This is a genomic window from Mesorhizobium quangtriensis (assembly GCF_040081925.1).
Lineage (GTDB): Bacteria > Pseudomonadota > Alphaproteobacteria > Rhizobiales > Rhizobiaceae > Mesorhizobium_K > Mesorhizobium_K quangtriensis.
On the sequence record NZ_JBEBMF010000004.1, the window covers coordinates 56,681 to 112,045 of the forward strand.

General features: G+C 62.1%; 58 protein-coding genes (2 of these 58 only partly in view). 33 read left to right on the forward strand and 25 right to left on the reverse strand.

Annotated features, from left to right (window positions below; genetic code table 11):
* From fliF to ABMA32_RS19940, 14 genes are all read left to right on the forward strand, one after another.
* On the forward strand, positions 1-1,132 hold the 3' portion of the coding sequence (fliF, locus tag ABMA32_RS19875) for a flagellar basal-body MS-ring/collar protein FliF (RefSeq protein ID WP_349015543.1). 500 nt of this gene lie to the left of the window's left edge; 1,132 of the gene's 1,632 nt are visible here — the last part of the coding sequence; the start codon falls outside the window, past its left edge; the stop codon is at positions 1,130-1,132.
* Complete coding sequence (locus tag ABMA32_RS19880; RefSeq protein ID WP_349015544.1) at positions 1,129-1,740, forward strand: hypothetical protein; 612 nt, start codon at positions 1,129-1,131, stop codon at positions 1,738-1,740. Before fliF ends, ABMA32_RS19880 begins: the two co-directional genes overlap by 4 nt.
* On the forward strand, positions 1,737-2,984 hold the full coding sequence (locus ABMA32_RS19885) for a MotB family protein (protein ID WP_349015545.1): 1,248 nt from the start codon (positions 1,737-1,739) through the stop codon (positions 2,982-2,984). Before ABMA32_RS19880 ends, ABMA32_RS19885 begins: the two co-directional genes overlap by 4 nt.
* Before the next feature lie 92 nt (positions 2,985-3,076).
* Positions 3,077-4,351: a chemotaxis protein MotC gene (locus tag ABMA32_RS19890; protein WP_349015546.1), complete on the forward strand. Its 1,275-nt coding sequence runs from the start codon at positions 3,077-3,079 to the stop codon at positions 4,349-4,351.
* Positions 4,348-5,709 carry a flagellar hook-length control protein FliK gene (fliK, locus tag ABMA32_RS19895; protein WP_349015547.1) on the forward strand — a complete coding sequence of 454 codons (1,362 nt, stop codon included), beginning with the start codon at positions 4,348-4,350 and terminating at the stop codon, positions 5,707-5,709. Before ABMA32_RS19890 ends, fliK begins: the two co-directional genes overlap by 4 nt.
* A gap of 166 nt (positions 5,710-5,875) precedes the next feature.
* The gene (locus ABMA32_RS19900) at positions 5,876-6,544 is read left to right on the forward strand and encodes a response regulator transcription factor (RefSeq protein ID WP_349015548.1); all 669 of its coding nucleotides are present in this window, start codon (positions 5,876-5,878) and stop codon (positions 6,542-6,544) included.
* Positions 6,545-6,653: 109 nt separating this feature from the next.
* Entirely contained in the window at positions 6,654-7,910 is a 1,257-nt protein-coding gene (locus ABMA32_RS19905; RefSeq protein WP_349015549.1) for a flagellar hook protein FlgE, read from the forward strand.
* Between the two features lie 37 nt (positions 7,911-7,947).
* Entirely contained in the window at positions 7,948-9,405 is a 1,458-nt protein-coding gene (flgK, locus tag ABMA32_RS19910) for a flagellar hook-associated protein FlgK (RefSeq protein WP_349015550.1), read from the forward strand.
* 4 nt (positions 9,406-9,409) lie between these two features.
* Positions 9,410-10,456, forward strand: a complete 1,047-nt coding sequence (locus ABMA32_RS19915; RefSeq protein ID WP_349015551.1) for a flagellar hook-associated family protein — start codon at positions 9,410-9,412, stop codon at positions 10,454-10,456.
* Positions 10,457-10,473: 17 nt separating this feature from the next.
* Positions 10,474-10,821, forward strand: a complete 348-nt coding sequence (gene flaF, locus ABMA32_RS19920) for a flagellar biosynthesis regulator FlaF (RefSeq protein ID WP_349015552.1) — start codon at positions 10,474-10,476, stop codon at positions 10,819-10,821.
* Entirely contained in the window at positions 10,818-11,261 is a 444-nt protein-coding gene (gene flbT, locus ABMA32_RS19925) for a flagellar biosynthesis repressor FlbT (RefSeq protein WP_349015553.1), read from the forward strand. Before flaF ends, flbT begins: the two co-directional genes overlap by 4 nt.
* A 2-nt stretch (positions 11,262-11,263) precedes the next feature.
* Complete coding sequence (gene flgD, locus ABMA32_RS19930; RefSeq protein ID WP_349015962.1) at positions 11,264-11,668, forward strand: flagellar hook assembly protein FlgD; 405 nt, start codon at positions 11,264-11,266, stop codon at positions 11,666-11,668.
* A gap of 30 nt (positions 11,669-11,698) precedes the next feature.
* Complete coding sequence (fliQ, locus tag ABMA32_RS19935; RefSeq protein WP_349015554.1) at positions 11,699-11,965, forward strand: flagellar biosynthesis protein FliQ; 267 nt, start codon at positions 11,699-11,701, stop codon at positions 11,963-11,965.
* A 52-nt stretch (positions 11,966-12,017) separates the two neighbouring features.
* The gene (locus ABMA32_RS19940; RefSeq protein WP_349015555.1) at positions 12,018-12,413 is read left to right on the forward strand and encodes an ester cyclase; all 396 of its coding nucleotides are present in this window, start codon (positions 12,018-12,020) and stop codon (positions 12,411-12,413) included.
* On the opposite strand, the gene ABMA32_RS19945 is transcribed toward ABMA32_RS19940, so the two are convergent.
* The gene (locus ABMA32_RS19945) at positions 12,410-13,099 is read right to left on the reverse strand and encodes a winged helix-turn-helix transcriptional regulator (RefSeq protein WP_349015556.1); all 690 of its coding nucleotides are present in this window, start codon (positions 13,097-13,099) and stop codon (positions 12,410-12,412) included. The genes ABMA32_RS19940 and ABMA32_RS19945 overlap by 4 nt on opposite strands.
* A gap of 198 nt (positions 13,100-13,297) precedes the next feature.
* Between ABMA32_RS19945 and ABMA32_RS19950 the strand changes: the two genes are divergently transcribed.
* The 8 genes from ABMA32_RS19950 (at position 13,298) to ABMA32_RS19985 (ending at position 20,331) form a co-directional block, all read left to right on the forward strand.
* The gene (locus ABMA32_RS19950) at positions 13,298-14,452 is read left to right on the forward strand and encodes an acyl-CoA dehydrogenase family protein (RefSeq protein ID WP_349015557.1); all 1,155 of its coding nucleotides are present in this window, start codon (positions 13,298-13,300) and stop codon (positions 14,450-14,452) included.
* A gap of 784 nt (positions 14,453-15,236) precedes the next feature.
* Positions 15,237-17,324, forward strand: a complete 2,088-nt coding sequence (flhA, locus tag ABMA32_RS19955; protein ID WP_349015558.1) for a flagellar biosynthesis protein FlhA — start codon at positions 15,237-15,239, stop codon at positions 17,322-17,324.
* Positions 17,321-18,073: a flagellar biosynthetic protein FliR gene (fliR, locus tag ABMA32_RS19960; RefSeq protein WP_349015559.1), complete on the forward strand. Its 753-nt coding sequence runs from the start codon at positions 17,321-17,323 to the stop codon at positions 18,071-18,073. The genes flhA and fliR overlap by 4 nt, the downstream gene beginning before the upstream one ends.
* 2 nt (positions 18,074-18,075) lie before the next feature.
* The gene (locus ABMA32_RS19965; protein WP_349015560.1) at positions 18,076-18,471 is read left to right on the forward strand and encodes a hypothetical protein; all 396 of its coding nucleotides are present in this window, start codon (positions 18,076-18,078) and stop codon (positions 18,469-18,471) included.
* Between the two features lie 54 nt (positions 18,472-18,525).
* Complete coding sequence (locus ABMA32_RS19970) at positions 18,526-18,978, forward strand: rod-binding protein (protein WP_349015561.1); 453 nt, start codon at positions 18,526-18,528, stop codon at positions 18,976-18,978.
* 5 nt (positions 18,979-18,983) lie between these two features.
* Positions 18,984-19,394, forward strand: coding sequence for a hypothetical protein (locus tag ABMA32_RS19975; protein WP_349015562.1), 411 nt, complete (start codon positions 18,984-18,986; stop codon positions 19,392-19,394).
* Positions 19,391-19,930, forward strand: coding sequence for a hypothetical protein (locus ABMA32_RS19980; RefSeq protein ID WP_349015563.1), 540 nt, complete (start codon positions 19,391-19,393; stop codon positions 19,928-19,930). The genes ABMA32_RS19975 and ABMA32_RS19980 overlap by 4 nt, the downstream gene beginning before the upstream one ends.
* Before the next feature lie 116 nt (positions 19,931-20,046).
* Positions 20,047-20,331: an SCP2 sterol-binding domain-containing protein gene (locus ABMA32_RS19985; protein ID WP_349015564.1), complete on the forward strand. Its 285-nt coding sequence runs from the start codon at positions 20,047-20,049 to the stop codon at positions 20,329-20,331.
* A 15-nt stretch (positions 20,332-20,346) separates the two neighbouring features.
* On the opposite strand, the gene ABMA32_RS19990 is transcribed toward ABMA32_RS19985, so the two are convergent.
* The 7 genes from ABMA32_RS19990 to blh all read right to left on the reverse strand — a co-directional run bounded on the left by ABMA32_RS19990 (position 20,347) and on the right by blh (position 25,919).
* A complete protein-coding gene (locus tag ABMA32_RS19990; protein ID WP_349015565.1) occupies positions 20,347-20,925 on the reverse strand; it encodes a GNAT family N-acetyltransferase in 579 nt (192 codons plus the stop codon).
* Between the two features lie 90 nt (positions 20,926-21,015).
* Positions 21,016-22,149, reverse strand: a complete 1,134-nt coding sequence (odc2, locus tag ABMA32_RS19995) for an ornithine/lysine decarboxylase (RefSeq protein WP_349015566.1) — start codon at positions 22,147-22,149, stop codon at positions 21,016-21,018.
* Between the two features lie 501 nt (positions 22,150-22,650).
* The gene (locus ABMA32_RS20000; RefSeq protein WP_349015567.1) at positions 22,651-23,427 is read right to left on the reverse strand and encodes a sulfite exporter TauE/SafE family protein; all 777 of its coding nucleotides are present in this window, start codon (positions 23,425-23,427) and stop codon (positions 22,651-22,653) included.
* Entirely contained in the window at positions 23,424-23,900 is a 477-nt protein-coding gene (locus ABMA32_RS20005; RefSeq protein ID WP_349015568.1) for a DUF6691 family protein, read from the reverse strand. Before ABMA32_RS20005 ends, ABMA32_RS20000 begins: the two co-directional genes overlap by 4 nt.
* A complete protein-coding gene (locus ABMA32_RS20010; RefSeq protein WP_425475574.1) occupies positions 23,897-24,307 on the reverse strand; it encodes a YeeE/YedE family protein in 411 nt (136 codons plus the stop codon). The genes ABMA32_RS20005 and ABMA32_RS20010 overlap by 4 nt, the downstream gene beginning before the upstream one ends.
* Positions 24,301-24,630 carry a sulfite-sensing transcriptional repressor BigR gene (bigR, locus tag ABMA32_RS20015; RefSeq protein ID WP_349015570.1) on the reverse strand — a complete coding sequence of 110 codons (330 nt, stop codon included), beginning with the start codon at positions 24,628-24,630 and terminating at the stop codon, positions 24,301-24,303. Before bigR ends, ABMA32_RS20010 begins: the two co-directional genes overlap by 7 nt.
* Positions 24,624-25,919, reverse strand: a complete 1,296-nt coding sequence (gene blh / locus ABMA32_RS20020; protein ID WP_349015571.1) for a bifunctional sulfur transferase/dioxygenase Blh — start codon at positions 25,917-25,919, stop codon at positions 24,624-24,626. Before blh ends, bigR begins: the two co-directional genes overlap by 7 nt.
* A 122-nt stretch (positions 25,920-26,041) precedes the next feature.
* On the opposite strand from blh, the gene ABMA32_RS20025 reads away from it, so the two are divergent.
* The 4 genes from ABMA32_RS20025 (at position 26,042) to ABMA32_RS20040 (ending at position 30,005) form a co-directional block, all read left to right on the forward strand.
* On the forward strand, positions 26,042-27,250 hold the full coding sequence (locus tag ABMA32_RS20025; protein ID WP_349015572.1) for an amidase: 1,209 nt from the start codon (positions 26,042-26,044) through the stop codon (positions 27,248-27,250).
* A 2-nt stretch (positions 27,251-27,252) separates the two neighbouring features.
* Positions 27,253-28,155 (forward strand): LysR family transcriptional regulator, encoded by a 903-nt coding sequence (locus ABMA32_RS20030; protein ID WP_349015573.1) that lies wholly within the window; start codon positions 27,253-27,255, stop codon positions 28,153-28,155.
* Between the two features lie 81 nt (positions 28,156-28,236).
* Positions 28,237-28,884: a DUF1007 family protein gene (locus ABMA32_RS20035; RefSeq protein ID WP_349015574.1), complete on the forward strand. Its 648-nt coding sequence runs from the start codon at positions 28,237-28,239 to the stop codon at positions 28,882-28,884.
* 17 nt (positions 28,885-28,901) lie between these two features.
* Entirely contained in the window at positions 28,902-30,005 is a 1,104-nt protein-coding gene (locus ABMA32_RS20040) for a nickel/cobalt transporter (protein ID WP_349015575.1), read from the forward strand.
* Here ABMA32_RS20040 and ABMA32_RS20045 read toward each other — a convergent pair.
* The 4 genes from ABMA32_RS20045 to ABMA32_RS20060 are packed head-to-tail and all read right to left on the reverse strand — an operon-like array spanning position 29,967 to position 32,671.
* On the reverse strand, positions 29,967-30,176 hold the full coding sequence (locus tag ABMA32_RS20045; protein WP_349015576.1) for a hypothetical protein: 210 nt from the start codon (positions 30,174-30,176) through the stop codon (positions 29,967-29,969). The genes ABMA32_RS20040 and ABMA32_RS20045 overlap by 39 nt on opposite strands.
* Before the next feature lie 22 nt (positions 30,177-30,198).
* Positions 30,199-30,957, reverse strand: a complete 759-nt coding sequence (locus ABMA32_RS20050; RefSeq protein ID WP_349015577.1) for an SDR family oxidoreductase — start codon at positions 30,955-30,957, stop codon at positions 30,199-30,201.
* 19 nt (positions 30,958-30,976) lie between these two features.
* On the reverse strand, positions 30,977-31,957 hold the full coding sequence (locus ABMA32_RS20055) for a cation diffusion facilitator family transporter (protein WP_349015578.1): 981 nt from the start codon (positions 31,955-31,957) through the stop codon (positions 30,977-30,979).
* A 30-nt stretch (positions 31,958-31,987) separates the two neighbouring features.
* Positions 31,988-32,671 (reverse strand): GNAT family N-acetyltransferase, encoded by a 684-nt coding sequence (locus ABMA32_RS20060; RefSeq protein WP_349015579.1) that lies wholly within the window; start codon positions 32,669-32,671, stop codon positions 31,988-31,990.
* Between the two features lie 81 nt (positions 32,672-32,752).
* On the opposite strand from ABMA32_RS20060, the gene ABMA32_RS20065 reads away from it, so the two are divergent.
* Positions 32,753-33,946, forward strand: a complete 1,194-nt coding sequence (locus ABMA32_RS20065; RefSeq protein ID WP_349015580.1) for a pyridoxal phosphate-dependent aminotransferase — start codon at positions 32,753-32,755, stop codon at positions 33,944-33,946.
* Between the two features lie 31 nt (positions 33,947-33,977).
* On the opposite strand, the gene ABMA32_RS20070 is transcribed toward ABMA32_RS20065, so the two are convergent.
* A complete protein-coding gene (locus ABMA32_RS20070) occupies positions 33,978-34,553 on the reverse strand; it encodes a hypothetical protein (protein WP_349015581.1) in 576 nt (191 codons plus the stop codon).
* Between the two features lie 119 nt (positions 34,554-34,672).
* On the opposite strand from ABMA32_RS20070, the gene ABMA32_RS20075 reads away from it, so the two are divergent.
* Entirely contained in the window at positions 34,673-35,503 is an 831-nt protein-coding gene (locus tag ABMA32_RS20075; RefSeq protein ID WP_349015582.1) for an aldo/keto reductase, read from the forward strand.
* 12 nt (positions 35,504-35,515) lie between these two features.
* Here ABMA32_RS20075 and ABMA32_RS20080 read toward each other — a convergent pair whose 3' ends face one another.
* The 3 genes from ABMA32_RS20080 to trhO form a co-directional block, all read right to left on the reverse strand.
* Entirely contained in the window at positions 35,516-36,295 is a 780-nt protein-coding gene (locus tag ABMA32_RS20080) for an SDR family oxidoreductase (RefSeq protein ID WP_349015583.1), read from the reverse strand.
* 223 nt (positions 36,296-36,518) lie between these two features.
* On the reverse strand, positions 36,519-37,289 hold the full coding sequence (locus ABMA32_RS20085) for a tellurite resistance TerB family protein (RefSeq protein WP_349015584.1): 771 nt from the start codon (positions 37,287-37,289) through the stop codon (positions 36,519-36,521).
* 90 nt (positions 37,290-37,379) lie between these two features.
* Positions 37,380-38,303, reverse strand: a complete 924-nt coding sequence (trhO, locus tag ABMA32_RS20090; protein WP_349015585.1) for an oxygen-dependent tRNA uridine(34) hydroxylase TrhO — start codon at positions 38,301-38,303, stop codon at positions 37,380-37,382.
* A 177-nt stretch (positions 38,304-38,480) separates the two neighbouring features.
* Here trhO and ABMA32_RS20095 point away from each other — a divergent pair, with 177 nt between their 5' ends.
* Both ABMA32_RS20095 and ABMA32_RS20100 read left to right on the forward strand, forming a co-directional pair.
* The gene (locus ABMA32_RS20095) at positions 38,481-39,374 is read left to right on the forward strand and encodes an N-acetylmuramidase domain-containing protein (RefSeq protein WP_349015586.1); all 894 of its coding nucleotides are present in this window, start codon (positions 38,481-38,483) and stop codon (positions 39,372-39,374) included.
* An 84-nt stretch (positions 39,375-39,458) separates the two neighbouring features.
* Positions 39,459-40,100, forward strand: coding sequence for a 2-dehydro-3-deoxy-phosphogluconate aldolase (locus ABMA32_RS20100; protein ID WP_349015587.1), 642 nt, complete (start codon positions 39,459-39,461; stop codon positions 40,098-40,100).
* A gap of 61 nt (positions 40,101-40,161) precedes the next feature.
* Here ABMA32_RS20100 and mepK read toward each other — a convergent pair whose 3' ends face one another.
* Complete coding sequence (gene mepK, locus ABMA32_RS20105; protein ID WP_425475575.1) at positions 40,162-41,787, reverse strand: peptidoglycan L,D-endopeptidase MepK; 1,626 nt, start codon at positions 41,785-41,787, stop codon at positions 40,162-40,164.
* A 308-nt stretch (positions 41,788-42,095) separates the two neighbouring features.
* Positions 42,096-43,586, reverse strand: a complete 1,491-nt coding sequence (locus ABMA32_RS20110; RefSeq protein WP_349015589.1) for a sigma-54-dependent transcriptional regulator — start codon at positions 43,584-43,586, stop codon at positions 42,096-42,098.
* A 146-nt stretch (positions 43,587-43,732) separates the two neighbouring features.
* Here ABMA32_RS20110 and ABMA32_RS20115 point away from each other — a divergent pair, with 146 nt between their 5' ends.
* The gene (locus ABMA32_RS20115) at positions 43,733-45,574 is read left to right on the forward strand and encodes a M3 family oligoendopeptidase (RefSeq protein WP_349015590.1); all 1,842 of its coding nucleotides are present in this window, start codon (positions 43,733-43,735) and stop codon (positions 45,572-45,574) included.
* Here ABMA32_RS20115 and ABMA32_RS20120 read toward each other — a convergent pair.
* From ABMA32_RS20120 to ABMA32_RS20130, 3 genes are all read right to left on the reverse strand, one after another.
* Positions 45,571-46,035, reverse strand: coding sequence for an NfeD family protein (locus ABMA32_RS20120; protein ID WP_349015591.1), 465 nt, complete (start codon positions 46,033-46,035; stop codon positions 45,571-45,573). The two genes, ABMA32_RS20115 and ABMA32_RS20120, sit on opposite strands and share 4 nt — an antisense overlap.
* 10 nt (positions 46,036-46,045) lie before the next feature.
* Positions 46,046-46,996 (reverse strand): SPFH domain-containing protein, encoded by a 951-nt coding sequence (locus tag ABMA32_RS20125; protein WP_349015592.1) that lies wholly within the window; start codon positions 46,994-46,996, stop codon positions 46,046-46,048.
* A gap of 113 nt (positions 46,997-47,109) precedes the next feature.
* Complete coding sequence (locus ABMA32_RS20130; RefSeq protein WP_349015593.1) at positions 47,110-48,321, reverse strand: NAD(P)/FAD-dependent oxidoreductase; 1,212 nt, start codon at positions 48,319-48,321, stop codon at positions 47,110-47,112.
* Positions 48,322-48,544: 223 nt separating this feature from the next.
* Between ABMA32_RS20130 and ABMA32_RS20135 the strand changes: the two genes are divergently transcribed.
* Positions 48,545-49,588: an NAD(P)-dependent alcohol dehydrogenase gene (locus ABMA32_RS20135; RefSeq protein WP_349015594.1), complete on the forward strand. Its 1,044-nt coding sequence runs from the start codon at positions 48,545-48,547 to the stop codon at positions 49,586-49,588.
* Positions 49,589-49,631: 43 nt separating this feature from the next.
* Here the strand turns inward: ABMA32_RS20135 and hemH are convergent, their stop codons facing one another.
* From hemH to ABMA32_RS20155, 4 genes are all read right to left on the reverse strand, one after another.
* Positions 49,632-50,675, reverse strand: a complete 1,044-nt coding sequence (gene hemH, locus ABMA32_RS20140; RefSeq protein ID WP_425475568.1) for a ferrochelatase — start codon at positions 50,673-50,675, stop codon at positions 49,632-49,634.
* Between the two features lie 176 nt (positions 50,676-50,851).
* Positions 50,852-52,765, reverse strand: a complete 1,914-nt coding sequence (locus ABMA32_RS20145) for a 5'-nucleotidase C-terminal domain-containing protein (RefSeq protein WP_349015595.1) — start codon at positions 52,763-52,765, stop codon at positions 50,852-50,854.
* Positions 52,766-52,960: 195 nt separating this feature from the next.
* Complete coding sequence (omp10, locus tag ABMA32_RS20150; RefSeq protein WP_349015596.1) at positions 52,961-53,344, reverse strand: outer membrane lipoprotein Omp10; 384 nt, start codon at positions 53,342-53,344, stop codon at positions 52,961-52,963.
* 123 nt (positions 53,345-53,467) lie between these two features.
* Positions 53,468-54,913: a homospermidine synthase gene (locus tag ABMA32_RS20155; RefSeq protein WP_349015597.1), complete on the reverse strand. Its 1,446-nt coding sequence runs from the start codon at positions 54,911-54,913 to the stop codon at positions 53,468-53,470.
* A 163-nt stretch (positions 54,914-55,076) separates the two neighbouring features.
* Between ABMA32_RS20155 and ABMA32_RS20160 the strand changes: the two genes are divergently transcribed.
* Positions 55,077-55,365, forward strand: the 5' portion of a protein-coding gene (locus ABMA32_RS20160) for an ArsR/SmtB family transcription factor (RefSeq protein ID WP_349015598.1). 41 nt of this gene lie beyond the right edge of the window; only the first 289 of its 330 coding nucleotides appear in the window; the start codon lies at positions 55,077-55,079; the stop codon falls past the right edge of the window.

Consider the following 55,365-nt stretch of genomic DNA (forward strand, 5'->3'; position numbering starts at 1 on the left):
GCCGTCCGCCTCCGTCGTCATTCGAGCATCGGAGACGGATTCGCGCCGCGCCGCCGCCTCGATCCGCCACCTCGTCGCGGCAGCCGTTCCCGGCCTCAATTCGGAAGACGTCACGGTGCTCGATTCCGGCGGCAACCTTCTCGCTGCCGGCGATGATCCGAACAACGGAACGGCCAGCGCCACCTTCGGCGTCGAGCGCACCGTGGAAATGCAGATCGAGGACAACATCCGCCGCGCCCTGGCTCCGTATCTGGGCCCCGAGAATTTCCGCGCCAGCGTCAAGGCAGACGTCAACACCGACCAGCGCCAGACAGAGGAAACCATCTTCGATCCGGAATCGCGCGTCGAACGCTCGATCCAGACGGTTCGCTCGAACGAAAACAACAGCCAGAAATCGGCGGGCGCCACGACGACCGTCGAGCAGAACCTTCCCGAGGCGGACCCCACCACCAGCGAGGGACCGCAGTCCTCCTCCGAGTCTGACCGCAAGGAGGAAACGACCAACTACGAGATCAACTCCAAGCGCATTGCCACCGTCAGCAACGGCTACTCGGTCACCAAGATGTCGATCGCCGTCGTCGTCAACCGCGAGCGCCTGACCGCCATCCTCGGCGCCGACGCCACGCCCGAGAAGATCGGCGAGCGCGTCGCCGAGATCCAGAAGCTTGTCGCGTCGGCCACGGGCTTGAGCGAAACACGCGGCGACATCATCAACGTTTCCGCCGTCGAGTTCATCGACGGCCTCGACGGCGTTCCGGTCGAAGGCCCCGGTATCATGGCTTCCGTCGGCCAACACGCCGGCACCATGATCAATGCCGCCGCCTTCATCGTCGTCGTATTCCTCGTCGCCTTCTTCGGCTTGCGGCCCATGGTGGCCGCGATCGGTGGCGGCCGTGCGGAGACCGCGTCGCTCGCCGGTCCGAGCTTCGAGGAAGTGCAGCGCTCGCTGCCCGGTCCGGACGCTCCGGAGGTCCAGGCGTCCCCCGCCATCTCGGCTCCGACACCGCTCGACGAACTGCGCCAGAAGATCCGCCCCGCCCCGCAGGACCGGCTCGCCCGCATGGTTGACCTGAATGAGGAGCGCACGGCGCTGATCCTGCGCAAGTGGGCGCATCAGGAGGAGGCCGCGTGACAGCGCTCGCGCTCTCCGATGTGCTGATGGATTTCGGAACGCGGCCCAAAGCGGCCGCGAGCCCCATTCTTCGACCTGAGCCGGCCCCGCCCCCCGCGCCCACTACGGAAGAGATCGTCGCTGCGGCCGTAGCCGACGCCGAGCACGCGACTGCGGAAAGGCTGGCCCTTGCCCACGCCGCCGAGATCGAGGAGATGCGGCAAGCCCATGCGTCTGAAATGGACGCCGTCCTGCGCCAGATCGGGCAGGCCGCCGGCGAGACGATCGCCCAGCGCCTCGACCGCATGCAGGAGACCGTGAGCCAGGAGGCTTCGGAGACGGTCGCCCGCATCCTCGGCTCATTCATGAGCGACGAGTTGCAGAAGCGCTCGATCGAAAGTCTGGCGGCATCCATCCGTGCCGCCGTCGCCGGGCGTGAAACCTTCCGTATCGAGATTCGCGGACCGCAGTCGCTCTACGAGGCGCTTCAGGCCGCGCTGGGCGAGCGGGCAGCCAATTTCAGCTTCGTCGAGCTTCCCGGCTTCGATCTTTCGGTCACGGTCGACGGCACCCTGTTTGAAACGCGACTGTCCGAATGGGCGTCGATCCTGGCGGAAATTCTCGAATGAGCACCTTGTCTGCTGGCGAGGAACCGCGCCAGGAAATCATCATCGTCCGGCGCAACCACGACCACGACGAAGGTCACCACGGTGGCGTCTGGAAGATCGCCTTCGCCGACTTCATGACGGCCATGATGTGCTTCTTCCTCGTCATGTGGCTGATCAACGCCGCCAACGAGCAGACCAAGGCCGCCGTCGCCAGCTACTTCAACCCGGTCAAGCTCATCGACCGCAACTCCAACAAGAAGGGTCTGGAGGAACTGGGCGAAGGTCCCAATGCGGCGGGCATAGCCGACATCAGCCAGTCTTCGCCGAGCACGAGTTCCGGCGAGGACGGCAAGAGCAATCCCAGCGAAGTCTCGACCAAGGACGTCGCCGACAAGGACAAGAACGAGACCCACACCGACGAGCACCTTTTCGCCAATCCCTACGCCGTCCTGTCCGAGATCGCCAAGGAAACCGGCCTCCTCCAGAACGTCAGCGCCAAGGGCGAAGGCGGCGCGCAGACCTCCGGTCCCTCGACAGGCGCGCAGGGCGGCGAGGCATACCGCGATCCGTTCGCGCCCGATTTCTGGAGCGAGCAGATGGTGTTGCGCGGCAACACCGCCGAAGGCAACCAGCCGTCCGGAACCGGGGCTGCGGAAGCCAGGACGGCGCTGCCCCCTATGGCGGGCGCGCCCTCGGACGCCGCCCCGCTCGAGCCGCTTGCCCGCGCAGAGGTAAAACCTCAGGCAAAGTCGGCAACCGAAGGCAAGCCGGCGGAAGAGATCAACGGCGAAGCAAGCGCGAAGGCCATCGAGGTCGCCGGCCAGATCCGAGCGAAGCTCGCCGCAGCTCTGGGCCCGGACAGCAAGCTCGCCGAGGGACTGACCGTCGTCGCCGACAAGAAAGGCGTCACCGTGTCCGTCGCCGACCAGTTCGATTTCGGCATGTTCGAGATCGGTTCCGCCGTCCCACGCCGCGATATGGTGCTGGCCATGGAGAAGATCGGCAAGATTCTCTCGGAGCAGAAGGGATCGCTGTCGATCGAGGGCCACACCGACGCCCGTCCGTTCCGCAACGAGACCTACGACAACTGGCGCCTGTCGACCGCACGCGCCCACTCCGCCTACTACATGCTGGTCCGTGGCGGCATCGACGAAGCCCGTATCGGCACCGTTTCCGGTCACGCCGATCGCAGGCTCAAGGACAAGGCCGACCCGCTCGCCGCCGTCAACCGGCGCATCGACATCCTGCTGGAAATCGAAGGGTAGCGGTTATGATCGCTGCTTCGCGAAACAATTCAACGCGTCGACGAAGGCTGGCCGGCCTTCGGTCCTGCGGGCTTGCCCTGCCCTTTTTCGCAATGCCTGCTTTCGCAGCGGAAAAACCGCCCGAGAACGACGCGCCGCGCGTCGTGGAGCCATCATCCCATGCGTCTGACACCGAAACCCAAGCGCATGCCGGCGCCTTGCAGCCCTATCAGATCATGCGTTCGCTCGAGCGCGTCCAGGACCGCCTCGTCCTTGGCGATCACGCCTCGCAGCCTATGCAGCACACGCTCATCCAGATGGCTGATGCAAGTTTCGCCACGCGTGAAAGCGCGCATTTCGAGAACGAGCTGAACCGCCGCGCGCTGGTCGTCTACGCGATGTCGGGCGGCAATCCCGTCACCTTGGAGGCCGCACTCCCTCTTCTCGGCAAGGATGATCCGAACCGAACCCTCGGCGAGAAGATCCTGTTCTACGTCAACGGCAAGCCGAAGGAGGCCATGCAGGCTTTCGGCTCCGTCGATCCGACAACCTATCCGCCTGACGTCGGCATGTATGTCGCGCTCATCAAGGGATCGATGATGTCGGAGGCGGAGCCGGCAAATGCGCTGGCCCTGCTGGACCGCGCGCGCCTGCTGGCGCCCGGCACCCTGGTTGAGGAAGCGGCGCTGCGCCGTTCGCTGGCTGCCGCCACCCGTCTGCAGGACGCGAGCCGTTTCGCGCGCCTGTCGGAACAATATGTGCGCGGCTACCTCCGCTCGCCTTATGCTAGCCAGTTCGCCGACGCCTTCGTGGCCGGCATCGTGGCGCTGCAGGAGACCATCGATCGCAAGCGCGTCGTCGACATCGTCACGCTGATGGACACCGAACAGCAGAAGGTCATCTACCTGCGCATCGCGCGCCGCGCCGCGATCGACGGCCTTGTAGATCTCGCGGCGTTCGCCGCCACGCAGGCCGAGATGCTGGCTGACGATCCGCGCGCCGAGCTCTATGCCGGCCTGTCGCTGGTCACCTCTGGCAAGGTCGACGAGGTCGTGGGCAAGCTGGACAAGATCGACCGCGACAGTCTGTCGGACAATGACCGTGAGCTGCTCGACGCGGCCAACGCCATCGCCGCCGGCCTTGTTGCCCGAGACGGCGCCACGATGCCTCAAAGCGAACCACCGGTCCGCGCGGTCGGTCCGGAACCCGTCGTCGCAGTCCCGCCCGCGGATCAGGCGATCGCACCGGAAGCAGCCGCGCCCTCTCCGCCCACACCAGCCGCCGGCAAGGCCGTGGACCAGACGGTCGAGCAGGCCGAAATCGTGATCGCATCGACGCGCGAGAAGCTGGCCGAGATAGACAAGCTGATTGGAGACATGCCGGAATGACGAGTGGCGTAAAGCAGGCGTTGCCGCTGCTTTCAATTCCGAAGGCAGGGGTCGAGGGCAAGGCCGTCCCCGGTCGCAAGGGCGGCCCGGACTTCATGGAGGCCCTCGGCAAGCTTGTCGAAAATGACCGCTCTGCCGACACAAAGCACGCAAGGACCACATCGCAGGAGAACGATCTCCGTTCCGGCTGGCCCCGGTTCGCGAACCGTCTCGATGCCTCCGAGGATCAGGCCACGCAGTCCGCATCGCCCCTCGCAAGATCGGCAGGTTCGACAACCGCCGAAACAGAAGACACATCAGCCGGAGACGACGCGGCGAAAACGGAGCAGGACGACACGACCAGCGTCCGCGGCTCGGTGCTACAGGCTGAAGTGCATAGCCCAGACGAAATGAGCGCCCCTGGCGAAAAGCGACAGGCAGCTCCTGCCGTCAGAGCAGACAGCGATGCATCCGCCACCGCAGAAACCGCAGCGCCCACGACAGCCGCGACAGTTCTCGCCTCCGCGAACCGTCCACCGGAAAAGCCCGCATCGACTGGACGCACCCCTGCGATCGCCGCATCCGGATCGAATGAATCGAAGCAGGCCGACGAAACTGGAGCCGACGACCCCGCCACGGTCCGAGACTCCGCGAAATCGCCATCCTTCGTGCCCATGGGCCGCGGCCAGCAGGCCGAGCCTATCCGGTTCGAGCCGGTGACCCGACCCGTCGCCGACAGCACGCAGCCGTCGTCCGGCAAGGATAAGGCAGAGACAGAAGCACTTCCGGGCAAGGACGCCGCTCCCGCGCCGCGCATAACCGTCGTCTCGCAGCAGAACATCCCCGCCCCGACTGCTTCGACGGCCGTGGTTCTGATCGAGACCATCGCCGCCAGCGATCTGCTGGAGCCCGCCGTTGCGAAATTCTCGTTCGACCCGATTCACGTTTCCGTATCATCGGCTTCCGCCCAGTCTCTGAAGATCCAGTTGCACCCAGCCGAACTCGGCATGGTCACGGCGACACTCCGTTTCGCCGGCGAGCAGCTGTCCATTGAACTCAAGGTTGAAAATCAGGAGGCCTACCGGCGTCTGTCGTCCGACAGCGACATCATTGTGAACTCTCTGCGTGACCTCGGCTACGACATCGACCGTGTAACGGTCCTCCAGCCTTCGGCCCCCGCACCGGGCGCAAAGGCGGACGCATCCTTGCCGATGACACCGTCCCAGGGACGTTCCGCGGAACAGTTCGGCCAAGGCGCAAACGGCGAGCATGCCGGCTCCGGCGGCCGTCCTTCGGGAGAAGACCGGAGCGCGCGGCACGGCGGACAGCAGGGTCCCACACTTGCGCAAAGGGAGTCGGCTGGCGGCGTTTACATCTAGGCTCAGCTTCGCTCTCGAAACACTTTAATTCAGCCTGAAGTGATGCAACCGGAGACTTTTTTCCCCTCCCGAAAAAAGGGGGGCAAAAAATGACGGTTAGGCAAGATTCACCCTGCGCGTTACGCCTTTCACATCAGAGATGAATTCTGATTCGGAGGGCGGGCCGATGATAGTGATCGTAGACGAGCGTGAGCTCGTACAAGAAGGATATAACTCACTTTTTGACCGTGAAGGCGTTGCTACGGCATCGTTCGGATCGAACGCTTTCGGCGAGTGGGTTTCGAGTGCGGCGGACGAAGATCTTCAGTCGGTGCGCGCCATCCTGATCGGCGACTGCGACAAGGCTGCCGTCTCCCCCAGAAAGATCCGGGATCGCACCAAGGCGCCCGTCATCGCTCTCAGCGAACATCATTCCCTTGAGAACACGCTGATGCTCTTCGAGTCGGGCGTGGACGATGTCATCCGCAAGCCGGTTCACATCCGCGAAATCCTCGCGCGCATCACGGCAATCCGCCGCCGCGTTCAGGAGGAGCAGCAATATATCGAAGTCGGTTCGATGCGCATCTTCATGGACGGCCGCGAGCCGGAGATCGATGGCGAACCCATGCCGCTGCCGCGCCGCGAGCGCCGCATCCTCGAATATTTGGCAGCCAACCGCGGCCGTCGCGTCACCAAGACCCAGGTCTTCAACGCCATCTATGGAATCTTCGACGACGAGGTCGAGGAAAACGTCGTAGAGAGCCACATCTCCAAGCTGCGCAAGAAGCTGCGTGAGAAACTCGGCTTCGATCCGATCGACTCCAAACGCTTCCTCGGTTACCGGCTCGTCGGCTGATGGCTGGCGTCCGGCCTCCGCAGCCCGGTCGCCATCTTCGCGCCAGCTTCGCACAAGTCCGCTCGGCTATCCTGTTCTCCGGTCCAGTGCAAAGCGGGGAGAAGCCACGATGAGTCTCTACGGAATGATGCGTACCGGCGTTTCCGGCATGAACGCGCAGGCTAACCGCCTGTCGACCGTCGCCGACAACATCGCTAATTCCAGCACGACCGGCTACAAGCGCTCGTCGACCGAATTCTCCTCCCTCATCATTCCGTCCGCTGGCGGCAACTATCAGTCGGGCGGCGTCAACACGACGGTTCGCACCGCGATTTCGCAGCAGGGCGACCTCAAATACACTAACTCTGGTAGCGACCTCGCAATCAACGGCAACGGCTTCTTCGTTGTCGAGAGCGCCAGCGGCACGCCCTACCTCACCCGCGCCGGATCCTTCGTCCCGGATGGCAACGGCAATCTCATCAACGCCGCCGGCTTCTACCTGATGGGCTACAGCTTCGCGGCGGGACCGCCTGCGACGACTGCCAATGGCTTTGGCGGACTCGAGCGGGTATCCATCGCCCAGCAAGGGTTGATCGCCGAACCATCCACTCAAGGCACCTTCAAGGCAAATCTGCCGTCCGGCGCAGATATCGCAAGCGGCCCCTTGCCTTCATCCAACGATCCCAACGCCGTCGCCACGCAGAAAAGCTCGCTGGTAGTGTACGACAACCTCGGCAACGAGGTGATGCTCGACATCCACTATACCAAGACCGCCGACAACACTTGGGAAGTCGCGGTTTACAACCAGGCCGGCGCGGCGCCAGGCGCTCCGTTCCCCTATTCGGCGGGCTCGCTGCTCACGACCTCGACCCTGACTTTTGACGGCACGACCGGCGCGCTGACCTCACCGGCTGGTGGCATAAACATCACGGTCCCCGGCGGCCAGCCCTTCAATCTGTCGCTTGACGGGATGACGCAGCTCGGCACCGGCTACACCGAACTGTCAGTCGTCGCGAACGGCGCTGCGCCAAGCGGGATCGAGAGCGTCGAGATTGCGGCGGATGGAACAGTATACGCCTACTACGAAAACGGCTCCTTTCTGGAGCTTTACCGCGTCCCGCTCGCCAATGTTCAGAGCCCCGACCAGCTTACCGTCTTGCCCGGCAACGTCTTCACCCTGAGCGCCAACTCGGGCGACCTGCAGATGGGCTTCCCCGGCAGCAACGGTCTCGGCTCGGTTGTTTCCGGCGCACTCGAAAACTCAAACGTCGATATCGCGGAGGAACTCACCAACATGATCGAGTCCCAACGCAACTACACCGCCAATTCCAAGGTGTTCCAGACCGGAGCCGACCTGATGGATGTCCTCGTCAACCTCAAGAGGTAGTGGCGTTCCGAACGTAAGCGGGAGCCCCTGATTTCGCATGTCGCTGTCATCTGCCCTTAACATCGCGCAGTCGTCGCTCAGGAACACTGCCCGGCAGACCAGTGTCGTTTCCCGCAACGTCCTCGAGGCCAGCAATCCCGACTACAGCCGGCGCATGGCGGTCACCACCGCCTCTCCCGGCGCGCGCTCCGTGGAGATCCAGCGCGCCGCCAACGAACAGCTCTTCCGCCAGAACCTGGCAGCGCTGTCGGCCTTCAACGGCCAGAGCACGCTCTTCAACGGCATGGAGCGGCTCAACCTGATGGTCAACGGGGTGGACAACTCCACCTCGCCCGCCACTGCGATCGGCAAGCTGCAGGAAGCTCTTCAGCTTTATTCCGCCTCGCCATCGAACAAGAACCTCGCCGAGAATACGCTCGACGCCGCGCGCCAAGTCGTCCGCACGCTGAACGACGGCACGACCGCCATCCAGAGTTTCCGCACGGCCGCCGACCAGGAGATCGGCACCGCTGTCAACGAACTCAACGACCTGCTCTCCCAGCTCGAAACCGCCAACAACGCTGTCGTCACCGGCACGCGCACCGGCAAGGACACATCCGATGTGCTCGACCAGCGCGACGCCATCGTCAAGAAGATCGCCGAATACGTTCCTGTCTCCACCTACACGCGCGCCGACAACGATCTGGTCGTTCTGACCAAGGACGGCTCGATGCTGTTCGAAACCGTGCCGCGAAAGGTCAGCTTCACACCTTCCGGCGTTTACGCGCCGGGCACCACCGGCTCGAAAGTCTATATCGACGGCGTTCCCGTCGCGCTCGGCACCGGCGGTAACACCGACGCGTCAGGCCGCCTCGCCGGTATGATCCAGCTTCGTGACGGCGTCACCACCACGATGCAGAGCCAGCTCGACGAAGTCGCGCGCGGCCTCATCACTGCCTTTTCCGAAACCTCGCCCGGCGGCGTCCTGCCGAACCAGACAGGCCTGTTCACATGGTCGGGCGGACCCGCCGTTCCCGCCGCCGGCACACTCGTCACCGGGCTGGCCGGACAGATACGCCTGAATCCCGCGCTAGATTCCGCGCAGGGCGGCAATCCCGAACTTCTGCGGGACGGTGGAGCCAATGGCGCCGGCTATGTCCACAACACCGGCAACAACGCAGCCTATTCCAGCCTGCTCATAGGCTACGGCGAACGCCTCGACGCGCCGATGACATTCGACCCGGCAGCCGGCCTTGAATCCAGCTCGACGCTCGGTGACTACGCCACATCTTCGATCGGCTGGTTCGACGGCCTGCGCAAATCCGCATCCAGCGCCGCCGATTCCAAGGAGGCTCTCGCCGTCCGCACCGCCGAGGCGCTGTCTAACGAGACCGGCGTCAACATCGACCAGGAGATGTCGCTCTTGCTCGACCTCGAACATTCCTACGAGGCTTCCTCCCGATTGATCCGCGCCGTGGACGAGATGTTCGCCGCCCTGCTGGGCGCGGTGAGGTAGCGCCATGAAAACAACGCTTGTCTCGACCCTTTCCAGTTCGCAGTCCCTTCGCTACTCGACGATGCGCACGCAGGTCGACCTGGTGAAGGCGCAGAAGGAGCGCGACACCGGCAAGGTCTTCGACAGCGGCATCGCGCTTGGCGCGCGCACGGCGCAGACCGTGACCTTCGCCCGCGACGTGGAGCGCCTCAACGGTATCGTCGATTCGAATGGCATCGTCTCCGCCCGCCTCAAGGCGACGCAGGATTCGCTGACTTCCATGACCGGCATCGCCGAGCAACTGCTCGGCGTGCTCACCGCCAATGCCTCGGGAGACGCTGCACCTTCGGTAACACGCGATGCCGGCAAATCGGCGCTGGCCGCGCTGACATCCGTCCTCAACACGCCGTTCAACGGTGAATACATCTTCGCCGGCATCAACACCGACGTGAAACCGATCGACGCCTTCGCATCCGGTTCGCCGGCAAAGACCGCCTTCGACACGGCGTTCCAGACGCATTTCGGCTTCTCGCAAAGCGATCCGCAGGCCGCCAGCATCTCGGCCGCCGACATGGAAACCTTCATCACGACAGCGCTGGAGCCGCAGTTCCTCGGCTCCGGCTGGCAGGCCAACTGGTCGAGCGCGACGGACCAGACCATCGTCAGCCGCATCGCGCTCAACGAAACCGCGTCGACCTCGGTCAGCGGCAACAACGACGCCATCCGCAAGCTCGCCATGGCCGCCGCCTCGATCGGCGATCTCTTCGACGCCAATCTCAGCGAAGCCGGCCGCAACGCGCTGGTCAACCAGATGGTCGGCGTCGTCGGCGAGGCGATCGCCTCTCTCGCCGCTTTGCAGTCGGAAACAGGCGTCGTCGAACAACGCGTCGACGCCGCGAGCGACCGCATAAAGGTGCAGGCCGATCTATTCGAGCGGCTCATCATCGACACGGAAGGCGTCGATCCCTACGAGGCGGCAAGCCGCGTCAGCGACCTCCTCTCGCAACTCGAGACTTCCTACGCAATTACCGCGCGCATCCAGCAGCTCAGCCTGCTGCGCTTCCTGGGATAAGGGACGGGGACCATTTCATGTATCAGTTTTCCTACGCCGACATCCAGACCGACTCGGTCGCCGACGCCAAGGATCGCGAACGCCAGCTCCTGACCCGCTCCATCGACATGCTTGTCGCCGCCCGCGCCGTGGGAACCGACTCCCAGGAAGCGGTGGAAGCGATCCACTTCCTCAACCGCGTCTGGAGTACGCTCGTCGAGGATCTCGGCAGCCCCGAGAACGCCCTGCCCAAGGAACTGCGCGCCAACCTCATCTCCATCGGCCTCTGGCTGTTGCGCGAGGCCGAGGACGTGCGCCAGGGCCGCTCCGATAATTTCGACGGACTGATCGAAGTCTCACAGATCATCAGGGACGGAATCCAATGAAGAACACGCTCAAGATTTCGCTAAAACCCGGCGAGAAGATCTATCTCAACGGCGCCGTCGTCCGCGTCGACCGCAAGGTCACGCTGGAATTGCTGAACGATGTGCAGTTCCTCCTCGAAAGCCATGTCCTCCAGATGGAAGAGGCCAACACGCCGCTCCGCCAGCTCTACTTCATCCTGCAGGTCATGCTGATGAACCCGACCGGCGCGAACGACGCCTACGACATGTTCCGCCGCTCGCTTCCACTGATGATCGCAAGCTTCAGCGATCCCGAAATCACCGGCACCCTGAAGCACATCGACCGGATGGTTGGCGAAGGCCACGTCTACGAGGCGCTGAAGGCAATCCGGGGCCTCTACCCGCTGGAACGCATGGCGCTCGGCGACAATGACGATTTCCCCGTCCCGCAACAGAAGATGGCTGCAGGAGCCGCGTTATGAGCATGGTCGTCAATCCAGCCGGCACCAGCACGTCTAACTACACCAATACAAACCAGACGGACGCGGCCAGCAAGACCCAGGTGGACTACCAGTCCTTCCTGAAGCTTCTCGTCGCGCAGATGAAGAACCAGGACCCGACCAACCCCATGGACTCGACGCAGTACATGGCGCAGCTCGCCTCCTTCAGCAATGTCGAGCAGGCGGTGCAGATGAACCAGAAGCTGGACCAGATGCTCCAGTCCAATGCACTCTCCCAGGCTGATGCCATCATCGGCCGAACGCTGACCTCGCAGGACGGCTCCATCACCGGTAAGGTGACCGAGGTGAAGCTTTATGCAGACGGCATCGTCGCCAAGCTGGACAATGGCAAGGAAGTCGTTGTGGGTGCAGGTGTCAGGATTTCCTGACATCGCTGCGCAAGACAGGGACGCCCGACCGTGAATGAAGCCGACGCACTCGATATCGTCCAGTACGCCATCTGGACCGTGCTCGTGGCGTCCGGCCCCGCGGTCGCTGCGGCCATGTTGGTCGGCGTTGGCATCGCGCTTGTCCAGGCGCTAACCCAGATTCAGGAAATCACGCTGACCTTCGTGCCGAAGATCGTGGCGATCATGCTGGTCGTCGCCCTCACCGGCCCGTTCATCGGCGCACAGATATCGGCCTTCACCAACGTCATCTTCGAGCGTATCGAGACCGGCTTCTGAGCCGATCTGGTGCCGGATTTGACAATCCTCGGATACCGGAGATGGTGACAGCATGGACAAGGCCAGCCTTTCTGACATCTACCACGGCTACATCGACTGCCTGAACGCGCAGGACTGGCAAAGGCTCGGACAATTCGTCCATGAAGACGCCGAGCACAACGGCCGGCCTTTCGGTCTCTCCGGCTACCGCGCCATGCTGGAATGCGACTTCGACCAGATTCCCGACCTCCGCTTCAACATCGCCTTGCTGGTATGCGACCCACCCTTTGTGGCTAGCCGCCTCGATTTTCACTGCTCGCCGCGCGGCGATTTTCTCGGCCTTCCCGTCGACGGGCGTCGGGTCGCGTTTTCCGAGAACGTCTATTATGAGTTCCTTGACGGAAAGATCGTGCGGGTCTGGTCGATCGTGGACAAGCTGGCGGTCGAACGCCAGCTCGCAACACTCTAAGCCACTCTCCGCGTCTCGTTCGCAAACGGACTAAGCCCCAGCCAGTTCTGCATCGCGCCGGCGATAGCCGGGTCGCCATCGAGTTCGATGGTGCCCGCGTCGATCTCGCTCCGCAGCTTGGCAAGCCCCATCCAGACCGCCGTCATCGTGCGCAGCGGCGAGCGCACGAGCAGGTCGATCTCGAAGCCCGGATCGAAGTAGCAGAGATCCACGACCGCGTTGTCGACCACCAGCCAAAAATTCTTTTTCGCGCCGGGAAGTTCGGGGTACTGAAACTGTATCGTGCATTTGCGTGGTGGCAGCGGCTTCACGATCAGGTTGCGGCGCATGTCCCACATCAGCAACGTCGGATCGAGGTTGCGCAGCGAGAGCTGCGATTCCACCCATCGCTGTCCCCAGATGCCGAGGGTCATCACGACCTCGCGCAGGTCCATGCCTGCTGGCGTCAACGTATAGTCCACCGTCCCGCCGCGTCTCTCGACGGCCACGATGCCAGCTTTTTCCAATTCTTTCAGTCGTTTGGAAAGAAGCGCCGGTGACATACGCGGCACGCCACGCCGCAGGTCGTTGAAACGCGTGGTTCCCGCCATCAACTCTCGCAATATCAGGGGAGTCCATCGCGAACAGAATACTTCGGCTGCCATCGAGACCGGGCAGAACTGTCCGTAGCCACTGTGTTCAGGCATGCTCCACCCTTGTTGAAGTGAGACCTGCTTCCTGATGCTTCCAGGTATCGGCTTATTGCCGCCGTCAGTTTCAATGCTGTTACATGCGCCCGGCAGCGAACATTCTCCCGCTACACAACACCAGTACATTTCCTGAACTGGACGATCTCGCCGGGCAGGGAGATTTTCTCGTCATCACTATACAGCGAGGAAAATGAAATGAGCACTCCCAATGCACTGAAAAAAACGCATGCAGCAACCGAGACGGTTGGAGAGATCGCGACCCGTCTGGCTCCCACCTTTGCAAAGGGCGCTGCCAAGGCCGACGCGGAAGACCATTTCGTCGCCGAGAACTACAAGGCCCTGAAGGAGGCCGGCCTAGTCGAGGCTGGCGTTCCCGTCGAACTGGGCGGACACGGCGCCGAGGTTGCCGAACTTGCCGACATGATCCGCATCATCGCGCAGGCTTGCGGATCGACTGGCCTGGCCTTCTCCATGCACACGCACCAGGTCGCTATTCCGGCCTGGCGCTGGCGTCACCAGAAAGTGACTGTCGTGGAGCCACTCCTGAAACGTGTCGCCGCCGAGAGGATCGTGCTGCTGTCGAGCGGCGGCTCCGACTGGATCGCCGGCTCCGGCCAGGCAGAGAAGGTCGATGGCGGTTATCGCATCACCGGGCGCAAGGTCTTCACCTCGGGCGCTGAAGCCGGTGACATCCTGATGACCGGTGCGATTCTGCAAGGCGAGACGCCGGCCAAGGTTCTGCATTTCGGCGTGCCCATGAAGGCCGACTCGGTCAAGGTCGAAGACACCTGGCACACGCTCGGCATGCGCGGCACCGGCTCCAACGATGTCGTCATCGACGGCCTGTTTGTGCCCGACGCCAATGTTGCGGTCACGAGAACAAGCGGCGAGTGGCACCCGCTTTTCCAGATCATCTCGACCATCGCCTTCCCGCTGATCTATGCCGCCTATCTTGGCGTCGCGGAGAGCGCACGGGTCATCGCGATCGATCTGGCGAAAAGGAAGCCTGCCAACCAGCACACGACAAGCCTCGCCGGCCGCATGGACACGGCGCTGCGCGCTGCGCAGATCGCCCACCGCCACATGATCGCGACCGTCGAGCAGAACGCTCCCTCCGCCCAGTCGGTCAACGAGATCATGATCGGGCGCACGCTTGTCGCCACGAACGCCATCGAGACGGTCGAACTGGCGCTTGAGCTTGCCGGCGGCGCAGGCTTCTACCGCTCCGCCGGTCTGGAACGCCGCTTCCGCGACATCCAGGGCGCTCGCTTCCACCCGCTGCAGCAAGGCCCGCAGGCCACCTACACCGGCTCGCTGGCCCTCGGCCTACCTATCGACAAGGTGTTTTGATCGACTGCATTCGATACCGCGCCAGAGGCGTCCAGAACAAGCGCCTCTTCCTTCTCCCCTCAGAGGGAGAAGGAAGGCCGGCAGCGCAGCGTGGAGGCACCTTCTGCCCAACCTATGATTTCATCCGGCCAAGCGAAAAAATCTGCCGGATTTATCCACGCCCCTCAGACCTCCCGCATACTGCCCCCATCGCCCTCACGGGAACCTGGTGCGCACCGGGTATCAGGGAGGGCGGCGGCGCCGGGTCGGTCGACGCTGCGGTAGCGTTGGCTGGGTGATGAACCCCCAGGTCCGGGCCCTCATGGAGACCAGCGGCAACGGCCGTGTCCTCCGCCGGGGCAAGAACGCCGGCGGGGTGCGGGAACCGCGCCACGTATAACTAACTTAGAGGCTCGGCCCCGTGCCCCGCTTCCCGACTTCTGCTCCCGTGGCGAGCAGCGCTCTTTGAAATGGCCAGACTGCGACAGCAGGGCGTGGCAATGATGAAGTGCGTCTGTCACCCTCCCCTTGAGGGGAGGGTCGGCGCGCAGCGCCGGGGTGATGTGAGGAACGCGCCGCCCTCAGCGATTAGCGCATCCTCAAACGCTGCGAAGCTGGGGAGAGGTGGCGCGACCCGCAGGGTCGTGACGGAGGGGGGGAGCAACCTCTTTGAGGGACGCGCCAACGTCGCCGCAACACCGGCTCTCCATCCGCTTCGCAACCCCCTCCCCACCCTCGCACAAGCTTGACCTCCTACCCTCACCGGGCCTGTGCCTGACGCGGGCCGTTTGCGGTTGGACGAGACATGGCAATATCGGAATCGATCGGAGCAGTACCCGCCGCCAAGAATGGCCGCGACGTGTTCTTCGCGCTTGGCATCGTCATCATTCTGGCGGTGCTGTTCCTTCCGATCCCGGCCTTCATGATCGACGTCGGTCTGGCCTTCTCTATTGCGCTCTCCGTCCTCATCCTGATGGTATCGCTGTGGATCGCGCGCCCGCTAGACTTCTCGTCCTTCCCAACGATCCTGCTCATCGCCACCATGCTGCGCCTTTCGCTCAACATCGCGACGACGCGCATGATCCTGTCGCACGGTAACGAAGGCACCCACGCGGCCGGCTACGTTATCTCGGGCTTCTCGAACCTCGTCATGTCCGGCGACTTCGTCATCGGCCTGATCGTATTCATGATCCTGATCGTCGTGAATTTCATCGTCATCACCAAGGGCGCGACGCGTATCGCCGAGGTCGGCGCGCGTTTCACCCTCGACGCCATTCCCGGCAAGCAGATGTCGATCGACGCCGACCTTTCCGCCGGTGTCATCGACGACAAGACCGCGCAGCTTCGCCGCCGCGAGCTGGAAGAAGAAAGCTCCTTCTTCGGTTCGATGGACGGTGCGTCGAAATTCGTGCGCGGCGATGCGATTGCCGGTCTCATCATCACCTTCATCAACATCGTCGGCGGCATAGCGATCGGCTATTTCCGTCACGGGATGGACCTAGGCCACGCCTCCGACGTCTTCGTCAAGCTGTCGGTTGGCGACGGCCTCGTTACGCAGATTCCCGCTCTCATCGTCTCGCTCGCCGCCGGCCTTCTTGTCTCCAAGGGCGGCACGCGCGGCTCGGCCGACAAGGCGGTCTTCGGCCAGCTCGGTGCCTATCCGCGCGCCCTTTACGTCGCTGCGTTGCTACTTCTCCTGCTAGCGTTGATGCCGGGGTTGCCAATGCTGCCCTTCGTCACGCTCGCCGGCGCCATGGCGTCCCTCGCTTACTTCATTCCGCTGCAGGAGAGCCGTCGCGTGGCCGCGGCCGAGGCCGTCAAGAAGCAGGAGGCCGCCGCCAAGGTCGACGAGGAAAAGAACTCGGTGAAGGCTTCGCTCGCCACCGCCGAGATCGAGCTTTTGATTGGCAAGCAATTGTCGACCAAACTGATGGTGGCGCATCAGGAGCTTGCCTTCCGCATGTCCAAGATGCGCAAGAAATTCGCCCAGCAATACGGCTTCGTCGTCCCCGAGGTGAAGCTCACCGACGATTTCGGCATCCCGGCGAAGAGCTACCAGATCAAGGTTCACGGCACCGTGGTCGCCGAACACGCCATGCGCGTCGGCGAGGTTACCGTCCTGCTCGGCAACCGCGACGCTCCCGACATTCCCGGCGAAGAAGTGCGCGAACCCGCCTTCGGCATGCGGGCATGGTCGGTGCCGGAAATGTTCTCGGAGGATTTGAAGCGCGAGCAGTACACTTTCGCCGACAACATGTCGGTGCTGCTCACCCACCTGTCGGAGGTGATCCGCAACAACCTGCCGCAGCTTCTGTCCTACAAGGACATGAAGGCGCTGCTCGACCGCCAGGATCCAGAATACAAGAAGCTCGCCGACGAGATTTGCACCACGCACATAACGTACCCCGGCCTGCAGGCGGTGCTGAAGCTGCTTCTGGCCGAGCGCGTCTCGATCCGCAACCTGCACCTCATCATCGAGGCCATCGCCGAAATCGCGCCGCATGTGCGCCGCACCGAGCAGATCGTCGAGCACGTCCGCATCCGCATGGCGCAGCAGATTTGCGGCGACCTCTCGGAGGCCGGCACGCTCAAGGTGCTGCGCCTCGGCAACCGCTGGGACATGGCGTTCCATCAGGCGCTCAAGCGCGATCCCAAGGGCGAGGTCCGCGAATTCGACATCGACCCGCGCCAGCTCGAGGAGTTCGGCCAGGAAGCCACGAAGGCCATCCGCAGCCATCTCGATTCCGGCGAGCGCTTCGTGCTCGTCACTGCACCCGACGCACGCCCCTATGTGCGCATGATCATCGAGCGCCTGTTCCCGACGCTTCCCGTCCTGTCGCACGTCGAGATCGCGAAGGGGGTGGAACTGCGCATTCTGGGCACGATCTCGTGACCTTCAGCCTGGAAGGCGCGGTGATCGCAGCGTTCCTCGCCTTCTGCCGCATAGGCGCCTGCTTCCTCGTCATGCCGGGTTTTTCCAGCGCCCGCGTCCCAATGCAGATCCGCCTCTTCGTCGCAATCGCCGTGACCGGCGGGCTGCTCCTGCTGTTGTGGGACCAGATCTATCCCTACGCCGACCGCAGACCCGCCGTCCTCGTACCGCGCATAGCCTCCGAACTTCTCATCGGCGTCCTGATCGGCTTGCTGGCGCGTCTCTATATGCTCGCTCTGCAGTTCATCGGTACGGCGATCGGCATGCTTGTCGGCTACGGCGGCATGGCCGGCCCCGGCATCGAAAACGGCGAACCTGAATCCGCACTCGGCTCGATCATTTCCTTTTCTGCGCTGATGCTGCTCTTCGTGCTTGGCTTCCATCACGAGATCATCAAGGCGCTGGTCATGTCCTACCAGGTCGCGCCGCTCGACGTGCTGTTCAACCCGCAGGCCGCCCTCGTCGACGTCACCGACACGATCTCGGAATCCTTCCTCCTCGTGCTGAGGCTAGGCAGCCCGTTCATCGCCTACGCGCTTCTGGTCAACCTCACGATCGGCTTCGTCAACAAGCTCGTGCCGCAGATCCCGGTCTACTTCATCTCGCTTCCCTTCGTCATCGGTGCCGGCCTCATCATCTTCTACTTCGCCATCCCGACCATGCTCAGCCTGTTCGCCGACGGCTTCATCGACATCACCATCGGGAGATAGCCATGCCTGAGCGCATGCAGCGATTGAAGAAACTCCTGGCGCTCCAGGAACAGCTGAAGGCTATGCACGAACTGCGCCATGCCGGCTTCGTCTCGCAATCGATCGCCGCGAAGAAGGAAGCCGAGGAACTGGTCGAGCGCTTCAATGCCGAGGACTCGCTGTCAGGGCTTTTCCCGGACGTCTATCACCGCGGCATTGGGTCGGCGCTGTCGCGCGAAGACGCCAGCCGCAAGGCAGCCAGCAACGAGGCAGGCAAGGTGGCGACCGCCACCGTGCGCACCAACATGGTCGAGCGAAACTATCGCGAGGCGCGCTCGGCCTATGAGCGCGAGCGCGGCGACCGCGAGCGTCTGGAAATCATCGGCCAACGTCCGAAAAAGCCGCCGGAAGGCAGGTAAGGCTGCCACAAGCTTGTTTTGGCATAAGCAAGGCACGAGGAAAACAGGGACGGCATGGTGCCCATCGCTCCGCCAAGCCATATAGGACTGGACCTGACGCGCGCGCCGAGCTTGTCGGAAATCGCAGCCGCGCGCACGGACCTGCTGCGCAATACCGGCGATGCCTCGGCACCGCAGTTCAGCATCGACACAACCCCGGTTGCCACCACCGATGAGGCACCCGGCACTGCTTCCCCGGAAAGCTTCAAGCGCTTCGAGGCAATGGTCCTGCAGACGTTTATCCAGAACATGCTGCCGAAGGACGGAGCCGCCGTCTACGGCAAGGGCATGGCCGGCGACATGTGGAAGTCGCTGCTTGCCGAAAAGATCGCCGACACCATGTCGGAACGCGGCGGCATCGGCATCGCCGACCGCATGCTTGGCCAACACTACACGCAGTCCGCCGCTGGTCAGACGGAAACTGCGCCGGCTGAAACCATCGACCGATCCACAACGAAGCGCGGATAGCAAACATGTCGTTTTACGGTGCATCGAGCCAGAGCCTCGCAGTCCGCCCGGCCCCCGAGCCTTCTGCGCCTGCGATCAATCTCGGCGCGCTTATTGGGCGCATAGAGGAGGCAATCGGCGAGGAAACGACAGCCATCCGCACCGACGTCCATTTCGACATCAAGGCTTCGAACGCGCGCAAAAGCCGATATCTCTACGAGCTGACCCGCGCACTAAAGGGGGCACGCGAAGGCGCGGTACCGGTAGAGCATCGTGACGGATTGATCCGCCTGCGCGAGAGGTTGGCCGACAACGAGGCTGCAATCCGCGCGCATCTGTCAGCCGTCAACGAAGTGGCCAACCTGATGCAGAATGTCATTCAGCGCGCCGAGAACGACGGGACCTATTCGGCCGGCGAATTCGGATACGGCCGGTGATCAAGTTCATCGTCGCCGCGCTCTGGCTTTGCGCCGTGGCGATCGGCGCAGTGTTCTATTCCTTCCAGACCGCTTCGGCCAAGATGGATGCTCCACCGCCCCCGGCCTTCCTGGGCGGCCTCGATTCCATCAAAACCGAGATCGTCTCCGTGCCTGTCGTCAGGGACGGGCAGGTCGCCGGCTATTTTCTGACCCGGCTCGTCTACACAATCGAGCCAAAGAAACTCGCCGCGCTTTCGGTGCCTGCCGAAGCCCTGATCATCGATCAGGTTTATTCCTACATCTATGCCAACCCCGACCTCGATTTCGCCGGCCCCGACACGCTGGACCTCGACGTGTTCCGCGCGGGGATACGCACGAAGATCAATGACAAAGTCGGCGAGGATCTCGTCCACGAGGTGCTGATCGAGCAGGTTGATTTCCTCTCCAAGGAAGAGATTCGCGACAACACGATCCGCCGTCGCCTGCAGGCCGGAACAACGGCAAGCGAGATGTCGAAGAACTTCAAGGAGCCGCCCGAGGCCGACGGACATTGAAGACGGCTCTTCACCTGACGTAATGGTCAACCGGGCTTGAGGTCGCGGACTTTCGCGCTATCCTGCTACACGAGTTGCGGGGTTCGCCCGTGAAGACAGATGAACGGGAGAGTTCCATGGGCGTCCAGCAGATCGCCGATCAGATCAAGTCGAAGGTGGAAAGCGCGGGCTTCGAGCGCTCCGTGAAATTCGATACAGGCGCGGACGGCGTTATCGTCATCGACGGCGCAACGATCTCGACCAAGGATCAGGAAACCGACTGCACGATCAAGCTTTCTCTGTCGGACCTCGAGGACCTGATCGCGGGTGATCTCAGCCCGACAGCAGCCTTCATGACAGGCAAGATCAAGATCGAGGGCGACATGTCGGTCGCCATGGCGCTCAGCCAGCTGATAGGCTGAGCGCAGAAGGCTTCTTCAGGCTGCCTGCGCCAGACGCGGCGTCTTTGCCTTTCGGCCGGAGGTCTTGAGGACTCCGTGCGCACCATCGAGCGCGCCCTCCACGAGTTCAAGCCCCAGGAAGCGGTCGCGTTCGTACGGGCCGGGCATGGAAAGCATGCCGGTTTTCTCCGCCGAGAATCCGAAGCGCGCATAGTAGGGCGCGTCGCCGACCAGCAGGATTGCGCCATGACCGAGGCGCTTCCCCTCGGCTATTGCCTGCGCCATCAGGGCCTTGCCGATGCCTGCGTACTTCAGCGACGGATCGACGGCAAGCGGTCCGAGCAGCAGCGCTGGGCGACCGTCGCCTGTAGCGACATCCCATAGCCGCACGGTACCAACCAGCGTGCCTGCCTCATCGCGAGCGACGAAGGCCAGACCCTCGGACGGGCGGCGCCCACGGCGAAGCTTCTGCGACGATTTCTTCTTCCAGTTCCGGCCCATGGCGCGGCCGAGCAAAGCTTCGCGCGCCGCGACCAGCGCAGGCGACTCCAGATCGGTTTCAACGACGATCGAGAATGCAACGGATGCCTTCCCGAATATTTCAACGGATTGCATGTATCCAACCCTTTGCGAGCAGCAGGACGTTCACAAGGTGCGGAGGCCAGAAAGGTTCCGGCTTCCGCGAGTCATCTGAGGTAATTGCCCTCAGATGACGTAGGATCGGAGCGGCTCGAAGCCGTTGAACGCGACAGCCGAGTAGGTCGTGGTGTACGCGCCCGTCCCCTCGATCAGCACCTCGTCGCCGATGGTCAACGACAGAGGCAGCGGGTACGGCGTCTTTTCGTACATCACGTCGGCCGAGTCGCAGGTCGGGCCGGCGAGCACGCACGGCGCAACCTCGCCGCCGTCGCGCGGCGTGACGATCGGATAGCGGATCGCCTCGTCCATCGTCTCGGCCAGACCGCCAAACTTCCCGATGTCGAGATAGACCCAGCGCACATTGTCGTTATCGGCCTTCTTGGAGATGAGGACGACTTCCGACTTGATGACGCCTGCGTTGCCGACCATGCCGCGGCCCGGCTCGATGATGGTTTCCGGAATCTGGTTGCCGAAGTGCTTGCGAAGAGCGCCGAAGATGGCCTGGCCATAGGCCTGCGCGACCGGCACGTCCTTCAGGTAGCGCGTCGGGAAACCGCCGCCCATGTTGACCATTTTCAAGACGATGCCTTCCTCGGCAAGCGTCGCGAACACCTTCTTCGCGTCGCCGAGCGCGCGGTCCCATGCGGTCAGGTCGCACTGCTGCGAGCCGACGTGGAAGGACACGCCATAAGCGTCAAGGCCGAAGGCCTTGGCGTGACGCAGCACGTCGACCGCCATCGCGGGCACGCAGCCGAACTTGCGCGACAGCGGCCACTCTGCGCCCTCGCCATCGGTTAGCACGCGGCAAAATACCCGGCTGCCGGGAGCGGCGCGCGCCACCTTCTCGACCTCTTCCACGCAGTCCACTGCGAAGAGGCGGATGCCGAGCTGGAAGGCGCGCGCGATGTCGCGCTCCTTCTTGATGGTGTTGCCGAAGGAAATGCGGTCCGCGGTCGCTCCCGCGTCCAACGCCATCTCGACTTCGGCAACGGACGCGGTGTCGAAGGACGAGCCCATCGAAGCGAGCAGGCGCAGGATTTCCGGCGCAGGGTTCGCTTTCACCGCGTAGTAAATCCTGGAATCCGGCAAGGCCCTTTCGAAGGCACGGAAATTGTCGCGCACGACGTCAAGGTCCAGCACGAGACAAGGGCCGTTCGGGCGTCGGGTGGCGAGGAAGTCGAGGATACGCTGCGTTGCCATGGTCTTCTCCGTGCACGCCCAGACGTGCTCAAGCTTGCAGGCACGCGCGCCAATGGGCGACACGCGCTTGCGGGTCAAACAAAGGCGGGACGACCATCCATGGAACCAGCCGGTGGAGACCCCGGAACCATGAAACACCGTCTCGCGGCGATGGAACTCGACCAGCCCGGTCAAATTCCGCTTTGTCTGCCTTGGCTTGGAGGGAGAACCCTACCGCACTGCCGGCAATGAAGGTGTGCCTCTTCAGTAACCCCGGTCTTTGGACGACCGGAAGAGAACCAGAAAGGCCCGCACCGTCGTTGCTTCAAGGTGTCCTCGGATGTGAGGTTGGCCACTCATCCGACCGGAGGGGTTAGCTCCGGATACCTTACCGATTTCCTCGCCATTCGAGGGACCGGCGGACACCCACAGGCACGTGCGACTTTGGGCAAGCGCGGATATAGAGATTCGTCCTGTCACAATCAATGGATTTTTTGCAGAAATCGAAAGCCCGTACTGACCCTATGCCCACGGCACATTCTGCCAGATGACATAAGCGGCAACGGAAAGAACGAGCGTGGCAAAGACACGGTTCAGAACGTTTCGGGACTTCGCCAGGCGGGCCGCGAGAAGAGTCCCGGCGATACCGCCGGCAAGTCCTCCCGCGACGAATTCCATCGCGACGATCCAGTCGACGTTGCCCGCCCGCGCATAGTTTAGAGCCGTCGCAAGCCCGAATGTGCCGACGGCAAGCAGCGAGGAGCCGACAGCGCTAATCACCGGCATGCCCGTTGCAAAAACCAGCGCCGGGACGATGAGGAATCCGCCACCGATGCCGAAGAAACCGGAGGCTGCTCCGGTGACGAGCGCCATCGCGGCGGTCAACAGACACATCCGGCGATCGACAGGCCGTGGCGCGGAAACCGACGTCCTGATGGGACGCAACATCATCAAGCCGACACCCATCATGACCAGCCCGAAAAGAAAGAGCAGGTGCTGCCCATCGACCGCGAGACCAAGGCTCGAACCGACGATCGTGCCCAGCGTGCCGACGGCGGCGAAAATGGCCGCGCAGCGCCACCACACGTGCCCCTTGCGGGCATGCACGACGAGATTGGCATAGGCATTCACCGAGACGGCCAAAGCCCCGGTGCCGACGGCGACGTGCGGGCTCGACACGCCGACGACATAAAGCAGAAGCGGGGTGGCCAGGATCGAACCGCCGCCGCCAACGAGGCCGAGCATGAAGCCGACCGCGCTGCCGGAGCCGACCGCCGGTAGAAATTCGAGCAGACTCACTTCGTCCTCGCCATAAGACGATCGTGGAGCATCATGCCGGCCACCATTGACGCGACGAACAGGACAACTGGCGCCAATCCCATGGACAGCGCGGCAACCGCCGGGCCCGGGCAGAAGCCTGCCAGCCCCCAGCCAGCGCCGAAGATCGCCGAGCCGGCGAGCAGCCGGCCGTCGATACGATCAACCGCGGGGACATGGAACGTCCGGTCGAGCAACGGCCGGCTGAAGCGGCGTTGCAACAGCACGCCGGGCATGGTGACGGCCACCGCGCCCCCAAGCACGAACATCAGGCTCGGATCCCAATGTCCGCTGGCGATGTCGAGGAACCCGATCACGCGCGCCGGATCGACCATGCCCGACAAGGAAAGACCGAAACCAAAGACGGCGCCGGCGACAAGCGCGACCAACACGCGCGGCAGGGCGTGTATTGTGGAAGGGGTGCCGTGGTGGCCAATGGCGGTATGCTCGGTCATGACACCGCCCCGACCACGGTAGCCGTCGCAACGCCCGCCACCAGGAAAACGAGAGTCGCGGCAATAGAACGTTTCGAAAGGCGCGCCAGCCCGAGTATTCCGTGACCGGACGTGCACCCGGACCCCATGCGTGTGCCAAAGCCGACGAGAAGGCCGGCTACTATGATGGCAGGCCAAGAGGCCGCAATGGTGACCGCGGGAAAACTGCCGTAGGCCGCCGCGTAAAGTACCGGCCCAAGCAGCAGCCCGACGACAAAGGCAGCGTTCGCGGCAAGCTGGTGACCCGCCAGCAGGCGGCCGACAATGCTGCTTATGCCGGCGATCCGGCCATTGACGAGGAGCAGCAGCAAGGCGGACACGCCTAGCAACATGCCGCCGAGAAGAGAGGGCCAGTAAGGAGTCATGATTCATCCTTGCAGAAGATGGAATAAAGGGCATCGATGAGCTGTGCCGCCTTCTTCTCGGTCAGGCGGTAGAATATCTGCTTGCCGTCGCGACGCGTCTCCACGACGCCCGCTTCGCGCAGGACCCCGAGTTGTTGCGACAGCGTCGGCTGATGGATATCCAGCCGCTCTTCTAGTGCGCCGACAGAGAATTCGCCTTCCGCCAGCGTACAGGCGAGCATCAGCCGGACGGGATGCGCGAGCGCTTTAAGCAGCGTCGCCACCTCCCCCGCACGGTCCTCCATCGCTGACACCGTAAGGGGAAGTTCTGCAAGCGAACTCACCATGCCGCACCCTCCAGTGCATCGAGCGGAAACTTCAGGTAGCGCCGTCCATTCGCTTCGGGCTCTGGCAACCGGCCACCGCGCGTATTGATCTGGAGGGCGTGCAGGATGAGCTTTGGCATCGGCAACGTCTTGTCGCGCGCATCGCGCAAAGCGACGAAACGCTTCTCATCCATTCCGGCAAGATGCGGATTGAGCCGCTTCTGCTCGCCGACAGTGCTTTCCCATTTGGGATTGCGTCCGCCGGGCTGATAGTCATGACCCGTAAAAACGCGCGTCTCATCCGGCAGAGACAGGATTTCCTGGATCGACGCCCAGAGCACCTTCGCGCTGCCACCTGGAAAATCCGCACGCGCGGTCCCTGAATCGGGCATGAAGATCGTATCGTGCACGAAGACCGCATCGCCTATGACGTAGCTGATGGACGCCAAAGTATGACCCGGCGAGAAGAGCACGCGCGCTTTGACGGATCCGACCGTGAAAGTGTCGCCTGCTGAAAACAGCCGGTCCCACTGCGAACCATCCGTCCTGAGTTCAGGCCAGTTGTAAATGCCCTGCCACAGTTTCTGGACATCGACGACATGGCTGCCGATGGCGGTTTTCGCGCCGGTCTTCTGCTTGAGATAATGTGCCGCCGAAAAGTGGTCGGCATGCGGATGCGTATCGAGAATCCACTCCACCGTCAGGCCTTCGGCTTCAATATAGTTCAAGATTGCATCGGCATTGCCCGTGCCCGTCGAGCCTGACTTCTCGTCGAAGTCGTAGACGGGATCGACAATCGCGCAGTGTTTCGTCGCGGGATCGGTCACGACATACTGGATGCTCCATGTCCGGGGGTCGAAGAACCCCTTGATCACGGGCGAGCGTTTCGCCTCGCGGTCAAGCCAGCGGACGGCTCCGGTCAGGTCGAAGCCATGGCTCCGTCCGAAGGGCTCCACCTCGTCGCGCTTCATCCTGCCGTCCAGCACTTCGCCGATCGCATAAAGCGCAAGCGCGCGCATGCCGCTCTTGCAGTGCGCAAAGACTGGTCCTTTCGCGTCGCGAATGGTCTTCTGGAACGCCTGCACATCGGCTTCGGTGATGCCCGGGCCGGTGACCGGAACGAACACATAGTCGAGACCTGAGTCTTTTGCAGCCTGCCCTTCAACCTTGTTGCCAGGCTGCCCTGGTTCCTCGCCATCCGGCCGCGCATTCAGCAGGACCTTGTAGCCCTCCGCAGCCAATTGCCCGAACATTGCCGGATCTGGCTGGCCGGCGACTGTCAGCCGATCGCTTATCCTGGTGGCATTCATCACGGTGCTCCACGAAATCAATATACATTTTCATGTAACGTATATTGAAGGCATTTCAAGAGGACTTGAAAACCATGCAGATGTCGAACAATGTTCCGATGATCGTTTCGGGAAATTGAACGATGAGTCTGCAAACGCGCGACCCGCTGAACGCCTTCCTCGACCATCCCGGGGTAGCGGTCGAAAGTGCGAAGGATGGCCCGCTCGCAGGACTAACCCTCGGCGTGAAGGACATCTTCGACGTCAAGGGCTACGTGTCCGGATGGGGCAACCCGGATCGCCACGCAGAAGCGCAGCCGGCCCTCACGACAGCGTCTGCTGTGCAGCGCCTGCTCGATACCGGCGCGCGTTTTATCGGAAAGACCCAGACGGAAGAACTCGCCTTCTCGATGATCGGGCAGAACGTGCACTTTCCGCATCCGGTCAATCCTGCCGCCCCCGACCGCATCACCGGCGGCTCGTCATCCGGTTCGGCCGCGGCGGTGGCAGGTGGGCTGGTCGATATCGGAACGGGCTCCGACACAGGCGGATCAGTACGTGCCCCGGCGAGCTTCTGCGGATTGATAGGATTGCGTACTACCCACGGCCTGATCCCGCTGGACCATACGATGCCGCTGGCTCCGTCGTTCGACACGTTCGGCTGGTTCGCGAAGGACATGGACACCTACGAGAAGGTAGGTCGGGCAGTGATCACGGAAACCGGCGCATCCCCGTTGGCCCCTCCAGACGGAAAGCCGCGCCTCATCTCCCTGCCGGCGCTGGACGAACTGCTGGCCGGACCTACCGAGGCGACAGCCTACAGCCGCATGCGACGCCGCGTCGAAAGCGTTCTCGGTCCAGTACGTGCAGCCAAGCAGCCACCCTTCGGAATCGACGAGCTCTACTGGGCGACGCGCAGGCTTCAGGCGCACGAGGCATGGGCGGCGCACGGCGAATGGATCTCCGTGCCTGGCAGGCGGATCGGCGCCTCAATCTACGAACGCTTCGCTTTCGGAAAAACAGTAAGTGCCCAAGAGGTAGCCACCGACACGCGCTTTCGGACAGCGTTCCGTGTCGCACTCGGCGAACTGCTTGGCGACGACGGGGTGCTGTTGTTGCCGACGGTGCCCTGCGCCGCCCCGAGAAGTGCAAGTACACCCGAAGAAATGGGCGCTTTCCGCGAACAGGCGATCAGGCTGCTCTGCTGGTCCGGTCTCTCCGGATTTCCCCAGATCAGCCTGCCCGTTGGCTTTGTCGACGGCGCGCCGTTCGGCCTCTCGCTGCTTGGGCCCGCAGGAAGCGATCTTGCGCTGATCAGGCTGGGGCGTCGGATTATCGAGACAGGAGCCTAGCAATGGATACGCTAACGCGCATGCGCGCCTTCATCGATGTGGTGGAAGCCGAAGGCTTTTCCGCTGCGGCGCGCAAGATCGGTCGCTCGAAGGCTCTGCTGTCGAAATATGTGCGCGAGTTGGAGGACGAACTCGGCGCGCTGTTGCTCAACCGCACGACACGGCAATTCTCCCTGACCGAAGCGGGACATACCTACTACAAGCGCGCTTCCGAGATCGTGCGCGAGGTCGACAGTCTCGCGGACGCCGTCCGGGAATCGTCGGGCGACGTGCGTGGCAGGATCAAGCTTTCGGCACCGAGAACCTTTGCCGACGCACCGATCGGGCAATCGCTTATCGACTTTGCGGTGGCGCACCCGGAGATCATTCTTGAAGTCAACCTCGACGACCGCTTTGTGGACCTTGTGGAAGAAGGTTTCGACCTCGCGGTGCGCATCACCCGACTGGAAAATTCGTCGCTGATCGCAAGACGACTCCTGCCGTTCACCACGCGCATTTGCGCATCACCGGAAGCGATCGAAAAGTACGGTGCGCCCGAACGGCCGCAAGACCTGTCGAGCAGGCCGTGCGTGATAGACACCAACGGCCGCTGGCTCTCAAACTGGCCGTTCGTCGGTGAAAACGGCCAGATGTTTACGGTTTCCGTGACCGGCAGGATTGAGGTCAACAGCCCTATGGCGACGCGTGCCGCAGCGATTTCAGGTCTCGGCTGGGCGGTTTTGCCCGACTTTATCGCGGAACCCGATATTCAGAGCGGCCGTCTCGTGCCGGTGCTGGACAACTGGATTCCGAAAGGCGGCGGCATTTTCGCCGTCTATCCGCATCGAAGGTATTTGCCCGCGAAGGTCAGGGTGCTCGTGGATTTCCTCGTCCAGTGGTTCAAGAAAGCCGAGGGCGACCGGTGACAAATCGTGGCGGCGTCCCACTTTCGCCCGGATTGTGCTAACGTTACATCGCGAGGGAAAGACAAGGGACCACCGCTAGGAATGCGCGTTTCCACGACAGTTTTGGGATTGGCCGCGCTGCTTGCCTCTATAGGGCCGGCGCATGTCCACCCGCATGTCTTCGCCGAGGCAAGGCTCGACGTCATCGTCAATCCTGACGGCACGGTGAAGTCGCTACGCCACCTCTGGCGCTTCGACGATCTCTTCTCTTCGACCGTGCTGGTCGAGTTCGACGCCAATGGCGACCTCAAGCTGGATGATTCGGAACTGCAGGAAGTATCCAAGACCGTCTACGACTCGCTGGCCGACTTCAACTACTTCCAAATGGTGACGCTGGACGGCAAGGACGTGGCGATGAAGCCCCCGCCGCAACTGATGGCCAACTTCGAAAACGACCAGCTCATCATCATGTTCGAATCCGAGCCGAAGGAAGCCCTACCGCTGAAGGGCAAGGTGGATTTCGGCGTCTATGACCCGACGTTCTATACCGCCATTGAATATACCGACGACCAGAACATGGCTGTGAACGGCATTCCGTCCGGCTGCACGCGCTCGGTTATCCGCCCCGATCCTGACGAAGCGATCGCGCAGAACCAGGCCTCGCTGACCGAGGAATTCTTCACCGATCCGACCGGCACCGATCTCAGCAAGATCTTCGCAACGAGGTTGGAACTGACCTGCACGTCGTAAGGCCGGGCGAAGCGGACATGAACAAGACTAAGGTTCGGATCGTCTTTGGCGCAATCGTGCTTGCTTATGTGGCGACACATTTTGCTGGCCACGCGCATGCGCAAAGCTCGCTCGGCATCGGGACTGCAGAAACCGCCGTGCCGTCGACCGGACTTTTTTCCGGGCTGCTGAACTGGGTCAACATGCAACAGCAGCAATTCTACCGCGCGCTGACCGGCGCGCTGAAATCGATGCGCGAAAACAACAGCAGCCTCTGGGTGCTGGTTGGGCTCTCTTTTGCCTACGGCGTTTTTCACGCCGCCGGCCCCGGACACGGTAAGGCCGTGATCTCCTCGTACATGCTGGCCAACGAGGTCGCGCTCCGCCGGGGCATCATGCTCTCGTTCGTCTCCGCATTCCTGCAGGCGGCAGTGGCAATCCTGCTGATAACCCTGGTGTTCCTCTTTTTGCGAGGAACCTCGATAAAAATGACCGACGCCACGTGGTTCCTGGAAATCGCGAGCTATCTGCTGATTACGCTGTTCGGCGCATGGCTGCTCTGGCAGAAGTCGGTGCCAAGAGTACGTGGCCTGTTCGGCGCGACGCAAGCTCACAGCCTATCGGCCGCGCGCACTGCATCCCCCTCGCAAAGCGCCTTCCAATGCGTCGATGCGGATGACCATAGCGTCGATGCGGTTTGCTCGACCTGTGGCAATAGTCACGCTCCCGACCCTGCCATGCTTTCGGGAGACAATTTCAGTTGGAAGACCGCGTGGTCGGCGGTTGCGGCGGTCGGCATGCGTCCCTGCTCGGGCGCCCTGATCGTCCTCACCTTCGCCTTCCTGAACGGGCTCTGGCTAGGCGGCGTTCTGTCGGTGCTCGCCATGGCTCTCGGCACGGCAATCACCGTCTCGATCCTCGCAACCATGGCCGTGACCGCCAAGAACTGGGCTGTGGCCTTCGCGGGCGACGGCCGCATGGGCAACCGTGTCCACGCAACGATCGAGATCGCCGGCGCGACCATGGTCCTTCTGCTTGGCCTGCTGATGCTGAGCGCAACCTTGCTCCCTGGCACGGGAGGCTACCCAGCAAGCCAGACGAGTTCAGCGCAAGTCGCGCCGCTTCTGGCTTCTCCCTCGTAGCCAGAACACTGCGAAGAAGGCCATTACGAAGGCCACGGCTATAAACGCCGCAGCGACCGTCGAGAGATTGCCTACGGCCAGCATGATGGTCGGCATATAGAACGCACCCAGCCCGAAGACAGCGAGCAGGATGGCGGCGGCTATGGCGGAGTTGCGGTTCTCGGGGCTCATAGCGCCACTCTATACCAATGCCTCAAAGGGCAAAGCCGCCATCGACGTTCATTACGGTTCCCGTGGTGAAGGCCGCCTCATCGGACGCGAGATAGACGACGATCGGCGCGATCTCTGACGCATCGGCGACGCGCCCCATGGGCTGGCGCTGGACGAACATCTCAAGCGCCTTCTCCTTGCTGCCCCACTCCTTGCCAAGGGTCTCGACACGATCCTCCCAGGAGGGCGACCGAAAGGTCCCCGGCGCCACGGCGTTGCAACGTACGCCGTCTCGAATGTAGTCGGCGGCGACTGCCTTTGTGAGGCCGATGACCGCTGCCTTGCTGGCGCCGTATGCATAGCGGTTCGGGATACCGCGTACGGACGAAGCGCCCGAGGCGATGTTGACGATGGAACTTGTCTTGCCGCTTTCCTTCGCACGCTCCAGCATACCCGGTAGGAACGCCTTGATGGTCCGGTGCATGGACTTGACGTTTAGGTCAAACGAAAATTCCCAGTCCTTGTCGTCGGTGGTCAGCACAGTGCCGTGGTGCACGTAGCCGGCAACGTTGACGAGGATGTCCACCGGACCGACTTTTGCTGCGTAAGCGTCGACAGCCTTGGTCGACAAAACGTCGAGCTTTGCTTTCTTGGCCTTGGCCAGCCCATCCAGTTTCTCGCGAGAGACATCCGAAGCGTAAACGGTCGCCCCCTCGGCCACGAGGGCCTCCGCGATGGCGCGGCCGATCCCCTGCCCTGCTGCCGTCACCACGGCGATCTTTCCCTTGAGCCTGCCGGCCATAGTTCCTCCCGATGATCTGCTAGTGGATATGTTGCGTTCCGCCGTCGGTGCATGCTCCGAATTCCGGCTCGACAGTGGCATGGTCTATGCCGTGTTTTTCCGCAAGCCGCGTCTTGATGGCAACGACAGCTTTGTGAGCATCGACGTCCTGGGCAAGGCAGGCATGCAGCGTCGCCATGTGCTTGGAGCCGTCCAGCGACCAGAGGTGCATATGGTGCACCTCACGAACTCCAGGCACGCTGGCTTCCAGATCGCGCGCGATGTCGTCGCGATCAAGACCGCCGGGGACGCCTTCGAGCAGCAGGTTGCCCGACTCGCGCACCAACGACCAAGCGCTGCGGAACAGCAGAACGGCAACCAGCGCCGAGAGGATCGGGTCGATCGGCATCCAGCCCGTGAAGATGATGACCGCGGCTGCGATAAGCGCCGCGAGCGAACCGAGCAGGTCGCCCACAACATGGAGGATTGCACCGCGCATGTTCAGGCTTTCGCGGCTGCCGCCGTGGAGAACCAGGAACGCGGCGATGTTCACGACGAGGCCGAGCATCGCGATGACGAGCATCGGCCCTCCGAGCACAGGCGTTGGTTGACTAATCCTGTGGAAGGCCTCGACCACGATCCAGGCGCCGATCGCGAAGATCGCAATGCCATTGGTAAATGCCACCAGCGTCTTCACGCGATCGAAACCATAGGTCAGGCGCGCGGTAGCAGGCCGTTCGGCCAGATGGAAAGCGTACCAGGCAAGTCCCAGCGAAATGGAATCCGTCAGCATGTGGCCGGCGTCGGCAAGCAGCGCCAGCGAGCCCGTGATGAGGCCACCCGCCGCTTCCGCGAACATGAAGCCGAAGGTCAGCAGTGCTGCGATCAGGACGCGTTTCTTGTCCGTGCCACCATGCACATGGCCGCGGCCATGGCTATGGCCAGCATGGTCATGTCCTGCGTGATCATGCCCAGCATGATCGTGGTCGTGATCATGGCCGGGGGTTTTCGGAGTAGCCAAAGAAAATCTCGCTAGTAACGAAATAACCTTTCACGTCAAAGACTTACGGAAGTCTTCCAGACGCCTTTTCTGGTTTCCGTCACTATCAAAGTTCTTCGGGTCAAGCCAGCCCTCGTATGCCTTAAGCAACGCCGGCCACTCCTTGTCGATGATGGAGTACCAGGCAGTGTCCCGGCTTTCGCCCTTGATCACCATGTGCTGCCTGAACAGGCCTTCGAAGGTGAAGCCGAAGCGCTCGGCAGCCCGTTTCGAGGGTTCGTTGCGGTTGTTGCACTTCCACTCCCAACGGCGATAACCGAGCTCATCGAAAATGTGGCGCATGAACAGGTAGTGCGCCTCGGTCGCCGCCGGTTTTCGCTGCATCAGCGGCCCCCAGTGGATGTGGCCGATCTCGATGACGCCGTTTGCCGGATCGATGCGCAGGAAGGTCTGCCGCCCGGCAACCTTGCCGGAAGCCTTGTCGATGGCGACGAAGTAGAGCGGGTCCTCGCTGGCCTCCGCCTTGTCCAGCCATGGCTGGAATACCTCGCGGCTTTCCGGCGTCGTCTCGCCGAGCCAGCGGAAGCGCTCGTCGGCATTCGCGACCGTGGCCGCTTCGTAGAGCCCGTCGCCATGCCTGGCCGCAGACAGCGGCTCAAGCCGGACATACCGGCCTTCGAGAACCTTTCGTTGGGGACGCGGGCGCGGCGCCCAGTTTTTCAGCTCTTCGCTCACGGCGGCTTCACTCCGATTGACTTTGCCTCGTCAGGCTCACAGAAACACGCAGGACACTTTAGCGCCAGATAGGGAGGAAAAATGCTCCACACAGTCGCCGCCTTCGACCGGCTGGGAGAAGAAAACGCCTTTGCCGTGCTTGCCCGCGCCACCGCGCTGGCCGCGCAGGGGAAGGACATCATCAACCTTGGCATAGGCCAGCCCGACTTCAAGACGCCTTCCCACATCGTCGAGGCCGCTATCAAGGCGCTGAAGGACGGGCATCACGGCTATACGCCGGCGACCGGACTGCTGGCGACGCGCGAGGCTGTCGTCCGCCGCACCCTTGCCATGACCGGCGTCGAGGTCTCGCCGGAAAACGTCATGATCCTGCCCGGCGGCAAGCCGACGATGTACGCGGCCATCATCATGTTCGGCGAACCGGGCGCAGAGATCATGTATCCCGATCCCGGCTTCCCGATCTATCGCTCGATGATCGAATTCACCGGCGCGACCCCTGTTCCTATCCCGATCCGCGAGGAAAACGGGTTTGCCTTTTCGGCGGAAGAGACGCTTGCGCTGATCACGCCCAAGACACGCCTGATCATCCTCAACTCACCGGCCAACCCGACGGGCGGGGTGACGCCAAAAGTCGAGATCGACAGATTGGTGAAGGGACTGGAAAAGCATCCCGACGTCGCCATTATGTCCGACGAGATTTACGACGTCATGACCTATGACGGCGAGGAACACACCTCGCTGTTGAAATACCCGGAAATCCGCGACCGCCTGATCGTGTTGAACGGCTGGTCGAAGACATGGGCGATGACGGGCTGGCGCATGGGCTGGTCGATCTGGCCGAACGGCGAGAAGGGCGGCAACCTCTACGACAAGGTGCGCAAGCTGGCGGTCAACTGCTGGTCCTGCGTCAACGCGCCAAGCCAGTTCGCCGGCATCGCCGCGATTGACGGTCCGCAGGATGAGGTCGAGATGATGAAGGCCTTCGACAACCGCCGCAAGATTGTCGTCGAGGGCCTGAACGACCTGCCCGACGTGTCATGTATCACGCCGAAGGGTGCTTTCTATGCCTTCCCGAATGTCTCGAAAACCGGTTGGAAGGCGAAGAAGCTGGCCTCTGAATTGCTGGATGGCGCCGGCGTCGCATTGATCGGCGGCCCGGACTTCGGCATCCTCGGCGAAGGCTACATCCGCCTGAGCTACGCGAACTCGGAGGAGAACATCCTGCGGGCGCTCGAACGAATGAAGCTGTTCCTCGAGAGCAACCGCCAGGGTTGAATTCTAGCCACTTCCGGACCGTTTTAACGGGCTAAGGTGGGCTTGCCCGCGTATCGTGGATTATTCCGCGCAGAAGCAGTCCGATGAACACGGTCAGGCCGGCTGCGCTCATCGCGTTGATGGAGAACAGGGTCGCATACTCCGCATCCGTATAGCTGGACAGCGGCGCGCCGTAGCGTTCGTGCAGCAGGAAGTAGGACAGGAACACGGCGACGATCAGGGCGAAGCCCGCCACCCATTCGGACGGCCTGAACAGGGCGGCGGCGATAAGCGCGCATGGTATGAGGAACAGTTCCACACCTGAGGCTGGCCCCAGAGCCTTGGCGGCAACGATACCGTTTCCTATGCCCACCAGCGGCAGCATGACCCGGCCGGCGAAAGGATGGCGGCGCGACACGGCCGGGACCGCGGCAAAAAACGGCGTCGAGAAGAAGGTCAGCAGCGAAGGAATGAACCGGTCGCCGACCACTGCATAGAGATAGAGTGGGTAGAACGGTTGGTTTGAAACAACGACAAGTGCAATCCAGTTCGACGCCCCAACAAGCGGATCCTCATGATCAGCATAGCGCTCGATCCAGCGCCACGCAGCCACGATTGAAGAGTGCAAGCCCATGTCTGCGGTTACGTGTGGGACCGGGCACCGGATCAATCCAATTGCTTGGCAAAACCATCGTGGAACCTAGATATGGCATACCCAGCCACCAAGCATTCCATGAGGGACAGCACATGCCTGAATCCATTTCCCTGAACGACGGCTTTTCGATCCCACAACTTGGGCTCGGCGTCTGGCAAGTGGATCCATCGATCACCGCGAAGGTGGTGGGCTGGGGCATCGCCGCGGGATATCGCTTGATCGACACGGCCGAAGGCTACGGAAACGAGGAAGGCGTCGGAGAGGCGATCCGTTCCGCCGGCATCCCCAGATCGGAACTCTTCGTCACATCCAAGCTCCGCAATCGGGCGCACGAGCGTGACGCTGCGCTTCGAGAGTTCGATGCCACGATGCGCAAGCTCGGGGTCGAGCAGCTCGACCTGTTCCTGATCCATTGGCCGGTGCCGAAGCAGGACAAATATGTGGAAGCGTGGAAAACCCTGATCGAACTGCGGGACGCCGGGCGCGTCCGCTCGATCGGCGTCTCGAACTTCAACAGGGATCATCTGGAACGCATCATCGGCGAAACGGGCGTTACGCCGGCGGTGAACCAGATCGAACTTCATCCCCGTCTCCAGCAACGAGCGGCTCGCGCTTTCCATGCCGGGCACAAGATTCAGATCGAGAGCTGGAGCCCGCTCGGCAGCGGTCGCCTGCTGGACGATGCGACGATTGGCGGGATCGCCAGGAAGCACGGCAAGACGACCGCCCAGACGATCATCCGGTGGCATCTTCAGGAAGGGCTGGTCGTCATCCCGAAGTCGGTAAACCGGGATCGCATCGCCGCCAATTTCGATGTTTTCGATTTCGAGCTTGATGCCGACGACATGAAGTCCATCGCTTCGCTGGACACAGCTGGAGGCCGGACGGGCGCAGATCCGGCCACGGCATCATTCATGTTCTAACGTCCAGCGGCGTTATCCCCTGCCGACGAACGGCATCTTGGTCGCCATGACGGTGAGGAAAAGCACATTTGCGTCCGGCGGCAGGCTCGCCATGTAAACGACCGCGTCCGCGACGCGCTGGGCGTCCATGACAGGCTCGGTCGCCATCGTACCATTGGCCTGCGGCATGCCTGTCGTCATCGACGCGGCCATGTTGGTCAGCGCATTGCCGATGTCGATCTGTCCGCAGGCGATGTCGAAGGGACGGCCGTCCAGCGCAAGGGTCTTGGTCAAGCCTGTGATCGCATGCTTGGTCGCCGTGTAGGGCACGGAGCCCGGACGTGGCGCATGCGCGGAAATCGACCCGTTGTTGATGATGCGCCCACCCATCGGGCTCTGCCGGCGCATCATCGCGAAGGCGCCGCGCGCAACGAGGAACGAACCGGTGAGGTTGACCGCCACAACGTCGTTCCAGACCTCCACCGGCACCTCGTCGATGGTCGATGTCTTGAAACCGGTCCCGGCGTTGTTGAAGACGAGATCGACTCGGCCGAAGGCCTTCTCGACCTCGGCGTAAAGTGCATCGACATCGGCGGGCTTTGTCACGTCGCAGGCGACAGCGAGCGCCGTCGCTCCGGTTGCCGCGGTTTTGATCGCCTGGCCTGCGGCTTCATCGAGGAGACTCTTCCGGCGTCCGACGAAAACCGTGTTCCAACCCTCGGCAAGCAGAGTCGCGGCGGTCACCTTGCCGATTCCCGAACCGGCTCCGGTCACGATCGCGGTCTTTCCATTTGCAGATTTTGCTTCGGGCATCGATTTCCTCCTCGGAGTGCGCGAAACGCAATCGCAGATAGGAGGGAAAGAGGCAAGCTCCCATGAGGCCGAAGGTATCGACAAAAAGGGCGGTCATTGGCGACCGCCCCAATTCGCGGATCGGGCTTGGGAGGAGGAGAACGCCGATCCGACTAACGGGAATCCTGCGCCTGAATGGTTAACGAAACGTTAACGAGCGCTCCAGGCCTAATTCAATCGGGTTTCACCAGCGCGGAGGATTCGTGCCCGGCACTGGCGGCACCGAGGTTCGTGCTGAAGCATCGACCGGCACAGGCTCCTTGGCGGCCGAAACGGTGGCCTCGATATGATCCACCAGCGCGTCTGGAAGCTGGAGTCGCCCCGCGAGCAGGTCGAGATAACCACGTTCCGCACGTGTGTTTGGATCGATGGTCAAACGAGAGGCCGTATAGAGCTCAACACGTTGCGCCTCGGTCTGCGCGAGCGAGACGAGTTCGTCGAGATCGAGCGGCTTTTCGAGCTCTTCCCGCAGAAAGGCTTCCGCTTCCGGGCCAAGTCCGGCAAGAGCCAGCCTGTCGCCGATCTTTTTCTTCTCGTCGTCATCGATATGGCCGTCGGCCTTGGCGGCTGCGATCATCGCGCGGACCAGCGAGAGCGAGAATTCCGCCTCGCCTTGTGGCGCCTGTGCGGGATTGAAGGCGTCGTCGGATGGAGGCGGCAAAAGGACGGGCCCACCTTGTGTGGACGCAGTTCCGGGCTGCTGGCCGACCTGATAGCTCTGGTAGGCCTTGTAGGCGAGGCCGGCGACTGCGGCGAGGCCGCCAAGCTTGATGGCAGAACCTGTCACCTTGCGCCCTGCCCCAGTTCCAAGCAGCACGGCAACCAGCGCGCCGGTTGCCAGCGGATTGTCCTTGGCAAGTTGCGTTGCCTGCCCGGCCTTGTCCCGAACGGTGGATTCCGTTCCCGGAATCTTCGAGCCTAGCAGGTCGTCGAGCAGTTTCTTGGGATCGAACATCAAGCTCTCCTTGTCACGCGCCACTGTGAAGTAGTCGCCGGCCACGACTTTACAATGACGGCGACCGTCGATTTTCGTATTCGGCTGGCCTCAATTCCCGATATGCGGACGCGCGCCGCGACCCGCAGCGAGTTTGACCTGCCGGTGGCGCTCTGCATAACGGGCACGATCTTCCGCGCTGCGTTCGTAATAGCAACTTTCGCAAGACACGCCTTCCTCGAACTTCGGCGACAGCCGGTTGGCGGCCGTCAGCGGACGACGGCAGGCACGACACAAAGCCGCATCGCCAACCTCCAGGCCGTGCGCAACCGATACCCGTTCGTCGAAGACGAAGCACTCGCCCTGCCAGAGGCTTTCCGAGGCCGGCACCTCCTCGAGATATTTCAGGATGCCACCCTTGAGATGAAAAACATCTTCTATTCCAAGTGAGCGCACATAGGCGGTGGCCTTTTCGCAGCGAATTCCACCCGTGCAGAACATCGCGACTTTTTTCCCCTCCAGTTCAGCGCGATGACGTTCCACCCAGGCGGGGAAGTCGCGGAAACTCTGCGTTTCGGGGTCGAGCGCACCCGCGAATGTGCCGAGGCGAACCTCGTAATCATTGCGCGTATCGATGACCACCGTGCCCGGATCGGCAATCAGCGCGTTCCAATCGCTAGGGGCGACATAAGCGCCGGCGTCGGCGAGCGGATCGATATCCGCAACGCCCATGGTTACAATCTCTTGCTTCAATCGCACCTTCATGCGGTGGAAAGGCATCTCGTCGGCGGACGAATATTTGACGTCGAGGCCCGCGAATTCCGGCATATCCTCCAGATGGGCGATGAGTTCGGCAATCGCCTTCTCGCTGCCTGCAACCGTCCCGTTGATGCCCTCTCGGGCAAGCAGCAAAGTACCCTTGATACCGCGCCCACAACAGAATGCGGCCAACGGGGCACGCAGTTCGTCGCAACGGTCAAGCCGCACGAAGCGGTAGAGCGCCGCGACACGGAAAGCAGGTGTGAATGAATTCATGGCAGCAGCCGGTATCGATTTGGCACAAAAATTTCAAGATCGACAAGAAAAGCCGTTTATATACAATGGCTTATAGATAAGACAAAGCACTCTGACGTAACATTGATCTGCAATCCTATCGCCCGTTTATCCCCGTCGTGCGGACCGGATCGACACTTGTCCGAAAAGGAGAGGTCGATGTTCACGCAGCAAACCATAGATGAAATCAGGCAGGTCGCAGTCGAGTTCGGCATCGAACCGGCGGCACTGCTCGCCGTGGCCGAAGTGGAGAGCGGTGGCGCCGTCTTTGCGCTGATCGAAGGCCGGCAGGAGCCTCTGATCCGCTTCGAAGGCCATTATTTCGACAGGCGCCTTTCAGGCGATGCACTGGCAATCGCACGCACTGCGGGCCTTGCGTCGCCCCACGCGGGCGCGATCGTCAACCCGGCGTCGCAGGCGGCGCGCTGGCGCTTGCTGGAGCGAGCAGCTTCTATCGACCACCGCGCCGCCTACGAATCCGTCTCATGGGGCCTTGGCCAGGTCATGGGAGCGCATTGGGCATGGCTGGGCTTTGGCGACATCGATACGCTGGTGGCCGAGGCGCGCGTCAGCGCAGCGGGACAGGCGCGGCTGATGGCGAAATTCATCGACAAGTCAGCGTTGCGGCCATCGCTGCTGGCGCACGACTGGGAAGCGTTCGCTCGCGGCTACAACGGCCCAAACTACAGAAAGAACGCGTATCACACGAAACTCGCGTCGGCTTATCGCAGGTTGGCCGGCGGCTCCGATATCCCAGGCAAAGCCGACCCAGCGCCAAAGTTGCTGCGATACGGATCTGCTGGGGAAGCTGTACGCGATCTGCAGACGTCCCTCTCAGCACTCGGCTATCCGCTCACCGTCGATGGCAAGTTTGGTAACCGCACCAGGCGTGCGGTCATGGCTTTTCAGAAAGACCGGGGGCTTGAGATTGATGGAATAGTCGGCCCTGCCACAAGAAAGGTGATCGGCGAGGCGATGCCGTTCAGCGGTTCAGGGTGGCAAAAGATTCGCGATTGGATCGAGAAGCTTTTCATCGCTCGCCGTCCAATATGATCAGCATGTTACCTTGGGTTTCATGGACTCGTCACGGTCGTTCTGCTAACCGATTGAATTCCCCCCTCATGACGGAGAGCAGACGTGGCAGGCAAAACCGAAAAGCTTCTTTCGCTGCTCGACGGGCAGCCTGTCATTCCCGTGATCAAGATCAAGGACCTTGAGAATGCCGTACCGCTGGCGCGTGCGCTGGCTGCCGGTGGGTTGCGCATGATCGAGATCACCCTGCGCACGCACGACGCGCTCGAAGCCATCCGGCGCGTTGCCGGCGAGGTAGAAGACGCCGTGGTCGGCGCGGGCACCGTGCTGAACCCGAAGCAGTTCGACGAGGCGGCTGCGGCCGGTTCCAAGTTCATCGTCAGCCCCGGCCTGACGAGCAGCCTCATTTCGGCGGCAGCCGACAGCGAAGTGCCGCTGTTGCCCGGAGCCATAACGCCGGGCGAGATCATGACCGCTCTGGAAGCTGGCATCGACTTCCTGAAGTTTTTCCCGGCAGAACAGGCCGGCGGCACGACTTTCCTGCGCTCGCTCGCCTCGCCACTCGCCTCCGTCCGCTTCTGTCCGACGGGCGGCATCTCTGCCCTCAACGCCGAGGAATATCTCGCTGTGCCGAATGTTGTGTGCGTCGGTGGTTCGTGGGTCGCGCCGGACGACGCGATACGGGACGGGAAATGGGACGTCATCGAGTCTCTTGCCCGTCAGGCGAGCGCGCTCAAGCCGATCTGACACCTGTTCCCGGAAGGAAAAAAGGCCGGCATAGCCGGCCTTTTTCTTTGTGATCTTGCGATCAGTTTGTCTGGAAGCGAGCGACCGGCATGAAGCTCACCGCCTTGCCACTAAAGCGGCTTGCGTCGGCAACAACGGTGTCTCGCTGGAACCCTGTAGCGAAAACCTGGCTGGGCGCGGTGCGCACCATCAGATGCGCCACAGCCGGAGCGCTGGCGTCATAGGCGAGCGTCGTCTGTCCGCCGAGTGCCCACCGAGCCGCTTCCGGTTGCGCAGCAACAACCTGCGGCTTTGGCGCGGGTTTGGTAGCGTCTGCCCGGGCGCGGTCACCCTTTGACGTCGTCTTGGAGTCGGTCGGAGCATCGGCAAGAGAGGCCACGGATTTGGGCTTTGCGGCTGCGGGTTGGGCTGCTGCCGCGAGGCGCTTGCTCTTTCCGTTTGAGGCGGCAGCGCTCTCTTCCTCGGAGGCAATAAGCGCGGCGACGTCGAACCCATCCGAGGCCGGGCGCTGTTCCGGTGCGGGAGGCGCAAGCGCAAGCAGAGGAGAGCCAACCTCTTCGCCTTCCTGGGCGGGACGCCAGCTCGGCAACGGAATACTAGCGCTTTCAGCCTCGTCGTACGCCGCTTCAGCATCCACGGGCGTAGCCGAAGCAACGGCAAAGGGAATGTTATCCGGTTGCGCGGGATCGGTCGTCCCGTTCACCGCCCCGGCATCCGCCGGCGCGGCAGCCATCGTCTGACCGACATCGACCTGCGGCCGAGGTGCGAAGAGCGGCACGGGAACATCACGCGCCGGAAGCGCGGCTATGATTGTCTGGGGGGTCTCAACGACCTCTTCGTCGGCGGTCGAGAAGGGAACGGTTGCCGGGTTGGCTTCGTCAGGCGGAACAATGCTGATTTCCGCGGACGGCTTCGGAGCCGGTGCGGACGCGACAACCGTGCCCGAGCCTTCGCTGTTATCCTCTTCCTCATCGGCGCCGCCACCAAACAACGCCGCCAGAAGGCCGCCGGAGCGTCCCTTCTTCTCCGGAGCGGCAGCGGCAAGTGCGAGAGCGGTGGTTCCAGACTTCTTGCGCGACTCATAGGACGCGAGCGCCTGCTCGAAGCCCGGCAACGGCTTGCCGTCGGAAGGCACATGCAGCGTCTTGCCGTTCGGGAACACCGCGACGAGTTCGCTGCGGCTCATGCGCGGCCAATGCCTGACATTGCCGACGTCCATGTGGACGAACGGTGACCCGGAGCGCGGGTAATAACCGACGCCACCGGCCTGGGCCCGAAGGCCCGCATCACGCAGCTTTTTCAGCGGCACGCCTGGAATGTAGAAATCCATCGCTTTGCCAAGCATGTGCTGGCTCTTGTTGGCGACGCCTTTCGAGCGCTTGCGCAGCATCGAATTGGTCGCCGGGGAGCGATAGGCGGAGACGACATGGATGTAATCCTTGGCGCCGACAGCCCTGTAGGCTTCCCAGACCGTGTCGAGCAGGCGGGGGTCCATCTTCGTGGGCTCGTTGCGCCGCCAGTCGCGCAGGAAGTTGTTGATCTGCCGCAGGCCGGCCTGATCGTAGCGGCCATTGCGCTTGAACGTGATCTCGGCACGTTCCTTGGTATGAATGAAATAGAGCTTAAGCGTACGGGTCTCGGCCTGTGCGGCCTGTGCGCCAAACGCCATCACGCCGAACACCAGCATGAACCCTGTAAGCCATTTTGGCCAGATCGTGGTCTTCACGGTCGGCCGCGCATTGGGTCGGTCTGCTCTCGTCAAATCAAAAGGCCTTGCAGGCTGCCGTTTGTCCCCGAAGACGACGAACGGATGCGTTGGAGTGACATCCGAATATCGATCCTAATGGTTAATCCCCGCTTATTGAAGTCGAAATGCGGTAACACCGTGGCAACAATCTGGTGCAAACCGGCCAGGCAGTATCGTGGTAAATCGACGGTTTAAATCAAATTGCGCGCCATACAAGCCGTCGAGCGTACCATCGGCCACCAGTCAAGTCAGGAGGCAAGCCTGTCGAGCCGGCCCTCTTCGGGATCGATACCATACTCCTTCAGCTTCCTGTAGAGCGTGGATCGTCCTATCCCCAGACGGCGAGCCACCTCACTCATCTGGCCGTGGTAGTGCTCGATAGCGAGCTTGATCATCTCCAGCTCGACATCTGCGAGGGTTCTGACGTTGCCACGATCGTCGAGCGCCCGCAGCACGAAGGATTGCGGAGATGCCGCGAGCTGAATCTGTTCGGCGGGAGCTTCCCCGGCGGTGGGCGGCTGGCGATCCACCCGGTCGAGGTCGATCGACCCTTCGACTTGTGCCCGTATCTGCGGGAATTCCTCTTCGGTAAGGATTCCGCCCTCGCAGAGTACGGAAGCCCGAAATACCGCATTTTCAAGCTGCCTTATGTTGCCGGGCCAATCATATGACCGAAGCATGGTGAGAGCGCCCTCGGAGATGGCGTTCACAGGCGCTGCCCCCCCCTTGCCCCCCGGCACGCGCGCCATGAAATGCCGCACCAGATAGGGGATGTCGTCCCTGCGATCCCTTAGCGGCGGGACGATGATCGGATAGACGTTCAGCCGGTAAAACAAGTCCTCGCGGAAGGCGCCGTCCTTCACCTGCTTCAACAGGTCGCGATGGGTTGCGGAAATCAGCCTGATATCGACCTTGATGGTGGACTTGCCGCCGACAGGATCGACCTCGCCATCCTGCACGGCGCGCAACAGCTTCACCTGCACGTCGAGCGGAAGATCGCCGATCTCGTCCAGAAAAAGCGTTCCGGTATGGGCTTCGACAAATTTGCCCGCATGCTTTTCGGTCGCCCCGGTGAACGCGCCTTTTTCGTGGCCGAACAGGATGCTCTCGACCAGATTTTCTGGGATCGCACCACAATTGACCGTTACGAACGGTTTCGAGCGTCGTTCGCCCGAACCCTGTATCGCCCGGGCAACCAGTTCCTTGCCGACGCCTGATTCGCCTTCGATCAGGATCGGAATATCGGACGCGGAAGCCTTTTGCGCGAGCCTCAGGACCTTTTCCATCGTCGGGCTTTTGGTCACGATGTCCTTGAAGGTTATGACGCTGCCACGCCGGACGGAGCGGCGGGCGTCGGCCTCCATGGCCTCGACCTTGAGTGCATTGGCAATGGCAGTGCGCAGCCGTTCGGGCGAAGCGGGCTTGACGACAAAGTCAAACGCCCCGTTGCGCATCGCCGACACGACTGTATCGATGCCGCCCTGCGCCGTCTGGACGACCACGGGAATGTCGATTTCGCGCTCGCGCATGGCCTTCAGCACGCCGATGCCGTCGATACCGGGCATGGCGAGATCGAGCACGATTGCGGAAATCGCACTTCCGGCGGAACTTTCCAGTTTCGCCAGCGCTTCTTCTCCTCCTTCGACCGGTACAACCTCGTAGCCGAACTTCTCAAGCGAAGCCTGAAGCAGCCTGCGCTGCACGGGATCGTCATCGACTATGAGGATGGAACCTGCCATGAGGAATCGCTATCTGAGGGTATCTTGCTTCGGAGCCTGTTGCCGGCGAATGGATCAACTTGGCACAGGCTTCTAAACAACGCTTCAAAAAAGCCGGTGAACGAAGTCTTTAGACTTTTCACGGCTTCGGATTCGGAAGGCTGACCATGCGACTGTTCTCGGGCGAACGAAAGGGCACTGCGGCGGCCAAGGCGAAAGACCTTGGCGACCTGCCGGAATGGAACCTCGCCGATCTCTATACCGGGATAAATGCACCCGAACTCAATACCGACATGGAGCGAGCAGCGGCCGAGTCGCAGGCGTTCGAGAGCCGATGGAAGGGCCAGCTCGCCGCGGAAGCCGCGAGGGGTGCGGCAGGGCAACTTGGCATCGCTCTGCGCGACTACGAGGGCCTCGAGGAACTGATCGGTCGCATCGCCTCCTATGCCGGGCTGATCTACGCCGGGGACACATCGGATCCGCAACGGGCCAAGCTTTACGGCGACGTGCAGGAAAGGATGACGGACGCATCCGCGCATCTCCTGTTCTTTGCTCTCGAGCTAAACCTGATCGACGACGCCGTGATTGAGCAGGCGCTCGCAGACGACACGTTGTTCGGCCACTACCGGCCTTGGGTCATCGATCTGCGCAAGGACAAGCCCTACCAGCTCGAGGATCGCATAGAGCAGCTTTTCCACGAGAAATCGGTGACAGGACGCGGTGCCTGGAACCGTCTCTTCGATGAAACAATGACGGAACTGCGCTTCGACGTCGGCGGTGAGGAGATGCTTCTCGAGCCGACGCTGAACCGCCTCCAAGACGCCGACGGCAAGGTCAGGCAGGAAGCCGCCGAGGCTCTTGCGGTGACCTTTCGCAAGAACCTGCGGACGTTCACGCTGATTACCAACACGCTCGCCAAGGACAAGGAGATTTCTGACCGCTGGCGTGGCTTCAAGGACATCGCGGATTCGCGTCATCTGGCCAACCGGGTCGAGAAGGGCGTGGTGGATGCCCTCGCTGCAGCCGTGCGCGAAGCCTATCCCCACCTGTCGCACCGCTACTATCGGATGAAGGCGCGTTGGCTTGGCATGGACGCAATGAACCACTGGGATCGCAACGCGCCTCTGCCTGAAACGCCGCAGGCAACAATCGGCTGGGAAGAGGCGAAGAACACGGTTCTGTCGGCCTACCAGGATTTTTCGCCGGACATGGCGGAGATCGCGCGCACCTTCTTCGACCGCAACTGGATCGACGCGCCGGTCCGTCCAGGCAAGGCGCCGGGCGCCTTCGCGCATCCGACCGTGCCCTCCGCCCATCCCTACGTCCTGCTCAACTACATGGGCAAGCCGCGCGACGTGATGACGTTGGCGCACGAACTCGGCCACGGCGTGCATCAGGTTTTGGCGGGCGGGCAAGGCGCGCTGATGGCTTCAACGCCGCTGACGCTCGCCGAAACCGCCTCGGTGTTCGGCGAAATGCTCACCTTCCGCTCCCTGCTCGATCGCACCAAGGACAAGCGGGAGCGCAAGGCGATGCTGGCGCAGAAGGTCGAGGACATGATCAACACGGTCGTGCGCCAGATCGCCTTCTACGAATTCGAGCGCAAGGTTCACACGGAGCGCCGCAACGGCGAACTGACCTCAGACAAGATCGGCGAGTTCTGGCTGGAGGTGCAGAAGGAAAGCCTTGGACCAGCAATTAAGCTGCGGGACGGGTACGAGACCTTCTGGGCCTACATCCCGCACTTCATCCATTCACCGTTCTACGTCTATGCCTACGCCTTCGGCGACTGCCTCGTGAATTCGCTCTACGCCGTCTATCAGAACGCCGAGCGCGGTTTTCAGGAGAAGTATTTCGAGATGCTGCGAGCCGGCGGCACGAAGCATCATTCGGAGCTTCTGAAGCCCTTCGGGCTGGACGCCTCCGATCCGAAATTCTGGCAGGGCGGCCTTGGCGTCATCAGCGGACTGATCGACGAACTGGAAGCGCTGGATAAGGCGACGGCTTAAACCGCCTCCACCACAAGTTCCAGGTCGAGATCTGCGGCTGCCTTGACGCGCACCGTCGTGCCGGCGGGAAGATCGGGGCCGGCGACGCGCCACATCGTGTCTCCGATCTTCACCCGGCCGCGACCGTTGACGATCGGCTCGGTGAGCGTGGCGAGGCGTCCGACGAGTTGGTCGCCACGGCGGTTCAACAGCGGCTGGTCGGACGTATCGCCCCGGCTCCTGACGATCTTCTTGCCGACAAGTGCGCAGGCAAGCGACAGCGCAAGGAAAAGCACAACCTGTAGCTGCCAGACCCAGAAGCCGGCATCCCAGAACATGAGCGACAACGCACCGACGATCAGCGCGGCAAGCCCGATCCAGAGCAGGAAAACGCCAGGCAGGAAGACCTCCAGGATAAGCAGCACGAAACCGAGCGCCATCCAGTTCCACGGACCCAGTTCTGAGAAGAAGCGGACGATCATCGCCGTCGGCCTACTGGTTTTCGTCGGGCCGCACGGAAGGCGGACGCTGCGACTGCCGAGATGGCGTGCCTGACGGGCCGTTGCCAAAGACCTCCTTGGCGATCGCGCCGATGCCACCAAGCGACCCGACCAGCGCCGAGGCCTCGAGAGGCATCATGATGATCTTGCTGTTGCTGGCCGAGGCAATCTTCGCCAATGCGTCGGTGTATTTCTGCGCCACGAAGTAGTTCACAGCCTGGACATCACCCTTGGCGATTGCTTCGGACACAACCTGCGTCGCCTTCGCTTCGGCTTCCGCTGCGCGTTCGCGCGCTTCCGCGTCACGGAAGGCTGCTTCCTTGCGGCCTTCGGCCTCCAGAACCTGCGCGGCCTTGAGACCTTCCGCGGCGAGAATCTGTGCGCGCTTGTCGCGCTCGGCCATCATCTGGCGGGCCATCGAATCGACCAGATTGGCCGGCGGGTTGATGTCCTTGATCTCGACTCGTGTCATCTTGATGCCCCACGGATGCGCCGCCTCATCGACGATCCTGAGCAGCCGCTCGTTGATCGCGTCGCGGTTGGATAGGAGTTCGTCGAGGTCCATCGAGCCCATGACCGAGCGGATGTTGGTCATGGTAAGGTTGAGAATAGCGTTCTGAAGGCCGGACACCTGATAGGCCGCCTGCGGCGCGTTCAGCACCTGATAGAAAGAGACGCCGTCGACCGACACGATGGCGTTATCCTTGGTGATCACTTCCTGGGTCGGAACTTCGAGCACCTGCTCCATCATGTTCATCTTCGCGCCGATGCGATCGATGAACGGGATGATGATGTTGAGGCCGGGCGTCAGTGTCTTCGTGTAGCGGCCGAAGCGTTCCACAGTGTAGTTATAGCCCTGCGGAACGGTCTTGATGCCGGCGAAGAGAACGACCAGCACAAGGACGACAAGCACCGGTATGACGATATCGAAGCCTGAAAACATCTGCTCTCCCCCAAGTTGGAGCGACGGTTGCCGCCTGCCGAATCACGTAGGAACCCGGCGAAGCCTATACAATCATACCGTGGCGGATTGGTTAGCGCTTGCCTTAACGGGCTCTAGCGCTTGAACGCATAAAGATCGGCGTCCGCGTCTGTGCGACCGGCGAGCGCAGACGCGATAATCTCTGATGCGATCTGAGAATAGGTGATGCCGTTGCCACCATAGCCCATGACGGCATGGACACGAGGATGACGCGGGACGGCGCCGATATAGGGAAGACCCGTTGAAGTCGTGCCGAACGAACCGGCCCACGCGAATTCAGCTGTCGTGTCCAGCTTGGGAAAAAGCCGGCCAAGTTTTTCAGATAGTCGGGAAACCTTCGCCGCGATCAATGCGTCGCGCTGTTCTTCGTCGGAGAAGTCCTCGTCCTCGCCGCCGCAGATGACGCGGCCGTCGCGTGTGGCGCGCATGTAGAGATAAGGGTCGGATGCTTCCCAGATGAATGCTTCTTCTGGCCAGAGCTTCTTCGGCTGAGAGCGCGTTGCCATGGCCCATGTCGAGATGATCCGGTGTTTCGCAGCCGGCGCGATATCCAACAGTTCATAACCTGTGGCGAGAACCACGTGTGCCGCGCTGATCGTTGCGCCGCTGTCGGTCGCAATGGTGACCCCGTCGCGGCCAGTTTCGATCTTCACCGCTTCGACTGGCGCGAAAAGCTTTGCCCCACGTTGGGCAGCTTTCAGCAGCAGCCCTGCGGTAAGTTGTCGAGGATCGAGCGTCAAGTTGCCGTGGCTGAGGATTGCACCGTCACGTTCAATGCCGAAGCGTTCGGCAAGCGGCTTCGGCGTGAGATGGAAAACCGATAGCCCAGCCTGCCTGCGGGCGGCGGCTTCCTCGGCCAAATCGCCAGGCCCAAGCACATTGCCTGCAAGATAGAGCGAAGCGCGGCGGTGCAGACCGCAAGAGATGTCGAGTTCCGTGATACGCGCAAACAGGCTTTCAATGGCAAGGCGCGATCGCCGCCACGCGCGCTCGGCATTCGTACGGCCTATCATCGGCGAAAGTTTCGTGAGCGGCTGGTCGACCTCGAATTGCACGAGCGCGGTTGTCGCGGAGGTCGAGCCCTTCATCGGACCGCGCCGATCGATGCAGACGACACTCATACCCTGCGCAGTCAGAGCCTCGGCAATCATCGCACCGCTGATGCCCATGCCGACCACTGCGACATCGGCCTTCACGTCGCGTGTCAGCTTGCCGGCGGAAACCGACGGTGCCCGATAGGCAAACCAGACCGGACGTCCGGTCCTCAGATCCAGCTTGCGGCGCATCAGAAACGTCTCCCCAGAAAGGCGAGCTTCAACGGAAATGGAGCGACGAGGTTCCGCGCGTCATGGTGCAACGGGGGAAGTCTTAGGCCAAAAGCGCTTTTTCACGCGTCCGGGTCATCATGGCTGCTTGTATCGGATGATAAAAATCCCATTTCACCCAAAGGGGACGGCAGCACCGACCCCTCCCGCATTCCATTCCTCCCAATCTGCAAGGACATCGAACATGGCACTGGCAAAAGGCTATGCTGCAACCGATGCGTCAAAACCGCTCGTTCCGTTCACCTTCGAAAGGCGCGAGCCGGACGATGACGATATCGTCATCGACATCAAATATGCAGGCATCTGTCATTCCGACATTCATCAGGCGCGCAACGAGTGGGGCAACTCCAGCTTCCCGATGGTGCCTGGTCACGAGATCGCCGGAATCGTTACCGCAGTGGGCAAGAACGTCACCAGCTTCAAGGTCGGCGACCGCGCCGGCGTCGGCTGCTTCGTCAATTCATGCACGACCTGCAAGACCCGCGACGTCGATCTCGAGCAGTACCTGCCTGGATTGATAGCGACCTACAATGGCTTCGAGGCCGATGGTGTTACGCCGACTTATGGCGGCTATTCCGACCACATTGTCGTGAAGGAAGGCTACGTCATGTCGATCCCGGAGAGCATTCCGCTGGATGCGGCGGCGCCACTGATGTGCGCAGGTATCACCCTCTATTCTCCGCTGCGTCACTGGAAGGCCGGCCCGGGTAAGAAGGTCGCCATTGTCGGCATGGGCGGACTCGGCCATATGGGCGTGAAGCTCGCCCACGCGATGGGCGCCAACGTCACGGTTCTCAGCCAGTCTCTTTCAAAGAAGGAGGATGGGCTCAAGTTCGGCGCTGACGAGTATTACGCAACGAGCGATCCGGAAACATTCAAGACGCTCGCCGGCAGCTTCGACCTGATCATCTGCACGGTCAGCGCCGGCATCGACTGGAACGCCTACCTCGGACTGTTGAAGGTCGACGGCAGCATGGTTCTGGTCGGCGCACCTGAAAACCCGGTCCCGGTCCATGCATTCGCCTTGATTGCAGGCCGCAGGAGCCTTTCGGGTTCTGCCATCGGGTCTATCAAGGAAACACAGGAGATGCTCGATTTCTGCGCCAAGCACGGCATTGCCGCCGACATTGAGGTGATCGACATCAAGGAAGTAAACGAAGCCTATGAACGCGTGCTGAAGAGCGACGTGCGCTACCGCTTCGTCATCGACATGGCGACCTTGAACTGACAGAGCGAAGGCGGCGGAGTGAAACTTCGCCGCCTTCTTTTTTTTATACCCAGCCCTGCAATTCGCGACGCACCAGCGTCTCGATGACCTCCATGCCCTCGGCGCTATCGTTCAGGCATGGGATGTGTGCGAATTTCTCACCGCCGGCGTGCAGGAACTCGTCGCGAACCTCGCGACCGATCTCGTCCAGTGTCTCGATACAATCGACCGAGAAACCGGGATTTACGATCGCGATAGACTTGACGCCCTCATGCGCCAGTCTTTCGACCGTCTTGTCCGTATAAGGTTGCAGCCACTCTTGCGCGCCGAAGCGCGACTGGAATGTGGTGATAAGCTGCTTCTCGTCCCATCCCAATTTTTCACGCAGCAACCGCGTCGTCTTTAAACAGTGGCAATGGTAGGGATCGCCCTTCTCGAAATAGGGCTTCGGGATGCCGTGGTAGGACGCGATGACGAGCTCTGGCTGGAAATCGAGCGTCGCCAGGCTCGCCTCGATCGAGCGCGCCAGCGCGTCGATATAGACCGGCTCCTCATAGTAGGGCGGCACCGACCGCACCGCTGGTGCATGCCGCATCGTCATCAGCGCACGGAAAAGCTGGTCGTTCGCCGTCGCAGTCGTTGTAGCGGAGTATTGCGGGTAAAGCGGAAGCGTCAGTATGCGGTCGCAACCCTGATCGTAGAGGCTTTGCACGGCGCTCCTGGTTGATGGGCTGCCGTAGCGCATGCCCCATTCCACCCGGACATCGGGCAGATCGCCAATCGCCACCGCAAGCTTCTCGGCCTGGCTGCGCGTATAGGTGCGCAAGGGCGACTCGTCCTTCTCCGTATTCCATATCCTGCGGTAGTTGGCGCCGGATTTGCTCGGCCGCGTTGTCAGGACGATGCCGTAGAGGATCGGATACCAGACCGCCTTGTTGAGTTCGATGACGCGCGGATCGGAAAGGAATTCGAGCAGGTATCGCCTCATCGACTTGTAATCGGTGCCATCTGGCGTCCCGAGATTTACCAGCAGAACGCCGATGCGGCGCGGCTTCACGGTTGGATGGCCTGCCGGGAGCATCGATGCCTTCTGGGTGTCGGTCGTCATTCTCTTCTCTCTCGCCGGCGCGAAAGTAGTGGGAGAGGCAGGGGTTTCAAATGCCACCTCTGGCCGCACCCTCTCTCAGGCCGCTGATCTCCGCCCGGCTTTACAGACAAAGGTCGTGATAAGCAAAGGTCCGCCGAGTCAAGCTGGCAGACCTTCGATCTTGGAACGGGACGAAATCAGCCGGCTGGCGGTATCGTCAGCGTCGAACCGATCGCAAGATGACGCGGCTTTACCCCAGGATTGGCCCCGGAGATAAGCCTCCACTTGGCGCCGTCTCCGTAGACTTTCTCGGCGATATCCCAAAGCGTGTCGCCGGCGACGATCGTATGCGCGCCCTCGGCCGATCCAGCGGGTGGCACAGCGTCGATCGATGGCGGCGTCGCGGCAATGTCAGCCGATCCCGGCGGAGCTGGAACTGCGGGTTCCGCCGTCGCCGGCTCAGCAGGTGCAGGCTCGACAGGTGCAGGCTCGGCAGCCGCCGCAGCGGCAAGCGCGACGATACGCCCGTCGAGCTTCGGCGTGAAGGGCCGGTTCGCGGAGAGATAGTCCGCGACGACCTGCTCCAATCCTGGACCGTAGTCATAAGCGTTCTCGCCGTTTTCCGCGAAGATGGCATAGCCGTCGCCGCCCTTGCGCATGAAGTTGTTGGTAGCGGCGAGATAGGTCTTGCTGGGATCGAGCGGCGTCCACGCTCCGTTCTCCATAACTTCGACCGACTTGATGCGGCTGCCGGCTGGCGCGGTGGCGTCGAACGCGTACTTCAGCCCGGCCACCTGGGTGAAGCGTCCAGCCCCTTCCTCGATCTGGCTCGCCCCGTTCTCGAGCGCAGCCACGACGTCTTTGCCCGTAAGCTGGAAGGTGGAAAGCGTGTTCTGGAAAGGAAGCACGGTCAGCACCTCTCCCATCGTCACCACGCCCTGCTCGATGGAAGCCCTCAGGCCGCCGCCGTTCTGGAAGGCTATCGTCACGCCCTGCCCCTTCACGCGGTCGAGCATGGCGTCGGCGACGAGGTTGCCCATCTCGCACTCGCGGGCGCGGCAGTTTTCGCGGCTGCCGTCGATCGGCGCGGTCGTTTCCGATACTTCCTTCGCCTTCAGTTCCTCGATCGGCCCTGCAAGCTCCTTGACGCGGGCCAGCACGGTTGCGTCCGGCGTGATCGATTTGTCGAGCAGGATCGGATCGCCCTTGGCTTCCTTGACGACGCCATTGTCATCGAAGGTCACCGTGAACTCGCCAAGATATTTTGAATACGACGCAGCCTGCGTGACCGGAACCTTATAGCCCTCGGGGTTGTCGATCATCGTCGGGTAGGGCCCCTCGGCCTTGTCGTCCGTGTTCGACAGCAGCGAATGCGAGTGACCTCCGACCACCACATCGACGCCCGGGATTTTCGCAATCAACTCCTTGTCGCGCGGGTAGCCGACATGAGTCAGCGCGATGATCTTGTTAACCCCTTCCGCCTTCAGCCTTTCGACCTCGGCAGTGATCGTCGCGATGTCGTCCGCGATCGCGATATTTGGACCGGGCGAAGCGATTACCGGCGTATCGTTTGTGACCGCCCCGACGATGCCGATCTTCTGGCCGCCGACATCGAGGACGACCGACGGTCTGATGCGATCACCGACCTTGGATTGTGCGTTTGCCTGGACGTTCGCCGAAAGCACGGGAAATGTGATTTCCTCGAGGAAAGGAACAAGCACCTCCTCGCCGTCGTCGAACTCGTGATTGCCGACGGTCATGGCGTCGAACTTCATCAGGTTCAGGAACTCGGCTTCGGCCTTGCCCTTGTAGGTGGTGTAGAAGAGCGACCCCTGGAAATTGTCGCCGCCGTTGAGCAGCAGCACGTTCTGTCCATCGAGCGCCTTGCGGCGATCGGCTACCGCCGTCACCAGCCTTGCCGCGCCGCCGAAACATTCGCCCTTGCCTTCTTCCTCTTCGGAACAGGTCGACTCGTATTTGTTGTTCGATTCAATGCGGCTGTGCCAGTCGTTGATGTGCAGGATGGTCAACGTGTAGTCCGCAAAAGAAGCGCCGGCGGAAAGGCCGAGCGCCGATGCCGACAGCGCAGCTATGGCGGCAAGTTTTCTCATCTCACATCTCCCGGGCTGTTATGTGCGGGCGTCTTGTGCGCCTCCTGCGAACGCCGTCCGCCTCGCGTCGCGCGGATGTTCACACTCGTGCATCGCTGATGCAAGCGAAAAACCCGGCGCCATTGCAGCACCGGGCGAAGCGTACCCAGTCGATTTGCGCCAACCTGCGGTCAGGCCGGGTTGGCGGCGAGATCCCTACGCGCGCCGCGTCAGGACGAATTGCTGGCCAGCCGAACTGGTGCAGTTGAGCTGGTTGCCGGACACCAACAGGCAGTTGAAGCTGATCGGCGACTGGCGGATCAGCGAAGTGCCGGTGATCTGCACAGATGTCGGATTCGTGAGGATGTAGCTGCCTTCGGCGAGCTTCTGGCCGGTATCGGTTGCCACCGTGCTGAACATACCGCCCGAGATCGTGGAGAGGCCGGTCCCTTGGGCGTCGATCCAGGTGCCCTCGACACCTGTCGGCGCCGGGCGAACGGCCGCACCGCCACCTCCCCCACCACCGCCAACGCAGCCGGCGAGGATGACAGACAGTGTGGCGACGGCGCCTGCCGACAAACGCTTACGTGCAATCGTCATGTTGGTCCCTCCGGGAACAAGTACCTGTTTCCGACCCGTTTCTCTCAATCGCGTGATTTCGAAACGAAATCAAGGCGCGGCTTCGATAGCCGCGCCTTGCAGCACAGGTCACTGTGACAACGTTCAATGCACGAGAACGTTGCGGAACTGCCAGGGATCTTCCTCGTCGATGTCCTCCGGGAATAGGCCGGGACGGCCTTCCAGCGGTGTCCAGGCCGTGTAGTGGCCTTCGACGGGACCGAGATAGGGAAGTTGCACTTCGAGACAGCGGCGGAAATCCATCTCGTCGGCCTCCACAATGCCGGCTTCCGGATTGTCCAGCGCCCAGACCATTCCGGCCAGCACGGCCGAGGTCACCTGCATGCCGGTGGCATTCTGGTACGGAGCGAGCTTGCGCGCTTCCTCCAGCGACAGCCGCGAGCCATACCAATAGGCGTTCTTGTCGTGGCCATAGAGCAGCACGCCGAGTTCATCGACGCCGTCGACCAGTTCGTTCTCGGTGAGAACATGATGCACAGGCTGCGCCTTGCCGCCGGCGCCGAACATCTCATGCAGCGACAGCACCGCGTCGTTGGCAGGGTGATAGGCGTAGTGGCAGGTCGGCCGGTACTTCACCTTGCCCTCCTTGCCGCGCACCGTGAAGAAGTCCGAGATGGAGATCGCCTCGTTGTGCGTCACGAGGAAGCCGTACTGCGCGCCCGGTGTCGGACACCAGGTACGGACACGGGTGTTGGCGCCGGGCTGCTCGATATAGATCGCCGCCTTGCAGCCTTCCTTGTGCTTCTTCCCGTTCTTGGGCATCCATTTTTCGTGGGTACCCCAGCCAAGTTCGGCCGGCTGCAGACCCTCCGAGATGAAACCCTCGACCGACCAGGTATTCCAGAATACGTTGAGCGGCTTCGGCTTCTTGGTGCGCTGCGTGTCGCGTTCCGCGATGTGGATGCCCTTGACGCCAGCCTTCTTCATCAGCTTCGCCCAGCCTTCGCGATCGTTCTGCGCCGGTTCCTTGAAGTCGTAGCCGAGGTCAGTCGCGAGATTGACCAGCGCCTGCTTGACGAACCAGGATACCATTCCGGGATTTGCGCCACAGGTCGAGACTGCGGTCGGGCCGCCGGGCTTGCGACGCTTCTCGGCGAGCAATGTCTCGCGCAGCGCGTAGTTCGTGCGGTCGGCATTATCCATCTTGTCGTCGAAATAGAAACCGAGCCACGGCTCGACGACCGTATCGACGTAAAGCGAACCAAGCTGGCGGCAGAGCCGCATCAAATCGACCGAGCCAGTATCGACCGACAGGTTCACGCAGAAGGCCTGCCCGCCGCCATTTGTGAGCAGCGGCTTCAGCAGCTTCTTGTAGTTCTTCTTGGTCACAGCATCCTGGATGAAGGCGATACCGCGCTCGTCAAGCAGGCTCTTGTCCGCGTCGCTCGGGTCGATGACAACCATGCGCGACTTGTCGAACTTGAAATGGCGCTCGATCAGGGGGAGGGTTCCTCGGCCGATCGACCCGAAGCCGATCATCACGATGGGGCCGGTGATCTCACCGTAAACGGGCCAGTTTTGCTCTGCCATTTTGGGCGGCACTCCTTTGCTGTTGGTCCTGCACAAGGCTCAAAGCACAAGCATTTGTCATAATAAAGGGCCACGGTCACCGATTCTCCAGCTTTGGCTAATAGATAGCCATTCAGCTATCTATCCTTGACTTTGGGATCGATGCTGATTTATAGGTATCCAAATGGCTACCTATCAAACCGATCTGCCAGCAATATTTGGGGCACTCTCCGACCAGACACGGTTCGCTGTCGTGGAGCGGCTGGCGAGAGGCCCGGCTGCCGTCTCCGAGCTGGCCGAGCCGTTCCCCATGGCCGGCCCGTCCTTCCTCAAACATCTGAAAGTCCTCGAGCAGGCTGGGCTTATCAAATCCAGCAAGCTCGGGCGCGTCCGCACGGTTCAGCTGGCGCCTGAAAGCATGCGCTCGGTCGAGGACTGGATTCGCGCGCATCGAAGCACTTGGGAAAAGCGGC

Coding starts and splice junctions, on each gene's coding strand:
- ABMA32_RS19885 (WP_349015545.1), top strand. CDS start 1,737: ATGAGCACCTTGTCTGCTGGCGAGGAACCGCGCCAGGAAATCATCATC.
- ABMA32_RS19890 (WP_349015546.1), top strand. CDS start 3,077: ATGCCTGCTTTCGCAGCGGAAAAACCGCCCGAGAACGACGCGCCGCGC.
- fliK (WP_349015547.1), top strand. CDS start 4,348: ATGACGAGTGGCGTAAAGCAGGCGTTGCCGCTGCTTTCAATTCCGAAG.
- ABMA32_RS19900 (WP_349015548.1), top strand. CDS start 5,876: ATGATAGTGATCGTAGACGAGCGTGAGCTCGTACAAGAAGGATATAAC.
- ABMA32_RS19905 (WP_349015549.1), top strand. CDS start 6,654: ATGAGTCTCTACGGAATGATGCGTACCGGCGTTTCCGGCATGAACGCG.
- flgK (WP_349015550.1), top strand. CDS start 7,948: ATGTCGCTGTCATCTGCCCTTAACATCGCGCAGTCGTCGCTCAGGAAC.
- ABMA32_RS19915 (WP_349015551.1), top strand. CDS start 9,410: ATGAAAACAACGCTTGTCTCGACCCTTTCCAGTTCGCAGTCCCTTCGC.
- flaF (WP_349015552.1), top strand. CDS start 10,474: ATGTATCAGTTTTCCTACGCCGACATCCAGACCGACTCGGTCGCCGAC.
- flbT (WP_349015553.1), top strand. CDS start 10,818: ATGAAGAACACGCTCAAGATTTCGCTAAAACCCGGCGAGAAGATCTAT.
- flgD (WP_349015962.1), top strand. CDS start 11,264: ATGGTCGTCAATCCAGCCGGCACCAGCACGTCTAACTACACCAATACA.
- ABMA32_RS19940 (WP_349015555.1), top strand. CDS start 12,018: ATGGACAAGGCCAGCCTTTCTGACATCTACCACGGCTACATCGACTGC.
- ABMA32_RS19945 (WP_349015556.1), bottom strand. CDS start 13,099: ATGCCTGAACACAGTGGCTACGGACAGTTCTGCCCGGTCTCGATGGCA.
- ABMA32_RS19950 (WP_349015557.1), top strand. CDS start 13,298: ATGAGCACTCCCAATGCACTGAAAAAAACGCATGCAGCAACCGAGACG.
- flhA (WP_349015558.1), top strand. CDS start 15,237: ATGGCAATATCGGAATCGATCGGAGCAGTACCCGCCGCCAAGAATGGC.
- ABMA32_RS19965 (WP_349015560.1), top strand. CDS start 18,076: ATGCCTGAGCGCATGCAGCGATTGAAGAAACTCCTGGCGCTCCAGGAA.
- ABMA32_RS19970 (WP_349015561.1), top strand. CDS start 18,526: ATGGTGCCCATCGCTCCGCCAAGCCATATAGGACTGGACCTGACGCGC.
- ABMA32_RS19975 (WP_349015562.1), top strand. CDS start 18,984: ATGTCGTTTTACGGTGCATCGAGCCAGAGCCTCGCAGTCCGCCCGGCC.
- ABMA32_RS19985 (WP_349015564.1), top strand. CDS start 20,047: ATGGGCGTCCAGCAGATCGCCGATCAGATCAAGTCGAAGGTGGAAAGC.
- ABMA32_RS19990 (WP_349015565.1), bottom strand. CDS start 20,925: ATGCAATCCGTTGAAATATTCGGGAAGGCATCCGTTGCATTCTCGATC.
- odc2 (WP_349015566.1), bottom strand. CDS start 22,149: ATGGCAACGCAGCGTATCCTCGACTTCCTCGCCACCCGACGCCCGAAC.
- ABMA32_RS20005 (WP_349015568.1), bottom strand. CDS start 23,900: ATGACCGAGCATACCGCCATTGGCCACCACGGCACCCCTTCCACAATA.
- bigR (WP_349015570.1), bottom strand. CDS start 24,630: ATGGTGAGTTCGCTTGCAGAACTTCCCCTTACGGTGTCAGCGATGGAG.
- blh (WP_349015571.1), bottom strand. CDS start 25,919: ATGAATGCCACCAGGATAAGCGATCGGCTGACAGTCGCCGGCCAGCCA.
- ABMA32_RS20025 (WP_349015572.1), top strand. CDS start 26,042: ATGAGTCTGCAAACGCGCGACCCGCTGAACGCCTTCCTCGACCATCCC.
- ABMA32_RS20030 (WP_349015573.1), top strand. CDS start 27,253: ATGGATACGCTAACGCGCATGCGCGCCTTCATCGATGTGGTGGAAGCC.
- ABMA32_RS20035 (WP_349015574.1), top strand. CDS start 28,237: ATGCGCGTTTCCACGACAGTTTTGGGATTGGCCGCGCTGCTTGCCTCT.
- ABMA32_RS20040 (WP_349015575.1), top strand. CDS start 28,902: ATGAACAAGACTAAGGTTCGGATCGTCTTTGGCGCAATCGTGCTTGCT.
- ABMA32_RS20045 (WP_349015576.1), bottom strand. CDS start 30,176: ATGAGCCCCGAGAACCGCAACTCCGCCATAGCCGCCGCCATCCTGCTC.
- ABMA32_RS20050 (WP_349015577.1), bottom strand. CDS start 30,957: ATGGCCGGCAGGCTCAAGGGAAAGATCGCCGTGGTGACGGCAGCAGGG.
- ABMA32_RS20065 (WP_349015580.1), top strand. CDS start 32,753: ATGCTCCACACAGTCGCCGCCTTCGACCGGCTGGGAGAAGAAAACGCC.
- ABMA32_RS20075 (WP_349015582.1), top strand. CDS start 34,673: ATGCCTGAATCCATTTCCCTGAACGACGGCTTTTCGATCCCACAACTT.
- ABMA32_RS20080 (WP_349015583.1), bottom strand. CDS start 36,295: ATGCCCGAAGCAAAATCTGCAAATGGAAAGACCGCGATCGTGACCGGA.
- ABMA32_RS20085 (WP_349015584.1), bottom strand. CDS start 37,289: ATGTTCGATCCCAAGAAACTGCTCGACGACCTGCTAGGCTCGAAGATT.
- trhO (WP_349015585.1), bottom strand. CDS start 38,303: ATGAATTCATTCACACCTGCTTTCCGTGTCGCGGCGCTCTACCGCTTC.
- ABMA32_RS20095 (WP_349015586.1), top strand. CDS start 38,481: ATGTTCACGCAGCAAACCATAGATGAAATCAGGCAGGTCGCAGTCGAG.
- mepK (WP_425475575.1), bottom strand. CDS start 41,787: ATGCTGGTGTTCGGCGTGATGGCGTTTGGCGCACAGGCCGCACAGGCC.
- ABMA32_RS20110 (WP_349015589.1), bottom strand. CDS start 43,586: ATGGCAGGTTCCATCCTCATAGTCGATGACGATCCCGTGCAGCGCAGG.
- ABMA32_RS20115 (WP_349015590.1), top strand. CDS start 43,733: ATGCGACTGTTCTCGGGCGAACGAAAGGGCACTGCGGCGGCCAAGGCG.
- ABMA32_RS20120 (WP_349015591.1), bottom strand. CDS start 46,035: ATGATCGTCCGCTTCTTCTCAGAACTGGGTCCGTGGAACTGGATGGCG.
- ABMA32_RS20125 (WP_349015592.1), bottom strand. CDS start 46,996: ATGTTTTCAGGCTTCGATATCGTCATACCGGTGCTTGTCGTCCTTGTG.
- ABMA32_RS20130 (WP_349015593.1), bottom strand. CDS start 48,321: ATGCGCCGCAAGCTGGATCTGAGGACCGGACGTCCGGTCTGGTTTGCC.
- ABMA32_RS20135 (WP_349015594.1), top strand. CDS start 48,545: ATGGCACTGGCAAAAGGCTATGCTGCAACCGATGCGTCAAAACCGCTC.
- hemH (WP_425475568.1), bottom strand. CDS start 50,675: ATGACGACCGACACCCAGAAGGCATCGATGCTCCCGGCAGGCCATCCA.
- ABMA32_RS20145 (WP_349015595.1), bottom strand. CDS start 52,765: ATGAGAAAACTTGCCGCCATAGCTGCGCTGTCGGCATCGGCGCTCGGC.
- omp10 (WP_349015596.1), bottom strand. CDS start 53,344: ATGACGATTGCACGTAAGCGTTTGTCGGCAGGCGCCGTCGCCACACTG.
- ABMA32_RS20155 (WP_349015597.1), bottom strand. CDS start 54,913: ATGGCAGAGCAAAACTGGCCCGTTTACGGTGAGATCACCGGCCCCATC.